Raw genomic sequence first — 56,606 nt, forward strand, 5'->3', positions numbered from 1 at the left:
AGGGGGGACCCTGTGGGAGAGTAGGACGCCGCCGAACAATCATTCACAGAGAACCCCCATCCGGGAAACCGGATGGGGGTTCTCTGCATTTCCGGTGACGTATCGTCGGGGCATGGACGATCAGACAGCGGTCATTGCGAACAGTGTGCTCCGCCCCGAGCAGCGCGACGGCGCCCTGCGCGTTCTGGCGGACGCCCAGGCGGTGGACGGCCGGGCTGCCGTGTCCGAGCAGGGCCGGCTTCGGCTGCGTTCCTCGGACACTCCGCGCCCCGGCGTGAGCCACTTCATCGAGAGCGAGCACGGCGCCGCCGTCGGTTACGGACAGCTCGAAGTCCCGGAGGGCCCCGGGGCCAACCCCGCCGCCGAGCTGGTGGTCGACCCGGCCGCCCGCGGCCGCGGCCTGGCCCGGCCGCTGGTGGACGCGGTGCTGGCACAGGCCCACCGGGCCGGCCGTGACGCGGTGGACTTCTGGGTGCACGGTGGTCACCCGGCGGCCCGGCACCTGGCCGGCCGGTACGGGGCCGAGCTGGTGCGCGAGCTGCGGCAGATGCGCCGCAGCGGGCCGCAGACCGAGGCCGTCGCCATCCCCGAGGGCGTCGAGCTCCGGACCTTCCGCCCCGGCGAGGACGACGCCGAGTGGCTGCGGTTGAACGCGCTGGCCTTCGCCCACCACCCGGAGCAGGGCTCCTGGACGGAGCGGGACCTGGCCGAGCGGCTGGCCGAGCCCTGGTTCGATCCGGCCGGCTTCTTCCTCGCCACCCGGGGCGGCAAGGTGGTCGGCTTCCACTGGACCAAGGTGCACCCGGCCACCGCCACCGAGCCTGCGCTCGGCGAGGTCTACGTGGTCGGGGTGGACCCGGCGGAGCAGGGCAGCGGTCTCGGCCGTGCCCTGACCGCTGCCGGTCTGCGTCACCTGACCGGTTCGGACGCCGGCGAGCGCGGACTGGAGACGGTCCTGCTCTACGTCGACGCCGACAATCCGGCCGCGGTGCGGGTATATGAACGACTGGGGTTCACCATCCACGAGGTGGACCTCATGTACCGCGTCCAGTACCGCGAGGACCAGGCGGCCTAGGACCCGGACAGGACCTACGGGACCGGGCAGGACCTAGCGGCTCCGGGCGGTCCGGGGCAAGGGGCCGGACGTCACCGGCCCTTGCCCCGACCGACTCAGCTTTCCTCCTGGCCATGCGGTGTTTACCGTGGATTCAATTGCTGCCGCGAAGATCACAGGATGAAGTCCGTAGTGTCTCGCTCGTGCAGAGTCGACCGCCACGCGCCGGCCGGCCCTGTACGGACCGCGCCCGGCGGGTGGGCGTTGGCCCTGGGCGAGGACGACGGCCCGCAGAGCCATTCGCGTCCGGACGACGTCCTGCTGCTGGAGGAGCTGGAGCCCATGAGCATCCCCCGCCCCGTCTCTGCCTCGCTGTCCCCGCCGGCCAGGATGTCCGGTGCGCTGGGGATACCGCCCGAGCTGCCGGCCGAGGACGAGCAGGAGTTCGACGCACTGCCGCAGGGCCGCTTCCTGGACCGCGAGCGCAGTTGGCTCGCGTTCAACGAGCGCGTCCTGGAGCTGGCCGAGGATCCTGGGATCCCGCTGCTGGAGCGGGCCAAGTTCCTCGCCATCTTCGCGAGCAACCTGGACGAGTTCTTCATGGTCAGGGTGGCCGGGCTGAAGCGCCGGATCGCGACGGGCGTCGCCCAGCGCAGCGCGTCCGGCCTCCAGCCGCGCGAGGTGCTGGACCTGATCTGGACCCGCTCGCGCGAGCTGATGGCGCGGCACGCCGCCGCCTTCCAGCAGGAGGTGCTGCCGGACCTCGCCACCGAGGGCATCGAGGTGGTCCGCTGGCCGGAGCTGGCCGAGAAGGAGCAGGCCCGGCTGCACACCCTGTTCCGGCAGAAGATCTTCCCGGTCCTCACCCCGCTGGCGGTCGACCCGGCGCACCCCTTCCCGTACATATCGGGGCTCTCGCTCAACCTGGCCGTGGTGGTGCGCAATCCGGTCTCGGGGCACAAGCACTTCGCCCGGGTGAAGGTGCCGCAGTCGCTGGCCCGCTTCCTGGAGGCCTCGCCGCAGCGTTACGTCCCGCTGGAGGACGTGATGGGCGCGCACCTGGAGGAGCTGTTCCCGGGCATGGAGGTGCTCGCGCACCACGCCTTCCGGGTGACCCGCAACGAGGACCTGGAGGTGGAGGAGGACGACACCGAGAACATCCTCAAGGCCCTGGAGAAGGAGCTGATGCGGCGGCGCTTCGGCCCGCCGGTGCGGCTGGAGGTCGAGGAGTCGATCGACCCCTACATCCTGGACCTGCTGGTGCGGGAGCTGAACATCACCGAGGCGGAGGTCTTCCCGCTGCCCGGTCCGCTCGACCTGACCGGTCTGTTCGGGATCGCCGAACTGGACCGCCCGGAGCTGAAGTACCCGAAGTTCGTGGCGGGCACCGCCCGCGGGCTGACGGACGTCGAGTCGGCGTCCCAACCGGACATCTTCGCCGCGATGCGCGAGCGGGACGTCCTGCTGCACCACCCGTACGACAGCTTCTCCACCTCGGTGCAGGCCTTCCTGGAGCAGGCCGCCGCCGACCCGGACGTCCTGGCGATCAAGCAGACGCTGTACCGCACCTCCGGCGACTCGCCGATCGTGGACGCGCTGATAGACGCGGCGGAGTCGGGCAAGCAGGTGCTGGTCCTGGTCGAGATCAAGGCGCGCTTCGACGAGCAGGCCAACATCAAGTGGGCCCGCAAGCTGGAGGAGGCCGGCTGCCACGTCGTCTACGGCCTGGTCGGGCTGAAGACGCACTGCAAGCTGTCGCTGGTGGTCCGGCAGGAGGGTGACACCCTGCGCCGCTACTCGCACGTCGGCACCGGCAACTACCACCCGAAGACCGCCCGGCTGTACGAGGACCTGGGGCTGCTGACCTCGGACCCGCAGGTCGGCGCCGACCTCTCGGACCTCTTCAACCGGCTGTCCGGCTACTCGCGCCGGGAGTCCTACCGCCGCCTGCTGACCGCCCCGCGCGGCCTGCGCGACGGGCTGGTCTCCCGGATCCACAACGAGATCGCCCACCACCGGGCCGGCCGGCCGGCGTACGTGAAGATCAAGGTCAACTCGATCGTCGACGAGGCCGTGATCGACGCGCTGTACCGGGCCTCGCAGGCCGGCGTGCCGGTCGACGTCTGGGTACGCGGGATCTGCGCGATCCGGCCGGGCGTGCCGGGGCTGAGCGAGAACGTCCGGGTCCGCAGCATCCTGGGCCGCTTCCTGGAGCACTCCCGGGTCTTCGTGTTCGGCAACAACGGCGATCCGGAGGTCTGGATCGGCAGCGCCGACATGATGCACCGCAACCTGGACCGCCGGATCGAGGCACTGATGCGGATCACCGACCCGGCCCACCGGGCCGAGCTGTCCGGCCTGATCGACCTCGGGATGTCGGACGAGACCGAGTCCTGGCACCTGGGGCAGGACGGCGCGTGGACCCGCCACTCGCAGGACGCCGAGAGCCGGCCGCTGCGGCACGTCCAGGATCTGCTGATCGACTCGCGCCTGCGCCGCCGGGCCGCCGCCTCGCGCTGACGCGACCACTGATGCGAGCCGCTGGAACCGCAGGGGACCGGTTCCGGCGGTCGGCCACCAGCCCCGGGGGGACGAACCCGGGGGAACGGGGATCTACCACGCCATGACCGATGCGCCGATGACGGCCCAGGCGGCCGCCACCACGACCGCCGGGGACATCCTCTCCAGCCACCTCACCGCCCAGGCCGGCGCGTTCCTGCGTGCCCTGCCGCTGACGGTGGGCGAGGTCGGCGCCAGACCGGGGACGGCCGCGGTCGTCCCGGCGGCCGGCACCGCCGACCTGCTGCGGGCGGTCCGGCGGATCGGCGGGCTGCTGCACACCTTCGGCTCCGTCTTCGAGCAGGCCTGGGCCCAGGAATCGCGCACCGAGCTGCGCTGGCTGCTCAACCTGCTGGCGCTGGAGCCCGGTTACGTCCGCCGCTCGGCCCGGCTGCTGGGCGCGCTGGACTCGCTGAGCGGCAGCGATCCGGACGGGACGGGCATGCTGGCCGGGCACGTCGGGGCGCCCAAGGCGCGGGCGCTGCTGGACCGGCAGCTGACCCTGGCCCGGACCAGGGCGCACTCCTCGGTGCTCCAGGAGCTCCGGTCGGCCCGGCTGCACGCGCTGGCGGACCGGATGACGCTGCTGGTCGGCGACGCCCCGCTGCTGGAGTCGGCGGGCGGCCGGGCGCCCGCGGTGCTGCTGCCGCAGGCGGCCGCCGCGTTCACGGCGCTGTCGGCGAGCGCCCAGCAGCTGCCGCTGCACCGGGCGGCCACGCCGTACGGAGGTGACGGGCTGCGCCGGCTGGGCGCCGTCCCGGCGGCGCGCGGCGCGGTGGACGCGGACACGGCGCTGGCGGCCGACGACGCGCCGTGGGCACGGACGCGCATCCTGGTGAAGCGGGCCCGGTACGCGCTGGAGGTGTGCGGTCGCGGGTCCGCCGAACTGGACGAGTTGGACGGGGTGTTGGGCCGGCACCAGGAGGCGGCGGACGCCGCGGTCACCGCGGCCACCGCCGCGCGGACCCCGCGGATCACCCCGGCGACCGCCTACGTGCTGGGCGTGGTGCATGCTGATCAGCGACTGGAGGTGGAGGCGGCGCGGTACGCCTTCGGCCGCCGGTGGTCCGACCTCCCGCCCGGCCTGGACGGCTGGCCGGACCTCCCCCCTGCCGAGGGCTGGGGGCATTCCCCCGCACCACGGACGGCCTGAATTGCGCGATCGCCTGAGCACCGGGCCGGCAGCGGACGCACCCGCGACCGGGGTGGGGCATGCCCGGGTGATCCTGGCGGCGGGTGCGGTGCTGTGGCTGCCGGGACGGCCGAAGAAGAGCGGCCGGCTGGGGCGGCCGCGGATCGCGGTGATCCACCGGCCCAAGTACGACGACTGGAGCCTGCCGAAGGGCAAGCTCGACCCGGGGGAGGGAGTGGTCGCGGCGGCGCTGCGCGAGGTGCGCGAGGAGACCGGGTTCGCCTGCCTGCTCGGTCCGGAGCTGCCGGCCCAGCACTACCTGGCGCAGGGCCGGCCGAAGGAGGTGCGCTACTGGGCGGCGGTGCCGTCGAGCGGGGCGTTCCGGCCGAACCGCGAGGTGGACCGGCTGGAGTGGCTGCCCGCCGGGAAGGCCCGCGCCCGGTTGACGCACGACCGCGACCGGTTGCTGGTCGACGCCCTGCTGGCGATCCTGGGTGCGAAGCCCGTACGGGCGAGTGATCACCCTCGGTGACGGGACGGTGGAAGTGATCTCGTCGCGCCCTCGCCGTGACGCAACCGTGACTACCTGGCGTAGTTTCCTGTCATCCTTTCGAGGTTCACTCTCCGTTCACTTGTGACCGGCTGTCGTGTCACCTACCCGGCCTAACTTCGGGTTTACCGGAGGGCCGAACGGGCCCCGGACCACAGCAGAACCCGCGCCCGCCGTCCTCGCACGGCCCGCGCGACGGGCAATGCCACAGAAAGGGACACCCCTGTGAAGCTCCAGCGGAACGGCCGCTCCAAGGCCCTCGCCATCGGTGCCATGGCGCTCGTCAGCTCGCTGTCGCTCGCTGCCTGCGGCTCGGACGACAACGGCGCCAAGGCCGCCGGTGGCTCCAGCGGCTCCGCTTCGGCCGCCGCGGTCAACTGTGGCAAGGGCGGGACGCTGCTCGCTGCGGGCTCGACGGCTCAGGCCAACGCGATCGACGTGTGGAAGACCACCTACGGCGCGTCCTGCTCCGGCACCACCGTCAACTACAGCGGTGGCGGTTCCGGCGCCGGTGTGCAGCAGTTCAACCAGGGCAAGGTCGCCTTCGCCGGCACCGACTTCGCGCTCAAGCCCGCCGACGTCGACACCTCCAAGACGGTCTGCACCGGCGGCAAGGCGATCGACCTGCCGCTGGTCGCGGGTCTCGTCTCGCTGGTCTACAACGTCGACAACGTCGACAACCTGGTCCTGGACGGCCCGACCTCCGCCAAGATCTTCGACTCGCAGATCACCAAGTGGAACGACCCCGCGATCGCCGCCCTGAACCCGGGCGTGCAGCTGCCGGACGCCGAGATCCAGACCGTCCACCGCTCGGACGACTCCGGGACCTCGTACAACCTCACCTCCTACTTCGCCAAGACCTCCGGTGGCGCCTGGAGCGCCGCGCCGGACAAGGCGTGGAAGGGCAAGGGCGGCCAGTCCGCCCAGGGCAGCGCCGGCGTCTCCGCGCAGATCAAGCAGGTCAAGAACTCCATCGGCTACGCCGAGCTGTCCTACGCGCAGAGCAACAACCTCAAGAGCGCCAAGATCGCCACCGGTGCGGCCAAGCCCGTCGAGGCGACCGCGGCCAACGCCGCCCTCACCTTCGCCTCCTCCACCGTCGTGGGCACCGACGGCGACCTCGCCCTCTCCCTGGACTACGGGACCAAGGCCGACAACGCCTACCCGATCATCCTGGTGACCTACGAGATCGCCTGCGACAAGGGCAACAAGCCGGAGAACCTCGAGAACCTGAAGTCCTTCCTGACCTACGCCATCAGCGACGCCGCGCAGAAGGCGATCGGCGACAAGGGCTACGTCCCGCTCCCCGCCGCCATCAGCGACAAGGTCAAGGCCGCCGTCTCCTCCCTGGCCTGACCCGACAGGAGCACCGGTGGGACGGCCCCGTGAGCGAGGGGGGCCGGGGTCGTCCCACCGGAACGCACCGACCCAGCACCAACGTCCGGGGCACCGCCGCCATGGTGCCGTCCCCCTTCCGGGGCGGCACCACCAGACCGGAGTAGACAATGACTTCATCCTCCCCTGCCGCCCCGCGAGGCAGGGAACGCCGACCGCGCGACAGCCGCTTCGGCGACAAGATCTTCATGAACCTCGCCCGCGGTTCGGGCATCCTGCTGCTGGTCATCATGGCCGCGATCGCCGGCTTCCTGGCCTGGCGCGCGGGCCTGGCCCTCAGCACCAACGAGGGCAACTTCCTCACCACCTTCGAGTGGACGCCGGACGCCACGAAGCCGGTCTTCGGCATCGCCGTCCTGGCCTTCGGCACCCTCGTCAGCGCCGTCATCGCGATGACGATCGCCGTCCCGGTGGCCATCGGGATCGCGCTGTTCATCTCGCACTACGCGCCGCGGAAGATCGCCCAGCCGTTCGCCTACCTGGTCGACCTGCTCGCCGCCGTCCCCAGCATCGTCTACGGCCTGTGGGGCGCGCTCTTCCTGGTCCCGCACATGGACGGCCTGACCAGCTGGCTCAACCAGTACCTCGGCTGGACGTACCTCTTCGACCAGACCAAGACCGGCACCCCGCGCAACCTGTTCACCGTCGGCATCCTGCTGGCGATCATGGTCCTGCCGATCATCACGGCGGTCTCCCGCGAGGTGTTCCGCCAGGTGCCGCGGATGCAGGAGGAGGCGGCGCTCGCGCTCGGCGCGACCCGCTGGGAGATGATCCGCACCGCGGTGCTGCCGTTCGGCCGCCCCGGCATCATCTCGGCCTCGATGCTCGGCCTCGGGCGCGCGCTCGGCGAGACCATCGCCGTCGCTGTGGTGCTGTCCGCGAGCAACGTGCTCTCGCTGCACATCCTCGACGCGGGCGGCGGCACCTTCGCGCAGAACATCGCGCTGAAGTTCGCCGAGGCCGGCAACAACGGGCGCGACGCCCTGATGGCCTCCGGCCTCGTCCTGTTCGTCATCACCCTGCTGGTGAACGGTGCCGCGCGACTGATCATCGCCCGCCGCAAGGAGTACTCGGGGGCCAACGCATGACCGCGGCAACGACTTCCGTCACGGCCGACGCCCGGCCGCTCAGCCGGTCCCTGACCGCCAACCGGCTGCCCAAGTGGGCCCCGGCCGCCGTCGCGGTCGGCTCGATCGCGGTCGGCTGCGGGATCGGCGCCGCCGCGGGGCTGGAGAGCCACCTGCAGTGGGGCCTGATCTCGGCCCTGCTGTTCCTGCTGGTCAGCTACGGCGTCTCGGCCCAGGTCGAGGGCCGCCGCCAGGCCAAGGACCGGTTCGCCACCTCGGTGGTCTGGGTCGCCTTCATCCTGGCCGTCGTCCCGCTGATCTCCCTGACGGTCTACACGGTCCAGCAGGGCATCGGCGTGGTGAACGGGAACTTCCTGAGCCACTCGATGAAGGGCGTGATCGCCTCCGGCCCCGGCGGCGGCATCTACCACGCGCTGCTCGGCACCATGCAGCAGGTCGCCCTGGCCACCGCAATGGCCGCCCCGGTGGGTCTGCTGACCGCCGTCTACCTGGTCGAGTACGGCCGCGGCACGCTCGCCAAGACCGTCACCTTCTTCGTCGACGTCATGACGGGCATCCCGTCGATCGTCGCCGGTCTGTTCGTCCTCTCGCTCTGGAACATCGCCCTGGGCTTCAGCTACTCGGGCTTCTCGGGCAGCCTCGCACTGGCGATCCTGATGATGCCGGTCGTGGTCCGGTCCACCGAGGAGATGCTCAAGCTCGTCCCGAACGAGCTGCGCGAGGCCTCGTACGCGCTCGGCGTGCCGAAGTGGAAGACCATCCTGCGGATCGTCCTCCCCACCGCGATCGGCGGCATCACCACCGGCGTGATGCTGGCGGTCGCCCGCATCACGGGCGAGACCGCCCCGGTGCTGATGCTGGTCTTCGGCGCCGACGCCATCAACAGCAACCCGTTCGACGGACCGCAGCAGTCCCTGCCGATGTACATCTGGCAGCAGTACTCGGTGGTCAACAACGACTTCGGCTACGCCCGCGCCTGGGGCGCCGCGCTGGTGCTGATCGCCTTTGTGATGGGGCTCAACCTCATCGCCCGGGGCATCGCACGCTGGCGCTCGCCCAAGGGCGGACACTGAGCGACCGACTGACGTACGAAGACAGACGAGAGAAGCAACGATCATGGCCAAGCGCATCGACGTCAGCGGACTGTCCGCCTACTACGGCACCACCAAGGCCATCGAGGACATCTCGATGAGCATCGAACCCCGCTCGGTGACCGCCTTCATCGGCCCCTCCGGCTGCGGCAAGTCCACCTTCCTGCGCACCCTCAACCGGATGCACGAGGTGATCCCCGGCGCCCGGGTCGAGGGCAAGGTCCTCCTGGACGACGAGAACCTCTACGCCTCGAACGTCGACCCGGTCGCCGTCCGCCGTTCGGTCGGGATGGTCTTCCAGCGCCCGAACCCGTTCCCGACCATGTCGATCTACGACAACGTGATCGCCGGGCTCAAGCTCGCGGGCGTGCGCAAGAAGTCCGTCCTGGACGAGGTGGTCGAGCGCTCGCTGAAGGGCGCCAACCTCTGGAACGAGGTTCACACCCGGCTGAACAAGCCGGGGGCCGGCCTCTCCGGCGGCCAGCAGCAGCGGCTGTGCATCGCCCGCGCCATCGCGGTCGAGCCGCAGGTCCTGCTGATGGACGAGCCCTGCTCCGCGCTCGACCCGATCTCCACCCTCGCGATCGAGGACCTGATCGGTGAGCTGAAGTCGCAGTTCACCATCGTCATCGTGACCCACAACATGCAGCAGGCGGCCCGCGTCAGCGACCGCACCGCCTTCTTCAACCTGGCCGGCGTCGGCCAGCCGGGCAAGCTGGTCGAGCTGGACGACACCCAGCGGATCTTCTCCAACCCGTCGGTCCAGGCGACCGAGGACTACATCTCCGGCCGCTTCGGCTAGGCCGTACCCCCGCCACGAGCCGACGGACCGCGGTGTCCGGAGGCGAACGGCGAGCACACAGGCTGCTCCGCGGTGCTGCATGGCGGTGCCGCCGTGGAGCATGAAGAAGGGCCCGCCCCCGAGATGTGGGGGCGGGCCCTGTCACGTGCGGGGCCGGTCAGCCCCAGAACAGGTGGGCGAACCAGTACACCAGCGCTGCGACGATGGCGGCCGCCGGCATCGTGATGAACCAGCCGAGCACGATGTTCTTGGCGACGCCCCAGCGCACCGCGCGGATCCGCTTGGTGGCTCCCGCGCCCATGATCGCCGCGGTGATCACGTGGGTGGTGGAGATCGGAGCCTTGAAGACGAACGAGGTGACGTACATGACCGTCGCGGCGGTGGCCTCGGCGGCGAAGCCCTGCGGCGGATCCAGCTCGATGATCTTGCGGCCGAGCGTCCGCATGATCCGCCAGCCGCCCGCGTAGGTGCCCAGCGAGAGCATCGTGGCGCAGGAGATCTTCACCCACACCGGGATGCCCTCGCCGGAGTGGTGGCCGGAGATGGTGAGCGCCATCACCACGATGCCCATGGTCTTCTGCGCGTCCTGCAGACCGTGCGCCAGCGCCATCGCGGCGGCCGAGGCGGTCTGGGCGACCCGGAAGTTGCGCTTGGCCTTGTGCGGGTTGGCCCGGCGGAAGATCCACAGGATCGCCAGCATCACCAGGAAGCCGCCGACCAGGCCGACCACCGGCGAGACGATCATCGGGATGACGATCTTGTCGAGGACGCCGCCCCAGATCACGTCGATGCCGCCGGCCATGGCCGCGCCCACCATGCCGCCGAACAGCGCGTGCGAGGAGGAGGACGGCAGGCCGAAGTACCAGGTGACCAGGTTCCAGGCGATCGCCCCGACCAGTGCGGCGAACAGGATCACCATGCCCCGGTCGCCGGTGGGGGTCTCGATGATCCCCTGGGAGACGGTGTGCGCCACGCCGCTGCCGAGGAAGGCGCCGGCCAGGTTCATCACCGCGGCCATCGCCAGCGCGGCCCTGGGGGTCAGCGCCCGGGTGGAGACCGAGGTGGCGATCGCGTTCGCGGAGTCGTGGAAGCCGTTGGTGTAGGTGAAGAAGAACGCAACGCCGACGACGGCGATGAGTGCTGCCATGTCCACGAGGGTCAGGACTCCTTGACGGCGATGGTCTCCACCGTGTTGGCGACGTGCTCGAACGCGTCCGCCGCCTCCTCAAGAACGTCCACGACCTGCTTGAGCTTGAGCACCTCGATGGCGTCGTACTGGCCGGAGAACAGGTGGGCGAGCAGCTTGCGGTGGATCTGGTCGGCCTGGTTCTCCAGCCGGTTGACCTCGATCCAGTACTCGGTGAGGTTCGACATGCTGCGCAGGTTCGGCATCGCCTCGGCGGTGAGCTCGGCGGCCCGGGCCAGCACCTCGATCTGCTGCTCGATCCCCTTCGGCAGCGTCTGGATGTCGTAGAGGACGACCAGGTCGACGGCCTCCTCCATGAAGTCCATGATGTCGTCCAGCGACGAGGCGAGGTTGTAGATGTCCTCGCGGTCGAAGGGCGTGATGAAGGACGAGTTCAGCTGGTGGAACACGGCATGGGTGGTGTCGTCCCCGGCGTGCTCGGCGGCGCGCATGCGCTCGACGATCTCCGCGCGGGCCGACACGTCTGATCCCAGCAGTTCCAGCAGGAGCTTCGAACCGACGACGAGGTTCTCCGCGGCGGCAGAGAACATGTCGTAGAAGCTCGTCTCCTTCGGGGTCAGGCTAAAACGCACGGAAATCTCCGATGTGCGGGGTAGGGACTGAACGATGCTAGGTGCAACCAAGCGCAATCGCGCAAACGGGGTGGTGATGGTGGAGGCGGAACCTCCTCTTCCGTTCGGCTGCCGCACCAGCTGACCCGGACCGCACACCCAGGTGCGGACGTGAGCCCCCAGTCTGACGGAACCTCGCCCGGATTGTCCCCGTGGTACGTACGGAAGACGGGGGCGCCGCTCAGACGGGTGAACCGCGCGGCGGCCCGCCCGCAGCCCGTTCGCAGACCATCCGGAACCCGTTCGCAGACCATCCGGAACCCGTTCGCAAACCGTCCGGAACCCGTCCGGAACCCTTCGGCACATGCCGCGTCGGCCGTCGGAACACCACGGACGGCCCCGGTGTTGGACACTGGTGGCCGACGCAGCCACCAGGCATCCAGACGAAGGCGGGCCGATGACCACGACGCAAGCGCGCACCGAGCCGGACCACGGGCACGGCACCGACGCGCAGGCCGACGCACCCGCCGCCCCCGCGGCCGCCGCAGGACATCAGGGCGGGCACGGTCCGCACGGCTACAGCGCGCAGAAGGACGCCCACCTCAAGCGGCTGCGCCGGATCGAGGGCCAGATCCGGGGCCTCCAGCGCATGGTCGACGAGGACGTCTACTGCATCGACGTGCTCACCCAGGTCTCGGCCGGCACCAAAGCGCTGCAGTCCTTCGCGCTGTCCCTGCTGGAGGAGCACCTGCGGCACTGCGTCGCGGCCGCCGCCGAGGAGGGCGGTGCCGAACTCGACGCCAAGGTCGCGGAGGCCACGGCCGCGATCGGCCGGCTGCTGCGCAGCTGAGGCCGGGCCGGGCGAGCGGGTCCGGGCCGCGCACGCCCCCGGTCGCCGACACCCCCGAGCCGCGAACGCCCTACCCGTCGGCCTGCCGCCAGGCCTCGCCGTCGGTCCGCCCCGGCTCGGTCCGGTCGAGCAGCACCTCGTCGATCCGCTCGGTCGGCAGCCGGTCGCCGGTGCTGGCCGTCGCGGCGATCATCAGCTCGCCGGCCAGATCGATCTCGTCGAGGGCCGCGTCGTCGTGGCCGCCGCTGCGGCCGCCCGTGGACGACACCACCTGCACCACCCCTTCAGTGCCTCGCCAGCCCGGGCGGCAGCCACCCGACGTCCAGCCTAGGCACTTCGGAGCCCGTCCACATGGCACGGACGGGCCATCTCGACGCCGCCGAAACGGGTGACCGCCGCTCCCCGGGCGGCCACCCGCTCCGGCGGCGCCCCGGTTCGCCCCGGCGCCGGAGCCCTGCCCCGGCGGCCTACTTCGGACTTTCCGAGGGCTTCATCGCGTAGATGTCCGAGGCCGGCGGCTCGGCCGCCTCCACCGGCTTGCCGAAGTCCGTCACCGAGGTGGTCGACGTCACCTTCACCTGGTCCTTGGCCTCCTTCGAACCGGCCACCCCGGCGAAGGTGAACACCTCGACCACCTTGTGCAGCCGGCCCTGGTCGTCCAGCCAGGCGTCGTACGGGACCTCCTTCACGGTGAAGGTCTGGGCCCCCATCCGCAGGCCGTCCCCGCCGCGGCCGCCGGTCGCGTCGGCCGCCTTGGCCAGGTCCAGGGTGCCGCGGTAGTGGTGCAGCGCCACCCCGTCGACGGTCTCGGTGCCGACCGCGTCCGCCTTCTGCGCCCCGCGCAGGGCGCCCGCCGCCGAGGCCGGGTCGGTGGCGCCGCTGCTGACCAGGTTGCCGTCCGGCAGCTGGCGCACGTCCAGCTTGACCCACTTGCCCTCGGGCACCTTGGCGCCGCTGTTCTGCAGGTAGACGGTGCCCGGCAGGACCACCTCGACGATCTTCCCGGTGGTCGCCGCGCCCGGCGGCACCTGGACCTCCAGTCGGCCGATCCGCTTCACGTAGTCGTAGCCGCCCGTCCCGGTGAAGACGGCCTTCTTCTCGGACGACTCGGTGACCAACTCGGTGGCGGTGTGCGCGGAGCCGGTGCGGCCGGTGATGTCGGCGGTGTTGCGCACCGCCGTCAGCGGGTCCGCGGCGAGCTGGTCGGGGGCACCCGACTGCTGGTCGGAGGAGCCGCCACCGGAGCCGGCCGCGCAGCCGGCGGACAGGCCGGCCAGGGCGGCGGCGAGCAGGGCGGCCCCGGCCGCCGAACGCAGATGCGGCCGCGGACGGCGCCCCGGCCGTCCGCCACGTTGCTGGTCGGTCATCTTCATCCTCGCGACAACCCCCTCGGGCCCGACTGCCCTGCCGACACCACCAGGTGAACAGAGCTCTTTCCGGGCAAACGAGTTGAGCCGCGAAGGGTTACGCGGAAGAGGTCTTGTGGACGGCATCGCGCGCCCGGCGCCCGGCGCGTTACGGTGAACCACGTGCACAGTGAGCTGCCGGCCTCCCCCGGCACCGCCCGGATGCCCGAACACCGCGTCGCGGTCAGCGAGCGCGGTTCCTTCGCCTTCGCGACCTGCAGCTGCGGCTGGTTCTCACCGGCCCGCCGCTCGCGCGACCTGGTCCGGCGCGAGGGGGACGACCACCTCGCGCTCGCGGAGAGCGGCGGCGGACCGGGGTAGCCGGGCCGGGCGGCTCACGCCGCCAGATCGGACTCCGGCGGCTGCTCCTCGGAGCGCACCGCCCCGCGCTCGCGCCCGCGCCGCCGGCCGCGCGGGCCGCCGCCGGCGCGCTCCGGCGCCCGGATCAGCGGGGCGAGGGCGGTCCGGCCCAGCGCGTGGCAGAGCGGGACGAGCACCGCCATCGCGATCGGCGCCAGCAGCAGCACCACCGCGGCGGCGAGCGCGAAGCCGCCGATCACGTCGGTCGGGTAGTGCACGCCCATGAACATCCGGCAGAAGCCCTGCAACAGGGCCAGGCCCCCGGCGATCCAGCCGAGCCGCCGGTTCACCAGGAACAGCGCCACCGCCACGCCCATCGTCATGGTCGAGTGGTCGCTGACGAAGGAGTGGGTGCCGGCCTTGCCGTCCACCAGCACCAGCAGCCCGCTGTGGTCGACGAACGGGCGCGGACGGTTCACGATCGCGGCGATCGGCAGGTTGGCCAGCTCGGCGATGGCGACGGAGAGCGGCACCCAGAGCAGCCCGGCGACGGCCACCGGCGCGTCCGGGCGGCGTCTCGCCTGCAGCCAGGCCACCAGGCCCAGCATCGCCAGGCCGATCAGGATGCCGTACTCACCGATCCACGAGACCAGGTGGTCCAGCCACTGCGGGGAGCGCTTGGCCAGTCCGTTGACGGCGTAGAGCAGGCCGAGGTCGGGGTTGGTCGTGTCGGCAAGCGGCGTCGACACGCCGCACCTCCTTCTGGTCCGCTGCAGCTGTTCGATCCGGTCGGGGCCCTTCCCGGCGCGGGAAGCTGACGGTGGGCCATCGGGACCAACGTCATCGCCGGGGCACAGCGTTCCACGGAAACGCGCGGTTATGGAAACTTGACTCAGCGTCCACAGGGCACTCACACCTCGGGGCCACGGGCGGCTCAGTTCTTCGCCGCCGGCCGCCCCGCCCCGGCGGGGTCCGGGCCGGTCGGGGCGGGCGGCGCGGCGGCCACGGGCGGTCCTGCGGCGGGCCGGGTGGCGGCGCTGCTGGGGCTCACCAGGGCTGCCGGGGCCACCGGGGCCGAAGGGGCGGTCGCCGCGGTCGGGCCGGTCGGCGTCGTCGAGCCCGGGCGGCTCGGGGCGCTCACGGAGCCGTCCGCGTTGCGGGCCGGCAGCGCCTGGGCGCCGTCCGAGGTGACCCGGGTCGCGCCGATGTACTCCCTGGTGTCGATCTTGTCGTAGCGGATCACCGCGCCGGTGTGCGGCGCGTTGATCATGTAACCGCCGCCGACGTAGATCCCGACGTGGTGGATGCTCCGCGGATCGTTCAGGTCCGTCGCCCAGAACACCAGGTCGCCCGGCCGCAGCTGATCGCGCGACGGGTGCGGCCCGGCGTACCACTGGTCGTTCGCCACCCGGGGCAGCGTGATGCCCACGCTGGCGTACGCCGCCTGGGTCAGGCCCGAGCAGTCGAACCGCCCGTTCTGCGAGGGCAGCCCCTCCCCGCCCCACAGGTACGGCGTCCCGAGCTTGCTCTGCGCGAAGTAGATCGCCCCGGCCGACTGCCCGGACACCTCCACCGGCGCCGTGGGCACCGAGAAGCTGCGGGCCATCGCCTGAATGTTCCTCACATAGCCCTGGGTCTCCTTGTACGGCGGCACCCCGTTGTACTTGGTCACCGCGTACGGGCCGGCGTTGTAGGCGGCCAGCAGGTTGGCCTGCCGGTCGCCCGGGACCTTGGCGACGTCCTTCGCGAGCGCGCAGTCGAAGGTGGCCGCCGAGGCGATCGCGTCCAGCGGGTCCCAGACGTCCTTCTTGCCGTCCCCATTGGCGTCCGTGCCGTACGCCGCCCAGGTATCGGGCATGAACTGCGCCATTCCCTGTGCCCCGACGCCCGATTGGGCCTTCGGATCGAAACCGCTTTCCTGGTAGAGCTGTGCCGCGAGCATCGGCGGCGAGATCTCCGGGCAGAGCGCGCCCCACTGCTGGATCGGCGCCTGGAACGCCGCCGGGACCGTCCCCGGCGAGAGTGCGGCGCGATTCGCCGACTGCTGCGGCGTCCCACTCGCCGCGAACGTCCCCACCGTCACCAAACCGAGCAACCCGAACGTCACAACTCCCGCAGCGGCGGCGGCCGTACCGGCCTTCCGGAGTACCATCAGCACCATCCCGACGAATCGTCAGTCGAAGTGTTCCGGAAGGCGTTGCTCACCGCAATCATCAGAGATACAAAGAGTGAGCGCTATCCTTCGTACGGTGGACATCCTCGCGTACGTGCCCGGTGCCTCACGACCAATCCGCGAGAAGTAGCCAAGTCGACATCAGATCTGGCCAAGAATAGGTACCGACCCTTCGCGCGGGCGGGGTCAGGGCCCTTGAATTTGCCTGATCGGGCGGTGAGATGGAAATGAACCTGAGCAGCGTGCACACGAACGCGATCGGCCACCTGGCCGAGGACCCTCCAAAGAAGCCGAATATCGACACCATCATCGGCGGGATCGCCCCGGACTGGGGCCCGTTCGCGACCCTCGGGTCGGAGGCCAGGGTGATGGTCGAGGTCATCATGGCCGTCGCCATCCTCATCTGCCTCGGCATCGCCGTCTGGGGGGCGGCCAAACAGCGGATCGGTGCGACCGCGATGCGCGACAGCTTCGGCGCCGAACAGGGCAAGGGGCTGATCGTCGCCGGTCTGACCGGCGTGTTCATCATTGGATCACTCGGCACTCTGTTCACCATTGTCTACGGCATGGCGATCTGACGATCGGACAGCAGTAGCCAGGCCCGCCCGCCCCGGGGCCAGGTCCCCGTCCGGACCGCCCCGAGCCCACCTGCCAGCAGTCCACCCCCCGTTCCCACCCTCCGTCCGCGCCCGCCCCCGGCGGAGGGCCCCCGGAGCCCCCCGGCTCCCCGCACCAGGAGGGCCGCCGTGCCGTTGTCCGACGACCAGCCGCACACCCGTACGCGGCTGCCGGTCGGCGAACAGCCCTCCTCCCAGCCGACCCCGCGTCAGGCCCGACCGCTCCGCACCCTGCTGACCGTCCTCGTCGTCGCCACCCTGCTCGTCGTGGCCATCGCCATCGCCAACCGCGACAAACCCGACCCCGGCCGCTCCGCCGACCACGCCGCCCCCACCGCGCCCGCCGGCGCCGGCCCCGCCCCCAGCGGCGACCAGCCCGTCGGCACCACCACCAACGGCATCGGATCCGGCTACCCGCACACCGACCAGGGCGCCCAGTCCGCCGCCGCCAACTACGCGGTGGCGATCGGCTCCGCCGACATGTTCCGCGCCGACAGCCGCCACGCCATCGTCGCCACCATCGCCGACCCGGGCGCGGTTTCCGGCCTGCAGAGCCGCCTGGACCAGGGGTTCGGCGGTGACACCGCCGCCCGTTACGGCCTCGACGCCCAGGGCCGCGCGCCCAAGGGCCTCACGTTCGTCAGCCGCACCGTCCCGGTCGGGGCCAAGTCGACCGGCTACAGCGACGGCGACGCCAAGGTCGAGGTCTGGTGCACCGGCCTCACCGGCCTCGCAGGCGAACACTCGGTCCAGCCCGTGACGACGAACTGGTTCACCCTCACGCTCTCGCTCCACTGGACGGGCAGCGACTGGAAGCTCACCGACTTCACCAGCAAGCAGGGTCCCGCGCCGATGCCGGGGGACCAGCAGGCCGCCACCGCCGACGAGATCACCGGCGCCGTCCAGCAGTTCGGGGGGTTCCGCTATGCCCGTTGACCAGACCTCACACCGTTCCACCGGACGCCGAGCGGGCACGCTGGCGGGGGCGTTCGCCGCCTTGCAGGTCGCGGCGCTGCTGGCGGCCCAGCGGGTGTTCGCCGAGCCGTCACCGACGGCCACGCCGACGCCGACCACGACGCCGAGCGCCAACTGCCCTGACCTGCCGATCTCCGGCAACGGCATCCTCTGCGTGGACAAGCCGGGCGTCGGCTCGCTCCCGGGCAGTGGGACCGTCGGGAGTGTGACCGATCCGTTGGGGTCGTTGGCCAAGGGGTGTGCCCAGGCGGCGGCTTGGGTGGTGCGGAAGCTGTCGAGCGCGATCGACGGGACGACGCAGGTGGACTTCACCAATGCGTCGTTCCTGCAGCAGTACGCGGTGGTGTTCGCCGTGTCGACGGTGATCACGCTGGTGCTGTGGCTGCTGGCGGTGACGAAGCGGGCGGTGCGGGGGGCGCCGTTGGCGACGGCGTTCACGGAGGCGATCGGCTTCCTGTGGCTGACCGTCGTGGCGTCCGCGTTCACGCCGCTGATCCTCTACACCGTGGTGAGCGTGACGGACGGGCTGACCAAGGCGATCGCGGTGGGGACGAAGTCGGACACCGGGTCGTACCTGGGCGCGTTCGCCGACACCCTGGAGAAGGGTGACATGGGCGGCGGCCCGCTGATCCTGATCATCGTGTCGCTGGTGGCGGTGCTGGCGGCGGCGGTGCTCTGGATCGAGCTGTTGATCCGGGCGGCGATGCTGTACGTGGGCGCGCTGCTGGGTACGGCGGTGTACGCGGGGTTGGTGGACAAGCAGCTGTGGAAGCACGTGCGCCGGTGGGCGGGGGTGATGGTGGCGGTGGACCTGGCGAAGCCGATCATCGTGGTCATCCTGGGCCTGGCGGGTGCGGTGGCGACGGGTGCCGGGGCCAGCGACGACTTCGCGCGGGTGCTGTCGGGGCTGGCGATCCTGTTCCTGTCGATCTTCGCGAGTGCCGCGGTGTACCGCTTCGTGCCGGGCTTCGGCGACGAGATCATGAACATGCGCCATGCCCGGGCGAGCGCGGTGTCGGCCGGATCGGCGATGATCAACGGCACCGCGAACCTGATGAAGCAGGGCATCACCACCCACGGTGACCGCGGGCCGGTCGGTGCGGGTGGCGGCGGCGGGGGTGCGGGCGGCGGTTCCGTCGCGCCGGGCATCGCCGCGCACGCCGGGCGGACGCCGGCGCCACCACCGCAGGCCGGGCCGCCGCAGACCTCGGTTCCGATCCGCGACAGCAACTCAGCGAAGGGAGGGTGACGGGTAAGTGAGCAGTGAACCGCTCGGCCAGTACGGAGCCCAGTACGCCCAGCCGTACGTGCACCAGCGCCGCACCTACCTGATCGGCAAGGCCCGCCCGAACGCGCCGATCGGCCGCAACCGGGAGTCCGGCGAGATCGTCCTGATCATCTTCGGGGCGTTCCTCGGCATGCTCTGGGGCCTGCTGATGCCGATCCTGCCGCTGCGGATCGGCGGCCTGATCGGCCTGCCGATGGTGGCCATCGCGGCGGTGTACGTGCCGTACCGCAGGCGGACGTTCTACAAGTGGGCGGAGATCAACCGCACCTACCGCCGGACGGTGCGGAGCGGCCGGTCGGTGTGGCGCTCGGATGTGATGGACGCCGGGACCCGGATGGACGGCCGCGAGGTGGAGGTCGGCCCGCCTCCCGGGGTGGGGCGGCTGCGCTGGCTGACCGCGCCGTTCGGGCCGGACGAGGTCGGGGTGCTGATGCACCTGGAGCGGCGGACGGTGACGGCCGCGATCGAGATCGAGGGCCCGGGTGTCGGCCTGCGCGACTCGGAGGACCAGGAGGCGCTGGTCGACCGGTTCGGCACGCTGCTGAAGCACGTCGCGAACGGGGACGGCTTCGTGACCCGGTTGCAGATCCTGGCCCGGACGCTGCCGGCCGACCCGGACGCGCACGCCAAGGACGTCGAGCGGCGCGGGGACCACGACGCGCCGCGCTGGCTGCAGGACTCGTACGACCAGTTGCAGTCGATGGTGTCGACCTCCTCGGAGCAGCACCGGGCGTACCTGGTCGCGTGCATGCACTACACCCGCGACCTGGCGGCCGAGGCGCACGCGATGGGCCGTACGGCGACCGGTCGGCGGGCCCGGGACGACGAGGGGCTGGCGGCCGTGATGGCGCGCGAGCTCACCGACATCTGCGCCCGGCTGGCGGAGGCGGACATCCGGGTGCGCCAGCCGTTGGGGCAGGCCCGGCTCTCCTCGCTGCTGCACTCGATGTACGACCCGGACCACCCGATCGACCACATCCAGGCGATGTCCCGGCGCAACGCCTGGCCGGCCGAACTGGACGCGACCAACCCGCAGTACCTGGAGGCGAAGACCCGCGAGTCGGCGACCCGGGAGCCGTGGTGCCACGCCACCGCGTGGATCAAGGAGTGGCCGCTGACCCCGGTGGGGGTCAACTTCCTGGCGCCGCTGCTGGTGCACACCCCGGACGTGATCCGGACGGTCGCGGTGACGATGGACCTGGAGCCCACCGACGTCGCGATCGAGCGGATGCTGACCGAGAAGACCAACGACGAGGCGGAGGCCAGCCGCGCGGCCAAGATGAACCGGACGGTCGACCCGCGCGACCTGGCCCACACCGGCCGGGTGGACCAGCGCGGCGACGACCTGGCCTCCGGCGCGGCCGGCGTGAACCTGGTCGGCTACATCACGGTGTCCTCGCGCAACCCCGACGCGCTGGCCCGGGACAAGCGCACCATCCGGGCCTCGGCCGGCAAGAGCTACCTCAAGCTGGAGTGGTGCGACCGCGAGCACCACCGGGCCTTCGTCAACACCCTGCCGTTCGCGACCGGCATCCGCCGCTGACACCCGGTCCGCACCGCTCCACCACCGCCCGTCGACCAGACCAGGAGGCCGTACATGGCGCTCGGCAACCTCTCCGAGGCGTTCACCAGCCTGATGTTCGGCAAGGTGGAGACCACCCGGCTGCCGGTGCGCACCTCCACCGGCCAGGCGCAGGCGGTCTACCTGCCCACCGCCGCGCCGGGGCTGGGCGACTCGGGCGTGATCATCGGCCGTGAGGTGTACAGCGGCAAGGGGTACGTCTACGACCCCTTCCAGCTGTACGGGCAGCAGCTGCCGGCCCCGCACTGGCTGGTGCTCGGCGAGTCCGGCAACGGCAAGTCGGCGCTGGAGAAGACGTACGTGCTGCGGCAGTTGAGGTTCCGCGACCGGCAGGTCGTGGTGCTCGACGCGCAGGGCGAGGACGGCGTCGGCGAGTGGAACCTGATCGCCAACGCGCTGGGCATAAAGTCGATCCGGCTCGACCCGATGGCCGCCCGGGACGGCGGGGTGAAGCTCAACCCGCTGGATCCGGCGATCACCCAGACCGGCCAGCTGTCGCTGCTGCGCACCATCGTCGAGGTGGCGATGGGGCGGGGTCTGGAGGAGCGGGCCGGGTTCGCGCTGAAGGCCGCGCACGCCCATGTGGTGGCGACGGTGACGGACCGCCAGCCGGTGCTCGACGACATCATCGACACCCTGCGCAGCCCCGAGCTGTCCTCGGTGGAGTCGCTGGGCGTGGCGGTGGACGAGGTGCAGTCCTGGGGCCTGGACGTGGCGCTGGTGCTGGACCGGCTGGTCGACGGCGACCTGCGCGGCATGTTCGACGGGTCGACCACCGACGGCATCGACCTGGACGCGCCGCTGATCGTCTTCGACCTCTCGCACATCGACCGGAACTCGATCGCGATGCCGATCCTGATGGCGATCGTCGGCGTGTGGCTGGAGCACACCTGGATCCGGCCGGACCGGAAGAAGCGCATCTTCCTGGTCGAGGAGGCCTGGCACATCATCAACAGCCCCTTCGTGGCGCAGCTGTTCCAGCGGCTGCTGAAGTTCGGCCGCCGGCTCGGGCTCTCCTTCGTCGCGGTGGTGCACCACCTGTCGGACGTGGTGGACGGCGCGGCGGCCAAGGAGGCGTCGGCGATCCTGAAGATGGCCTCCACCCGGACGATCTACATGCAGAAGGCGGAGGAGGCGCGGGCCACGGGCCGGGTGCTGGGCCTGCCGCGCTGGGCGGTGGAGATCATCCCCACCCTGTCGCCGGGCATCGCGGTCTGGGACGTCAACGGCAACGTCCAGGTGGTCAAGCACATCATCACCGAGGCCGAGCGGCCGCTGGTGTACACCGACCGCGCGATGACCGAGGACGCGGTGGCCGAACGGGACCGGGCCGAGCGGCAGTTGGCGGCCGAGCCGGGAGTCTGAGCGGCCGGCGGGGGTCCGGGCGGCTCTGCCGGGCGGCGCCGGGAGGCTCGGACAGGCGGCGCCGGGAGGCTCGGACGGGGGCAGCGGCCCTGGTCGGACGGCGACGGTTCGTCAGGAGGTAATCCTCTCGTTACGTTCGACATCCTGACAGCTACGCGCGTTGACTCTAGGCTTCACAGGCGCAACACATCGCTCAGACGCCCGGTCCAGTCCACAGCGGGCGCTCCTCCAAGGTGCAGGGGACCCTCATGCTCACCGTCAGATCCCGACGCGCGGCGCTCGCCGTCGTCGCCGCCGCAGGTCTGTTCGGCACGGTGGCCGTGCCGACGGCCGCGCAGGCCGCCGACGCCAACGCCAAGCGTCACAAGACCGTCAACCTCCAACTGCTGGCGATCAACGACTTCCACGGCAACCTGGAGCCCCCGGCCGGCTCGTCCGGCACCATCCGGGAGATCGACCCGGCCACCGGCAAGGAGGTCTCGACTCCGGCCGGTGGCATCGAGTACCTGGCCACCGAGCTGCGCAAGGCGCGGATCCCGGCCGACGACTCGATCACCGTCGCGGCCGGCGACATCATCGGCGCCAGCCCGCTCACCTCGGCGCTCTTCCACGACGAGCCGACCATCGAGGCGATGGACAAGCTCGGCCTGGACGTCACCTCGGTCGGAAACCACGAGTTCGACGAGGGCGCGCAGGAACTGCGGCGCATGCAGGACGGCGGCTGCCACCCGGTCGACGGCTGCTACGAGCCCGGCCGCACGTTCAAGGGCGCCAACTTCAACTACCTGTCGGCCAACGTCACCGACGAGAAGACCGGCAAGCCGCTGCTGGCCCCCTACTGGGTGACCAAGTCCCAGGGCGTGAAGGTCGGCTTCATCGGCGTCACCCTGGAGGGCACGCCGAACATCGTGACCGCCGAGGGCGTCAAGGGCCTGAAGTTCGCCAACGAGGTCACCACGATCAACAAGTACGCCGCCGAGCTCAAGGCCAAGGGCGTCAACTCGATCGTCGCGCTGATCCACGAGGGCGGCTACCCGGCCAGCAGCGTCTACAACTACGACTGCGGCCCGGCCGGCCAGGGCATCTCCGGTCCGATCGTCGACATCTCCAAGAAGCTCGACCCGTCGATCGGCGCCATCGTCACCGGCCACACCCACAACGCGTACGCCTGCACCATCCCCGACCCCAACGGCGTCCCGCGCTCGGTCACCAGCGCCGCCTCCTTCGGCCGGCTGTACACCGAGATCGACATGAAGCTGGACAAGACCACCGGCGAGATCGTGCGCCCGACGGTCAAGGCCGAGAACCACGTGGTGCGCCGCACCGTCGAGAAGGCGCCCGACATGACGGCGCTGGTCGACCACTACTCCAAGCTGGCCGCCCCGATCGCCAACCGGCCGATCGGCTACATCGCCTCGGACATCAACGGCCGCGGCAACAGCGACCTGGAGAAGCCGCTCGGCGACCTGATCGCCGACGCGCAGGTGGAGGGGCTCGCCCCGGCCGCCAAGGGCGGGGCGCAGATCGCCTTCATGAACCCCGGCGGCATCCGCGCCGACCTGGTCTACAAGGCCTCCGGCGCCGAGGGCGACGGCGTGGTGACCTACGGCGAGGCGTTCACCGTCCAGCCGTTCACCAACATGATGCAGGTCAAGACACTGACCGGCGCCCAGCTGGTGCAGCTGCTCCAGCAGCAGGTCAGCGGCTCCAACGAGGCCGCGCCGAAGATCCTCCAGGCGTCCTCGGGCCTGCGCTACACCCTGGACATGCGCAAGACCGGCGCGGACCGGGTGGTCGTCGACTCGATCCGGCTGAACGGCGCTCCGATCGACCCGGCCGCCAAGTACCGGGTCGCGGCCAACGAGTTCCTGGCCGGCGGCGGCGACGGCTTCCCGGCCTTCGCGGCCGGTACCGACAAGCTCGTCGGCGCCTCCGACCTGGACGTCTTCGCGGCCTACCTGGGTGCCCACAGCTCGGCGGCCTCGCCGCTGAAGGCCCCGGCGCAGGACCGGATCAAGGTCATCGGCCCGGGCGTCGACATCGACTGACCGTGAGCCGGTACGGGACGGGCGGGGCGCTGTCGGGGCGCCCCGCCCGTCCTGCGTTGTCCGCGGTCCCGCCCTATTCGGGGGTGGGGCCGCCGGGCAGCCGGACGGTCGCCAGCGCGCCCGGGCCGCCGTCCCCGGCCGGGCCCAGCGACACCTCGCCGCCCGCCTCCCGGACGCTCTGCGCGACGATCGACAGGCCCAGGCCGGAGCCGGGCAGCTGCCGCGAGGACGGCGAACGCCAGAACCGGTCGAACACGTACTGCAGTTCCTCCGGCGGAATGCCGGGGCCGTGGTCGCGGACGGTCAACACGCCCTGCTGGAGCCGGACTTCGATGGTGCCGCCGGGCGGGCTGTACTTGACCGCGTTGTCCAGCAGGTTGATCACCGCGCGTTCGAGCCCGGGGGCGTCGCCGTGCACGAACCAGGGGTCGGTCGCGGTCTCGAAGACCAGCCCCGGGCCGCGCAGCTCCGCCCGCTCGACCGCCCGTCCGGCGATCTCGTGCAGGGCCACCACGGTGGGGTTGTGGACCGGCTTGGGGGAGTCCGGGCGGGACAGCTGGAGCAGGTCCCCGATCAGGACGGTGAGCTCCTGCATCTGCGCCTTCATGTTGCCCAGCAGCTTGGTCTTGGTCGCGGCGGGCAGCGGGCGGCCCGTGTCGTTGCTGCGGATCAGCAGGTCGACGTTGGTGCGCAGCGAGGTGAGCGGGGTGCGCAGCTCGTGCCCGGCGTCGGCGATCAGACGGGTCTGCCGCTCGCGGGAGTTGGCGAGGGCGGTGCTCATCGAGTTGAAGGAGGTGGAGAGCCGGGCGATCTCGTCGTCCCCCTGGACGGGGATGGTGGTGCCGACCTCCTCGGTGCGGGCGATGTGCTCGACGGCGTCGGTGAGTTGGTCGACGGGCTTGAGCGCGGACCGGGCGACCACGCGGCCGGCGATGGCGGCGAGGATGATCCCGCCGAGGGCCACGCCGCCGAGGATGAAGGCGAGTTGCCGGAGAGATTCCTCGGCGGCCTGCGTGGAGGTGGCGACCAGCACCAGTGCGGTCGGATAGCCGAGGACCTCCGAGGGGGCGCTGGTCACCAGGACCATGGCGGGCTTGCCGTTGGTGTAGTGGCCGTCCCGGATGATCGACTGGCCGGGCTTGAGGTTCAGGACCTTGCTGTCGTCCGTCTGGACCAGGATCGCCTTGCTGGCGCTCATCGGCAGGCAGACCAGCGGGGGCCGGGCCGGGCCGAGCAGGACGTACTGGGTGTCCCGGGGGACGGAGGCTCCGACCGGGGGCTGCCGGACGTTGCCCTGGAGGTTCCGGAGGGCGGCCTGGGGGGTCGCCGCGCAGTCGCTGATGTTGATCGGGGGGAGCTGGACCCGGATGTTCTGGAGGTCGCTGCGGATCAGCCCGTACATCCGCTGTTCCACGATGAACCAGCAGGCCAGCGCCGACAGGGCGATGGCCACCGCGACCGCGGCCGCGCTCAGGAAGGTGAGGCGGCTGCGGAGGGAGCGGGAGCGGAGCCAGTGGGTGAGGCGCCGGCGGCGGGGGGCGCCGGGTGGAGCCAGTGGCGGGGGCGGGTAGGGCGTGGGGGAGGTCACGTGGTGGCGCCGGCGGCCGGGCGCAGGGCGTAGCCGACGCCGCGTACGGTCTGGATGAGGCGGGGCATGCCGCCCTGCTCGGTCTTGCGGCGCAGGTACATCACGTAGACGTCCAGGGAGTTGGAGGAGGGTTCGAAGTCGAAGCCCCAGACGGCCTTGAGGATCTGTTCGCGGGTGAGGACCTGGCGGGGGTGGGAGAGGAACATCTCCAGCAGCATGAACTCGGTGCGGGTGAGTTCGACGGGCTTGCCGGCGCGGGTGACCTCGCGGGTGGCGGTGTTCATCCGCAGGTCGCCGAAGGCCAGCACCTCGCTCTCGTCCTCGGCGGCGGCGCGGGCGGCGGCCTCGGTGGCGAGGGCGTTGCGGCGCAGCAGGGCGCGGACGCGGGCGAGCAGTTCGTCGAGCTCGAAGGGCTTGGCGAGGTAGTCGTCGGCGCCGACGTCCAGGCCGGTGACGCGGTCGCCGACGGCGTCGCGGGCGGTGAGCATCAGGACGGGGACGGTGTCGCCGCGGGAGCGCATCCGGCGGACGGCGGTGAGGCCGTCCATCCGGGGCATCATGATGTCCAGCAGGACGAGGTCGGGCCGGTCGCGTTCGACGGATTCCAGGGCCTCGTAGCCGTCGGTGGCGGTGGCGACCTCGTAGCCCTCGAAGGCGAGGCTGCTCTCCAGGGCGTCCCGGAGGGCGGGTTCGTCGTCGACCACGAGGAGCCGGGCGGAGGGGTGGCCGGCCTCGGCGGGGGTGCGGTCGTCGGCGGACGGGGTCATGGGCTGCTGCCCTTTCTCGTCGGGTGGAGGGCCTGCTGGGAGTACCGGGGGTAATTGTCCGTCTTACAGGTTCTGGCCGGCCTCCAGTTTCGGCAGAACCTGCTTGATGTCGTTGATCGGGATGGCGAAGCCGAGGCCGACGCTGCCGGCGCTGCTGCCGCCGCCGCCGGCGGTGGAGCTGGCGCCGCTGGGGGCGTACATCGCCGAGTTGATGCCGATGACCTGGCCGTTGGCGTTGATGAGCGGGCCGCCGGAGTTGCCGGGGTTGAGGGCGGCGTCGGTCTGGAAGGCCTTGTAGGTGGTGGTGCTGCCGCTGTTCTGCTGCGGGAGGTTGCCGCGCGTTCCGGGCAGGTTGGGCAGGCCGGGCAGGCTGGGGAAGCCGAAGCCGCCGTTGCTGCTGGTGGTGCCCTCGTCGAGCTGGACGGTGACGTCGCGGTTCTCGGCGCTGATGATGCCGGAGGTGACGGTGCCGGTGAGGCCGTCGGGGTTGCCGATGGCGACGACGGGGTCGCCGACGGCCACGCCGGAGGAGTCGCCGAGGGTGGCGGGGGTGAGGTTCTTGCCGCCGCCGGCGGTGATCACGGCGACGTCGAGGGACTTGTCGGTGCCGGTGACGGTGGCCGCGGAGGTGGAGCCGTCCTTGAAGGTGACGGTGATCTGGCCGCCGTCGGCGGCGGTGTCGATCACGTGGTAGTTGGTGAGGATCCGTCCGCTGGTGTCGAGGATGACGCCGGTGCCGGTGGCGGTGCCGTTGCCGTTCTTGACGGTGATCTGGACGACGCTCGGCGAGACGGCGGCGGCGATGGCCGGCACGTCGGCGCCGCCGTCGGAGCGGGCGGAGACGGGGCTGGCGACGGTGCTGGTGCGGGTGGCGGAGCCGTGCTGCTCGGCGGCGACGAACCCGCCGGTGACGCCGCCGATGACGGCGGCGACCGCGGCGACGGCGGTGACCAGGGCGAGCCGCCCGCGCAGCAGGCCGCGCCGGGTGCGGTTGCCGTGGCCGCCGTGGCCGCCGTGGCCGCCGTGGCCGCCGTGACCGCCGGGCCGGCCGGCGGTGGGCGGCTCGGGGGGCATGGGCGGGGGCGGGGAGTCGAAGCCGCCGGCCGAGTGGTCCTCGCGGTACCCGTAGGCGGTCGTGGCGGCGCTGCTGCCGAGGACGGTGCCCTCGACCACGCGGGGCTCGTACGGGCCGTACTGCTCGTCGTGGTGCTGCTGCTGTTCGCTCATGCAGACCAAAGTCCGCCTGGTGGATGAGGATGGCATGAGAACCGGCTCAGAAGGGTCCGAGAAGCCCGTTGGGTTCTCATAAAGCCTGGTCAGGCGGTGTGCGGCGGCGGGTGGAGCGGAGTGCGCTACTCCGCTTCCCCGGTCGGGACCGCCGCGGCGCCGCCGCAGCCGCAGGAGCGGCGGATCACCAGGCGGGACGGGAACTTGCGGACCCGCTCGGTGTCCGATCCGGGCACCATCAGCGAGTCGTCGAGCACCAGGTCCACGGCGGCCCGGGCCATCGCGTCGCGGTCGGAGGCGACGGTGGTCAGCGGCGGGTCGGCGAGCGCGGCCTCGGGGACGTCGTCGAAGCCGGCCACCGCGAGGTCCTCCGGGACCTTCAGGCCGACCTCGCGGGCGGCCCGCAGCACGCCGATCGCCTGGTCGTCGGTGGAGCAGAAGATCGCCCGCGGCCGGTCCGGCGAGCGCAGTACCCCGAGCGCGACCTCGTACGCGCCGTAGCGGTGGAACGGCGCGTCGATCAGGTGGGGCTCGGTGGGCAGGCCGTGCGCGTCCATGGCGCGCTGCCAGCCCTCGACGTGGTCGATGACCGGGTCGCCGGGGGCGGGGGACTCGACCGGGCCGCCGAAGCAGGCCACGTACGGGTGCCCGTGCACCTCCAGCAGGTGGCGGACGACGGCCTCGGCGCCGCCCACGTCGTCGGTGACCACCGCGACGTCGTCGATCGCCTCGGGGCGGCGGTGCAGCAGCACGACCTTGGCGCCCTCCATCGCGGCGAACTCCTCGGCGGCGCGCTGCGAGGGGCCCTGGCTGACCAGGATCAGGCCGGAGACGCGCATGCCGAGGAAGGCCCGGACGTAGTGCACCTCGCGGTCGTCCACGTAGTCGGAGTTGCCGATCAGCACGAGCTTGCCGCGCTCGGAGGCGGCCCGTTCCACGGCGTGCGCCATCTCGGCGAAGAAGGGCTGGCGGGCGTCCGGGACGACCATGCCGATCAGGTTGGTCCGGCGGGAGGCCATCGCCTGGGCGACGCTGTTCGGCCGGTAGCCGAGCTGCTCGATCGCGGCGAGGACCTTCTCCCGGGTCGCGGGCGCGACCGGGCGCGGCCCGTTGTTGATGACGTAGCTGACGACCGCGGTCGAGGTACCAGCCAGCCGGGCTACATCGTCGCGCGTCACTTTGGCCACGGGGGGAGTCTACGCGTGTGGCGTGCGCGTCGGCAGTGGGACCTGGGGCTTTCCGGCAAGGCTTTCGGCAGGTGCCGGGGGAGCGAACCGGACAAGCCGGGCGGGGTCGGCCCGCCCGGCCGCCGGTCAGGCCTCCAGCGGCGCCGAGGGGCGCTGGGCGAGCTCCGGGCGCTCGCCCTTCTCCGGCTTCTCCGGGACGACGAAGCGGTAGCCGACGTTGCGCACGGTGCCGATCAGCTGCTCGTGCTCGACGCCGAGCTTGGCGCGCAGCCGTCGGACGTGCACGTCCACCGTCCGGGTACCGCCGAAGTAGTCGTAGCCCCAGACCTCCTGCAGCAGCTGGGCCCGGGTGAAGACCCGGCCGGGGTGCTGGGCGAGGTACTTGATCAGCTCGAACTCCTTGAAGGTGAGGTCGAGCGCCCGGCCCTTGAGCTTGGCGGAGTAGGTGGCCTCGTCGACCGAGAGGTCGCCGTTGCGGATCTCCATCGGGCTGTCGTCGGTGCTGATGTGGAGCCGGCCGAGTGCGAGCCGCAGCCGGGCCTCGACCTCGGCCGGGCCGGCGGTGTCCAGCAGGACGTCGTCGATGCCCCACTCGGCGGTGACGGCGGCGAGGCCGCCCTCGGTCACCACCAGGATCAGCGGGCAGCCGATGCCGGTGGAGCGCAGCAGCTGGCAGAGGCTGCGGATCTGCGGCAGGTCGCGCCGGCCGTCGACCAGGATGACGTCCGCACTGGGGGTGTCCACCAGGGCGGATCCCTCGGCGGGGGCCACCCGGACGTTGTGCAGCAGCAGGCCGAGGGCCGGCAGCACCTCCGCGGAGGGTTGCAGAGCGTTGGTGAGGAGGAGGAGAGAACTCATACCCGGTAGTCCCCTTTCCGGGTCGTCGCGGTCGCGTTACGGCTGCCGCCACAGCCGGATGGCGCACGTGCTGAGGGCGGGGGGAGGAGGACGGACGCCCGAGGAGCGCCGGAGGACCGGCCGGTGCGCAGGACGCGACGGCGCACGCGCCGAGGGTCCCGCAACCCCTGGCGCACCGTTTCTGCCCTGTTCATCCCGCGAATCCTCCGGTTTGTTCCGGTCCCGGGCGGCGGCCCGGGTGCCGGGTGGACACCCCGGCCGGCCGGGGCACGTCGTCGTGCCGCGTGGGGCGGGGCGGTTCCCGCGACGCGCCGGGGGTGGGCCGACGAATCGCAAGAATGTCCGTACTGGCGTCCTGAAAGCACAAAAGGACCCGGGGGCGACTCTGCCCGGATCCCTCTTGGACGTCGAGAATAGCCGACGGCCCTCCGCGCCGGGAGGGCTCGAATCCGGCGGTTCGCCCAATCCGGGCGCGCGCCGGGTGAGCCTGGACACAGCTTCGAGCCGTCCTCCGGGCCCCCTCGGCCAGGGCGATTGCCCCTCGTGGCGGCGGACACGCCATCATGGGACGCACATCGGCGGCGCCGTGCGAGTCCATCTTTCGGGTGGTCGGGCGGCCCGGTGGCGAGCCGGACCGGGGCACCGGGGCCGGGCGAGGACGACGAGAAGGGGTGGCCCGATGGGTGCGACCACGGAGCCCGCGAGCGGCGCCCGGGTGCGCGGGACGATCCGCTACTGGGCGGCCGCGAAGTCCGAGGCCGGGCTGGCCGAGGAGCCGTACGAGGCGGTGACCCTGGCGGAGGCGCTGGCACAGGCCAGGCGGCGGCACGCGGACCGGCCGAAGCTCGTCCAGTTGCTCGGGCACTGCTCCTACCTGGTCGACGGCTCCCAGGTCGGCGGCCGGGACCACACGGCCGTGCCCCTCACCGAGGGCGGCACGGTCGAGGTGCTGCCCCCGTTCGCGGGAGGCTGAGCGGCGTGACGGACATGAACAACGCGAACCAGGGCGGCTACGGCGAGTGGCCGCAGCAGTCCCCGCCGCCCCAGCCGCCCTACCGGCATCCGCAGCAGCAGCCCCACCCCCCGTACCCGCAGCCGCCGTACCCGCAGGCCCAGGCGCCGCAGCCGGGGCAGCAGCCGCCGTACGGCTACCCGGGGTACGGTCAGCCGCCGATGGATGACGCGGCGACCACGCTGCTGCCGCCCGTCCCCGCGCTGGACGACGCCACGGCGACCACGCTGCTGCCGCCCGTGCCGCCGATGGACGACGCGGCCACCACGCTGCTGCCGCCCGTGCCCCCGATGGACGACGCGGCCGCGACGACGCTGCTGCCGCCGGTGGTCGTGTCCGGCGCGATGCCGACCGCTCCGCCGGCCTGGACGCCCGCCCCGCCGCCGCCGGCGGCACGGCATGCCGCGCCGCCGCAGGCCCGGCACGCCGCTCCGGCACCGGTCCCGCGGCAGGCGGCCCCGCCGACGGCGCCCCCGCAGCAGGGGCAGGGAGCGCCCGCCCTCGACTCGCCGACCATGACGCTCAAGCGCCCGGTCGCCCCCGGCGGCCCGGCGGGCGCCCCGGCCGCGCCGCCGTACGCGGCCGTCCCGGCGCGGCCCGCGCCGGTGGCACCGCCCGCCGGCCCGCGCGGCCGGACCGGTTCGCCGATCATCGATCCGGGCCTTCAGCCCGCGCTGATCACCGCCGGCGTGGCCGCGCTGCTGGCCGGCGGCGCCGCGCTCGGGCAGGTGGCGCTGGCACTGGTGGTGGCGCTGCTCCAGGTGCTGACGGCGGCCGGCTGGTTCCGGCTGAACGGGATGTGGCCGGCCCGCCAGGGCATCGCGCTCGCCGCGCTGGCCGGGCTGACCGCGGACGCGGCGGTGCTGCTGGCGGACTCCGAGGGCAGCGTGGCGGCGGTGGTCGGCACGCTGGGCGGGTTCTTCCTGCTGGTCCTGGTGCTGCAGACGTTCCGTCCCTCGGACCCGAAGGAGCGGTTCTACGCGCTGACGGTGCTCGGCTCGGCCACGGTGGTGACGGCGCTGTGCACCTCGCTGCTGGTGGCCGACTGGGTGCCGGCCGGGGTGGGCGCGGTCGCGCTGGCCACCGTGCTGGCGGCGGCGCCGTTGCCCGGCCCGAAGCTGCTGGGCCCGGTGCTGGGCCTGGCGGCGGCGGTGCTGCTGGGTCTGCTGGTGGGCGCGCCGCCGGCGCTGGGGGTGCTGGCGGGGCTGGGTGCGCTGGTCGGCCGACGGGTCGCGGCGTACGACTTCCCGTCCCGGTTCGTGCACATGACGGCGGGCGTGGCGCTGCCGCTGGCGGTGGCCTCGCCGCTGATCTGGATCGCCACGGACCTGCTGGCCGGCTGACACCCGGCCGACGACGGCGAGTCCCGCTCCGGAACCATGCTCCGGGGCGGGACGTCGTACGGTCGGGCGGGAACGGCCTTGGCCGGGGCCGCCATGGAACGCCGGGCAGGGAACGCCGGGCGAGGAACACCGGACGAGGACAGCGAACGACGACGGCGACCGGCGACGACGGGGAGTGCGATGCGCGGATGGCTGAAGGCGACGATCGGCCTGGTGGTGCTCTCCGGCCTGCTGGTCGGTGCCGACCGGATCGCGGTCGGGGTGGCCGAGGACCAGGCCGCCGACCGGATGGTGAGCAGCGGCCGGATGAGCCAGCGGCCGGACATCTCGATCGAGGGCTTCCCGTTCCTCACCCAGGCGCTGTCGATGAAGCTGGACGACGTCCGGATCTCCTCCGACGGCCTGACCGTCGGTGACGGCGGCCGCCAGGTGGCGCTGCGCTCCTTCAAGGCCCGGCTGTCCGGCGTCACGGTGAGCGACAGCCTGAGGAGCGCCACGGTGGACAGCGGCACCGGCAGCGGCCTGATCTCGTACGCGGACCTCGCGCAGCTGCTGCCGCCGGCCTCCCAGCTGATGTCGGGGGCGGGCAAGCTGCCGGTGGGCGGCAACACCCGGCTGGCCCTGTCGTACGGCGGGCCGGGCAAGATCAAGGCCGCGCTGGGGCCGGTCGCGGTCGGCGAGGGCTCGGTGCACAGCAGCGGGAGCACCGTCACCGCGGACGGCTTCCAGCTCAGCGCGCTGGCCGGGATGTTCGCCGGGGTCACCGACCAGCGGCTGAAGCCGATGAGCTTCACCCTCGACTCGCTCCCGGCCGGGCTGAAACTGGCCGACAAGGACGGGGCGACGCCGCTGCCGGAGGGCCTGCAGCTGACCTTCGAGGGCAAGGGCGTCAACCTGCTGGGCTGACCGGCCGGTCGATTCCGCTCCCGTGCCGTTCCCTCCCCCCGTTCCCTCCCTCCGTTCCTTCCATTTCTTCCGTCTCCTGCGTTCCGCTCCGCGAGACGCGCCGTCCGGCGCCTCTCGCGGAGCGGTGTCGTTTCCGCCCGTTGTGGGCCGCCCGGGGCCGCCGGCCTCGGGCGGGACGGCGGCCCCGCAGGCCATGAAAGGGTCAAATCTCGGCATTCGGGCTATTCAGTCTCGACATTCGGTACGCTGATGACAGCGGGCCTCCGGTGTCCCTAGCATCGTCGACATGAAGCGACAGACGGATCTCACGAAGCGGCGGGCGGTCGACCTGTGCCGCGTGGCCGCCTGTCTGTGTCGAATGCGCTAACTCGGCGTTTTGGCTGGGCAGTTGAAGCCCGCCGCCGATTTTCCCGGTGACCTTGCCCGGCCACCCCGGCCGGCCGTCGCCGCCGCACCCCGCAGCTCCCCGCCGGTCGGCCCGGACCGCCACTCCCGTCCCAGTATTCGGACAGGAATTCGGACCGCAGTCGCCCGGGCACCCAGCAGCACCGCCCGAGCAGAACCTTCCGCACACCGCCCTCGGATGGAGAACACCACCATGAGCCGCAGCGACGTCCTGGTCGACGCCGACTGGGTCCAGGCCCACCTGGACGACCCGAAGGTCGTCATCGTCGAGGTCGACGAGGACACCTCCGCGTACGACAAGAACCACATCCGCAACGCCGTCCGGATCGACTGGAAGCAGGACCTCCAGGACCCGGTCCGCCGCGACTTCATCGACCAGGCCGGCTTCGACGCGCTGCTCAGCGCCAAGGGCATCGCCAACGACGACACCGTCGTGCTCTACGGCGGCAACAACAACTGGTTCGCCTCGTACGCCTACTGGTACTTCAAGCTGTACGGCCACGGTGACGTCCGCCTGCTGGACGGCGGCCGCAAGAAGTGGGAGCTGGACTCCCGCGACCTGGTCGCCGAGGTGCCGGCCCGCGAGGTCACCGAGTACCGGGCGCAGGCCGCCGATTCCTCGATCCGCGCCTTCCGCGACGACGTGCTCGCGGCCATCGGCCAGCTCAACCTGGTCGACGTCCGTTCGCCCGACGAGTTCTCCGGCAAGCTGCTCGCCCCGGCGCACCTCCCGCAGGAGCAGTCGCAGCGCCCCGGCCACGTGCCGAGCGCCCGCAACATCCCGTGGGCCAAGAACGCCAACGACGACGGCACCTTCAAGAGCGACGACGAGCTCAAGGCGCTGTACGAGGCCGAGGGCATCGACCTGGCGAAGGACACCATCGCCTACTGCCGCATCGGCGAGCGCTCCGCGCTCACCTGGTTCGTCCTGCACGAGCTGCTCGGCCAGGAGAACGTCAAGAACTACGACGGTTCGTGGACCGAGTACGGCAGCCTCGTCGGCGTGCCGATCGAGCTCGGCAGCAACTGAGCCCGCGGCTCGACCGTCGTCAGAAGGGAAGACAAGACATGTGCGGTGCGAAGGCCGGCGGCCCGGACCTGGCAGGAGTTGACGTGGCGAACGAGACGATCATCCAGGGTTCGGTGACCCGCGACGGTGAGCCGGTCAACGGCTACGTCCGGCTGCTCGACGAGGGGGGCGAGTTCACGGCCGAGGTTCCCACCTCGGCGACCGGCCAGTTCCGGTTCTTCGCCCGCCCGGGCAAGTGGACCCTGCGCGCGCTGGTGCCGGGCCAGACCGTGGACCGTCAGGTGGTGGCCTCCCAGGGCGCCGCCGTCGAGGTCGCGATCGCGGTCTGATCGGTACCCGATCCGCCCGTTCCACCTGAGCCACCCGAACCACCCGATCCGCCTGATCCACGGGCGGAGTACACCGAGGGCCCTGCCGCGGCAGGGCCCTCGGTCGTACCGTGGAGACGTGCAGACAAGGCGGCGGCGGCATTACTACTTCGCCCTGATGGGCGTCTGCCTGGGCCTGTTCGTGCTGGCCTGGGGCGTGGTGAGGTTCTTCTCCGTGCCCGCCGCCATCGGCATGTGCGTGGTCGCGATGGTGATCCCGCCGGCCGCCGCCGTGTTCGCCAACAAGCGGGACCCGGACGACGACTGGTGGAACGACCCGCGCTGGGACGACCCGAAGTGGGACGAGCCCGGCCACGACCGGGACCGCCCCGACCACGAGGAGCACCCGTAGCCGTCAGTAGACGAGTGCCTGGACGTTGTCCGCCATGATCTCGCTGACGAAGACCTGCGCGCCCGCGATCCGGACGCCCTCGACGGTGTCCTGCTGCACGATCCCCCGGCGGGCCGCACACTGGGTGCACAGCGTCACCGAGCCGCTCGCGAGGATCGCCTCCAGCAGGTCCGGAAGCGGTGCCGCGTGCGGCAGTTCGAACTCCGCCGCCCGCCCCGGCAGGGCGAACCAGGAGGACTCCCCGGTCAGCCAGAGCGAGACCTCGATCCCGCTGGCGACGGCCACCGCCGCGACGGTGAACGCCTGCGAACACCGCTCCGGCGCATCGGCCCCGGCGGTGACCTTGATGACGAGTTTCTTCGACATGGCGCCACCTTAGAGGGCTCGCGGCCCCCGCTCGCCGTCATCCCGGGATCCCTTGGGGAAACCTTGGACGGCGGAGGAGAATCGGCGCGAACGATGACGTGGTGGGGCTCACCGCGACCGGTCGATGACCGGCGGATAGAGTGAGCGGCAGCAAAATCCACCACACTGTCGCCGCCTGGGAGCCACCCGTGTCCGGTCTGGAAATCTTCTTCGACGGTCTGCTGGCCCTCATGGCCGTGCTGATCACCTGGTTCGCCATCTTCTCGGTGATGAAGCTCTACCAGGGCCAGCGCTGATCCTGCCGTACGGTTGAGGCAGCCCACACCGACGACGACAGCGACCAGGAACATGATCGAGATCCCCTCCGACCTCCACAAGGACGTCGTCCCGCTCGCCTTCCTCCTCGGCACCTGGGAGGGCGCGGGCGTCTATGCCCCGTTGCCAGATGAAGAGGGCCCTGGCGCCGAGAAGTGCAACTTCGGCCAGGAGATCGTGATCCGGCACGACGGCCGGCCCTTCCTGGAGTTCCGCTCCCGCACCTGGGTGCTGGACAACGAGGGCGAGAAGGTCCGCCCGCTGGAGAACGAGCACGCGTTCTGGCGCATCACCAGCAACCACGACGGCACCAGCGGCGTCCGCGGGATCGAGATCTCGTCCGTCCGCGACGACGGCACCGTGGAGATCTGGTACGGCGAGCTGGCCGACGGCAAGCCGCAGATCGACGTCTCCACGGACGCGGTCGCCCGGATCGAGGGCTCGCCGGAGTACTCGGGCGGCAAGCGGCTGTACGGCTTCGTCAACGAGGAGCTGCTCTGGGTCGGCGAGAAGGCTGCCCCGAACGTGCCGCTGCGCCCGTACATGTCGGCCCAGCTGAAGAAGGTGCTCAGCCCGGCCCAGCTGATCAAGGACATCAACGACCTGCCGGACGACGGCATCGCGTTCTTCAAGTGAGCCCGGCGCTCCGCTGAGCGGTACGGCTTTCGCGTGAGGTAGGGACCGGCCGCCGGCCGGTCCCTACACTTGCCTCAGGACCCCCGACCTTGGCAGGGACAGCACCGTGGCGGACACCGGCACCACCGACTGGCAGCTCTCCGGCGACTGGAAGGCCGACCTGCGCGAACGCGGCTACCGGCTGACCCCGCAGCGGCAGCTCGTACTCGAAGCCGTCGACCGCCTCGACCACGCCACCCCCGACGAGATCCTCTGCCACGTCCGGCAGACCGCCAGCGGCGTCAACATCTCCACCGTCTACCGGACCCTGGAGCTGCTGGAGGAACTCGGCCTGGTCTCGCACGCCCACCTCGGCCACGGCGCCCCGACCTACCACCTGGCCGGCCGCCACCACCACCTGCACCTGGTCTGCCGGGACTGCGACAAGGTCTCCGAGACCGGCACCGAGATCGCCGAGCCGCTGATCCGCAGCCTGCGCGAACAGCACGGCTTCGACACCGACCTCAAGCACTTCGCCATCTTCGGCCGCTGCGCCGACTGCACCGCCAAGCTCGCGGACGGCCGGTCGTAAGCTGGCCGGTATGAAGAGCCCGCTGCTGAGCCTGCCCGGAGCCGTCCCCGCCGAAGGCGCCGACGAGGGCGTCGCCGCCCACTACGGCGACATCTTCCGCGAGCAACGCAACCTCGCGCGGGGCACGGGCTTCGTGGACCTCTCGCACCGCGGCGTGCTCACCGTCACCGGCCAGGACCGCCTGGCCTGGCTGCACCTGCTGCTCACCCAGCACGTCAGCGCGCTGGCGCCGCAGGAGGCCACCGAGGCGCTGGTGCTCTCCCCGAACGGGCACGTCGAGCACGCGCTCTACCTGGTCGACGACGGCACCACCACCTGGGCGCACGTCGAGCCGGGCACCCAGGAGGCGCTGCTGGGCTACCTGGAGAGCATGAAGTTCTTCTACCGGGTGGAGGTCGCCGACGCGACCGCCGAGTACGCCGTGGTGCACCTGCCGGCGGGCTCCACCGCCTCCGTCGAGGGCGCCGCGGCGGTGCGCGAACTCCCGTACGGGCGCGACCTGTTCGTGCCGCGCGCCGAGCTGGCGAAGCTGACCGCCGGGTACGGCCCGGCGGCGGGGGTCTGGGCGTACGAGGCGCTGCGGATCGAGGGCCACCGGCCGCGGCTGGGCTTCGAGACCGACCACCGGACCATCCCGCACGAGGTGGACTGGCTGCGCACCGCCGTCCACCTGCAGAAGGGCTGCTACCGCGGACAGGAGACCGTCGCCCGGGTGCACAACCTGGGCCGGCCGCCGCGCCGCCTGGTCTTCCTGCACCTGGACGGCACCGAGGAGACGCTGCCCCCGCACGGGACGCAGGTGCGGCTGGCCGCGGAGCCGGACGGGCGCCCGCTCGGCTTCGTCACCTCCTCGGCCCGCCACCACGAGCTGGGGCCGATCGCGCTGGCGATCGTCAAGCGGAACGTCCCGGTGGACGCGGTGCTGCTGGCCGGGACGGTGCCGGGCACCCAGGACGTGATCGTCCCGCAGTAGCCCGTGCGCCCGGCTGCGGTCAGACCTCCACGAGGACGGTGAACGGGCCGTCGTTCACCAGCGCCACCTGCATGTCGGCGCCGAACCGGCCCGTCTCCACCTTGGCGCCGAGCGCGCGCAGTCGGGCGACCACCTCGTCCACCAGGGGCTCGGCGACCGGGCCGGGGGCGGCGGCGTTCCAGGTCGGGCGGCGGCCCTTGCGGGCGTCGCCGTAGAGGGTGAACTGGCTGATCACCAGCAGCGGGGCCCCGAGGTCGGAGCAGGACTGCTCGACGCCCTCGTCGTCGGCGGGCAGCAGCCGCAGCGTCCACAGCTTGCGGGCCAGCTGGGCGGCCTTGGCCGGGGTGTCCTCGTGGGTGACGCCGACCAGGACGCAGAGTCCGGGCCCCTCGATCGCGCCGACGGTCTCTCCGGCCACGGTCACCCTGGCCTCGGTCACTCGCTGCACCACTGCTCGCATGCCGCCATTGTGCCGGAGGCCCGGAGCGTGCCCGACGGGCACCCGGCGCCGTGCCCGACGGGCACCCGGGGCGTGCGGGAGGGGCGCGTGTACAGGTGGTGCACGCTGGGTGGTGCGCGCCTGCGCGGGGTCGGGCGCCGCTCTTCCTGCGGAAAGGTCCGGTCATATCAGCCACCCCCGTTCGCCAGGGGGCCGTTCGGGTGCACGGGCGGTGCGCCCGCGCCGGGCGGGGTGGCACGCTGGTGGACCGTACGGAGGGCCCGGCGCGCCATATGGTCCGCCGCACCGGGCCGGGCTCGGCCGGGCGGTCGAGCCCGTAGGTCAGGCGTTCTGGCGGCATCGCCCCGGTGGGTGGTTCCGGCCGGGAACCGGAACCTTCGGGGGCGGCCGGGCGTGCCAACGGACGGGACGCGTGAGCCCGTCGGGGGACGGGCCGGACCGGCGGCAGGGACGCAGTGCCGCGAGCGGGCGGGATCGGACGACGGCAGGTGGGTTGGTTGATGGACGCGAGCAGCGCGGCGTGGGACCGGTCCGGGCACGTGGCGGAGGTCGCCGGGGGCGCCGGGGCCCTGGGCACGGCGATAGAGCCCGATCTGGAGCGGCTGGGCCTGGACCAGCTGCGGATCCTGCGCCGGGAGACCCTGGAGCAGGAGGCCGACCTCTCCTACCTGCGGCGGCTGCTGCACGGGCGGATGGACATCCTGCGCGCCGAACTCGACCGCCGGCCCGGCGGTCCGGTCCGGGCGGCCGGGCCGGCCGGGGCGGGCGGCGCCGACGGGCCCCCCGGCGACCTGCTCGACCGCCTCCCGGCCATCCTGACCGACGCGCCCTCCACCGTGCGGCGCTCGGCCCGGCACGTCACGCTCGGGCCGCCGCGCGGCCACGAGTCCCAGCTGGAGGCGGCCGAACTGATGGGGGACGTCCAGCTCGCCGACCTGGCCGCGCACCCGGCGGAGGAGCTGCTGGCCGCGCTGGAGCGGCTGCGCGCGCACGAGCGCGAGGTGTCCGGGCGGCGGCAGCGGCTGCTGCGGACGGCCGACGGTTGCAGCGCGGAGATCACCCGCAGGTACCGTGATGGGGAAGCACGGGTCGAGGACCTGCTCGCAGGGGGGCCGCTCTGACCGGGTGAGGTACCACGGGCGGGCGGGGCCCGGCTCGCCCCCCGGTCCACCCTCACCCCCGGAAGGCTCCCGCCATGTCCCAGTCCGCCACCCCGCCCGTCGTCCTCGCCGAGGTCATACGCTCGGGCTTCACCGAGGGCCGCCACCACGGCTCCCTGGTGCTGCTCGCCGCCGACGGCTCGGTGGAGTTCGCGCTCGGCGACCCCGACGCGCCGGTCTTCCCCCGGTCGACCGCCAAGCCGTTCCAGGCGGTGGCCACGCTGCGGGCCGGGCTGGCGATCGAGGGCGAGCTGCTGGCGCTGGCCGCCTCCAGCCACTCCGCGGAATCGTTTCACCTCGACGGTGTCCGGACCATCCTGAGCTCCGCGGGGCTCGACGAGTCCGCCCTGCGCACCCCTGCCGACCTCCCGCTCGACGAGACCGAGGCGGAACTGCTGCTCGGCTCCGGCGGCCGCCGCGCCCCCGTCCTGATGGACTGCTCCGGCAAGCACGCCGGCTGGCTGGCCGCCTGCGTCGCCAACGGCTGGGACACCGCGAGCTACCTCGACCCCGGGCACCCGATCCAGCGGCTGGCCCGCGAGGCCCTGGAGGAGGGCACCGGCGAGACCGCCACGCACGCCGGGGTGGACGGCTGCGGCGCGCCGCTGCTGGCCGTCACGCTGACCGGCCTGGCACGCGGCTACCGCGGCCTGGTGCTGGCCGCCGAGGGCACGGCGCCCCGCCGGGTGGCCGACGCGATGCGCGCCCACCCCGAGTACGTGGCCGGCACCCGCCGGGCCGACACCTGGCTGATGCGGGCCGTCCCCGGCGCGCTGTCCAAGATGGGCGCCGAGGCCGTCCAGGTGGTGGCGCTGCCGGACGGGCGGGCGCTCGCCTTCAAGATCGACGACGGCGGCGAGCGGGCCCGCGGTCCGGTGCTGGCGGCCGCGCTGCGCCGGCTCGGGGTGACCGGCGCGGACGAGACCGTCGAGCGGATCGGGGCGGCCCCGCTGCTGGGCGGCGGTGCCCCGGTCGGGCAGGTGCGGGCGGCCTTCTAGCGGCCTCCGCGGCCTCCCTCGGCCGCCCCGGGGTGCGCCGGCGGCCTCCCCGGGGCCTGCCAGGGGCCTGCCGGCGGCCTTCCAGGGGATGCGGGGAGGCCGGAGGCGGCCGTCGGCGTGCGGGCGGAGCGGCGGCGGTGCACGGTGGACCGGGGGCCGTCGCACAGCTGAGGGAGTCCGCCATGACTGACCACGTGTACCGGGTGACCGAGATCGTCGGATCCTCGACCGAGAGCGTCGACGCCGCGATCCGCAACGGGGTGGAGCGGGCCTCCCGGACGCTGCGCAACCTCGACTGGTTCGAGGTGACGCAGGTCCGGGGCCACCTGGAGGACGGCGGGGTGAAGCACTACCAGGTCGGGCTGAAGCTCGGCTTCCGGCTGGAGGACTGAGCCCGCTTCCGCGGCCCGCCCAGGCCCGTCCGCAGCCCCGCCGCGCCGGCCCCGCGCCCGGTCAGCGTTCGGGCAGCACCAGCGGCACCCCGGTGCGCGGGTGCGCCAGCACCTCGACCGGGTGGCCGTACACCTCGCTGAGCAGCGGGGCGCGCAGCACCTCGGCGACCGGCCCGTCCGCGACCGTCGCCCCGGCGTTCAGCAGTACCACCCGGTCCGCGTAGGCCGCCGCCAGGGACAGGTCGTGCAGCACCACGACCACGCCGTCCCCGGCGGCGGCGCGTTCCCTGGCGACCCGCAGCACCAGCTCCTGGTGGCGCAGGTCCAGGGCGGCGGTCGGCTCGTCCAGGAGCAGCAGCGACGCGCGCTGGGCCAGCACCCGGGCCAGTGCCACCCGGGCCCGCTCGCCGCCGGACAGCGCGGTGAACGGGCGCCCGGCGAAGGCGGCGGACTCGGTGGCGGCCATCGCCTCGGCGACCACGGCCTCGTCCTCGGCGGCGGACGCCGTGCCGGTCCAGGGGGCGCGGCCCATCCGGACCACCTCGTCGGCGGGGAACGGGAAGGACAGCGCGGCGGACTGCGGCAGCAGCGCGCGGTGCAGGGCGAGCTCGGCGGCGCCGTAGCCGGCCAGCGGGCGGCCGCGCAGCCGGACCTCGCCGCCGTCCGGCCGGACGTCGCCGGCCAGGACGGACAGCAGGGTGGACTTGCCGGCGCCGTTCGGCCCGAGCAGCGCGACCACCTCTCCGGCGGCGACCCGCACCGACGCGCCGTCCAGCAGGGCGCGCCCGCCGATGGTCAGCCGGACGGTCTCGGCGGTCAGCAACTCGGTTCCGGGCAGGGGCCGTTCGGGCACCTGCCGGGGGGTTCGCAATCTCATGCCCAGCCTCCCTGCCGACTCCTGGTCCGGCGCAGCAGCCAGAAGAAGAACGGACTGCCGATCAGTGCGGTGAGCACCCCGAGCGGCAGCTCGGCCGGCTCGGCGACGGTGCGGGCGGCGAGGTCGGCGGCCACCAGGACCAGCGCGCCGCCGAGCGCCGAGGCGGGCAGCAGGAAGCGGTGGCCGGGCCCGGCCAGCATCCGCAGCAGGTGCGGGACGACCAGCCCGACGAAGCCGATGATGCCGCTGACCGCGACGGCCGCGGCGGTGAGCAGCGCGACGACGGTGATCAGCACCAGCCGCATCCGCTCGACGTCCACCCCGAGGTGGCGGGCCGGGCGTTCGCCGAGGGCCAGCAGGTCCAGCTTGCGGGCGTACAGCGGGGCGACGGCCAGGCCGACGGCGGCGAACGGCAGGACGGCGAGCACCTTGCCCCAGGTGGCCTGGGAGAGCGAGCCGAGTTGCCAGAAGGTGACCTGGCTGATCGCGGCGGAGTCGGCGGTGAACAGGAAGATCCCGATCAGCGCGCCGCAGAAGGCGTTCACGGCGACCCCGGTGAGGATCAGCGTGACCACCTCGGTGCGGCCGCCGGAGCGGGCCATCAGGTACACCGCGAAGACGGTCAGCAGGCCGCTGGCGAAGGCGAAGGCGGTGATCGTCCAGCTGCCGAGGGCGTCCAGGCCGAGCACGATGCAGGCCACCGCGCCGACCGCGCCGCCCGAGGAGACGCCGATCACGGCGGGCTCGGCCAGCGGGTTGCCGAACACGCCCTGCATCAGCGCCCCGGCGCAGCCGAGCGAGCCGCCGACGAGCAGGGCGAGCACCACCCGGGGGAGCCGGACGTTCCACAGCACCGACTCGGGCACCCGGTCCAGGGCGTGCCCGCCGAGGCCGAGCCGGTGGGCGGCGGAGGCCAGGATGTCACCGAGCGGGATGCGGTAGGCGCCGATGCCGGCGGCGAGCAGGGCGCAGAGCACCAGGGCGGCGGCGAGCCCGGCGGTGATCAGGGTGGTCCTGCTGACGGCGGGCGCGGTCTTCGCCCGTACGGCGGTGGTCACTTGGCGTCCGCCGGGTAGAGCTGGGCGGCGATCTCGCGGAGCACCTGGGGGGTGCGCGGGCCGTAGCTGAGCAGTTGGCCGTCCTCGATCGAGACGATCCGGCGGTCGAGGCCGGCCGGGGTCTGGGCGACGCCGGGCAGCTTGAGCAGGCCGTCGACGCCGCCGACCGAGTCCAGGCCCTTGCTCATCACGAGGATGGCGTCGGGCGCGGCCTTGACCAGGGCCTCGCTGGTGAGCGGGGTGAAGTCGCCGGTGAGGCCGGCGGCGGTGCCGGCGTCCTGGCCGCCGACCGCCTCGATCAGCGAGCCGGCGCCGGAGGCGGGCCCGCCGAGCAGGTAGACGGAGGCGCTGCCGCGCAGGTAGAGGAAGGCGACCTTGGGGTGGCGGGCGGCGGCCGGGGCGGCGGCCCTGGCCTCGTCGATCCGCTGTTCGGTGCGTTCCTTCAACTGCCGTCCGGCGTCCGGGACTCCGAGGGCGGCGGCGACGGTGTCGATGCGCGGGCCGACGTCGGCGAGCCGCTTGGCGTCGTCCAGGACGAGCAGCGGGACGCCGGCCGCGCGGATCTGCGCGATGGCCTCGGCCGGGCCGGTGGAGCGGTCGGCGAGGACGACGGTGGGGTGCAGCGACAGCACGCCCTCGGCGGACACGTCGTGGGCCTGGGTGATCACCGGCAGGGCGGCGGCCTGCTGGAAGGTGGTGGAGACGTCCCGGGCGACCACCTTGGGGCCGAGGCCGAGGCTGAACACCAGCTCGGAGAGGCTGCCGTTGAGCGGGATGATCCGCTCGGCGCTGGTGACGGTGACCTGGCGGCCGTCGACGGAGGCGGTGGTGGCCGGGAGCTGCGGGACGGGCTCGACGGGCAGCGGTTCGACCGCGTCGGGGGCCCGGGAGGAGCTCGCCGCGGCCGCTCCGCCGGCGGTGCCGGACGGGCCGCAGGCGGTGAGGGCGAGCAGCAGGCCGAGGGCGAGCAGCAGGAGGGCGGGCCCGCGGGCCGCCCCGGTTCGGATCGTACTGCTGCTCAACGCGCTTCCCTTCACTGGGAGTTGTCGCCGCTCTGGTCCTGGTGGAGGGGTCGCGGCGGGACTCTTGACTCATATATTAGGTTAGCCTTACCTGAGTTCCGCAAGGGGGTCGGCGCCACGCCCGACCCCTCCCTTGCCGCGTCCTTCACCGCCACTGACCGCACCTCGCCGAGGAGTGATCCGCCGTGCCCCTGTCCAGCCGGCTCCGCCGTCTGGCCGCCACCCTGGTGGCCGCCCTCGCCGCCCTGCTGGCGGTGGGCCTGTCGCCCGGCCCGGCGCACGCGGCGGAGGGCAAGGTCGCCGGCGGACGGCTGGACTGGGGCATCAAGCAGTCCTTCCTGACATACATCACCGGGCCCATCGCCAAGGGGAGTTGGACGCTCAACGGCGGCGCGGCCACGGTCGGCGGCAGCACCTTCCGGTTCCACTCCGCGACCGGCGGCTACGACCCGGCGACCGGTGCGCTGACCGCCGCCTTCTCCGGCGGGGTCCGGTTCACCGGGCACCAGGAGAACGGCGCCAACGCGCTCGACCTGAGCCTCGGCCGGCTCACCGTCCGGGCCGTCCAGGGCGGCGCGGCCGGGCTGTACGCCGACGTCAGCAGCAAGTCCAAGGACACCGGGCAGGTCAGCAGCGCGAGCCAGGCCAAACTGGCCGAGCTCTCACTGGCCGGCGTCGACCTGCGCGGCGCGGCCGGCACCCTGACGCTCAGCAACGTGCCGGGCACCCTCACCGACGCCGGGGCCAAGGCCTTCGGCAACTTCTACCCCGCCGGGACGGCCCTGGACCCGCTCACCCTCTCGGTCAACCTGCCCGCCGCGCAGCCGACTTCGTCGACCCCGTCGCCGACCGCCGCGGCCACCCCCTCGGCGGCCGCCGTGCCGACGCCGTCGGCGACCGCCGAGACCCCGACCGCCCCGCCCGTCGCCCAGGCCCCCGCCCGGACCGAGTTCGCGAACGGCGCCCTCGACTGGGGCGTGCGCCGCACCTTCCGCGACTACGTCACCGGCGCGATCGCCCAGGGCCGCTGGGAACTCGGCGCCGGCGCGGCGGACGGCGGCGCCTACTTCCGCTGGACCCCGGCCAAGGGCGGCTACGACCCCGCCAACGGCGACCTCACCGCTGCCTTCACCGGCACCGTGCGCTTCACCGGCCTGCGCAGCGGCGACACCTACGGCCTGGACCTCACCCTCGCCAACCCGGGCGTCACCGTGGCCGGAGGCCAGGGCCGACTGGTCGCGGACGTCTCCGGCCGGACCCCGGACGGCGCCACCCAGCAGCTCACCGGCGTCGAGCTGGCCGCCTTCGACCCGGCCGGCCTCAAGCCCGAGGGCGGCCTGCTGAAGGCCGTCGAGGTGCCGCTGAAGCTCACCGAGGGCGGCGCCAAGGCCTTCGGCGGCCTCTACCCGGCCGGCACCGAGATGGACCCGCTGAGCTTCGCCGTCGCGCTCGACCCGGCCGCCGCGCTGCCCCCGCTGCCCGACCTCGGCAGCGCCCCGGCCACCGCGCCGAGCGCCACCGCGACCCCCGCCACCGGCCCCTCCGCCGCGCCCGTCGCCGCCGCCTCCTCCCCGGGCGGCTTCCCGGTGGCGGCCGTGGCCGGCGGCGCCGTGCTGGTGGCCGCGCTCGCCGTGACCGGCGGCCTGCTCGTCCGGCGCCGCCGCGCGGCCGCCGCGTCGGGCGCGGGCGCCGACGGCGGCCCCGGTGCCGCGCCGGGCCCCGGCGACGCGGCCTGACACCCCGGAGCGTCCCCCCGCTCCCTCCCCCCGCCCCATCCGAACGGAGTACCCACCATGTCCCGCAACCGCACCCGGCTGGCCGCCCTCGCGGCCGCCACCGCCGGCCTCGGCCTGACCGCCCTCGGCGCCCCCGCACTGGCCTTCGGCGCGGGTGGTCCCGGCAGCGTCACGTACGACACCGGCTCGCTGGACTGGGGCGTGAAGGCCAGCTTCCGCAGCTACGTCAGCGGCCCGGCCTCCCAGGGCGGCGCCATCGAACTGACCGGCGGCGCCACCACCAACGCCGACGGCACCTTCCACTTCGGCCTGGCGAACGCCACGTACGACCTCGCCACCCACGCGCTGAGCTCCTCCTTCACCGGCGGGGTCCGCTTCACCGCCCACCACGGCGCGCTGGACGTCGCCCTCAGCGACCTCAAGGTCACCACCGCCGGGACGACCGGCACGCTCACCGCCGACACCGCCTCCAAGGAGTCGATGGGCGCCACCGAGGTCACCCGACGGGACGACGTGCCGCTGGTGACGTTCACCGTCGGGCGGGACACCACCACCGGGGTGCCGACGGCGGCGAAGCTGACCGAGCAGGGCGCCAAGGCCTTCGCGGGCTTCTACGCGGCCGGGGCGGACATGGACCCGCTGTCGCTGCTGCTGAAGCAGAGCCCGGCGACGCCGTCGCCGACCGCCACCGCTTCGCCGACGGCCCCGACCCCGACGTCGACGCCGTCCGCCACGGGCACGCCGACCGCCTCGCCGTCCGCCACCGGCACGCCGACGGCCACGCCCTCCGCCACGCCGTCGGCCACCTCGACGCCGTCCGCGACGCAGTCGCCGAGTGCCACCGCCTCGCCGTCCACGAGCGCCACCCCGTCCGCGACCGGGACCCCGGCGCCCACCGGCGCCCCCGGCCGGCTGCCCGTGCTGAACGGTACCCTCGACTGGACGGTCAAGGAGAGCTTCCGCGCGTACCTGGCCACCCCGATGGCGAGCGGCAAGGTCGAGTTCGGCGGCGGCGCGGCCGACTACCGCTTCGGCGGCGCCACCGGCGGCTACAACACCGCCGACCACTCGCTGACCGCCGCCTTCGACGGCTCGGTCCGCTTCCTCGGCCACCCCGGCAAGGACGGCTGGGCGCTCGACACCACGCTCTCCAAGCTGGGCCTGACGATCGACCAGGGCGGCGCCTTCCTGACCGCCGACGTGAACGGCAAGTCCCCCGACGGCAAGGCGACGTCGCTGAGCGGCGCGCGGATCGCCAAGCTGGACGTGCCCGCCTCCGCCCTGAAGCCGGTCAACGGCGTGGTGACGCTCTCCGGCGTCCCGGCCACGCTCACCGCCGAGGGTGTCCCGGTGTTCTCCAACTACCCGGCGGGCACGGCCCTGGACCCGGTCAGCGCCACCCTGGCGTTCGACAAGGACGCCAAGCTGCCGGCCACCCCGCCGACCGCCGGGTCCGGGTCCGGTGCCGGTGCCGGTGGCGCCAACCAGCCTGCCGGAGGCCAGGGTTCGGGCACCGGCACGGTCGGCGGCGCCTCGCTGACCACCGGCGGCGGCCTGACCGGTGCGGGCAGCGCGGGCGGTGCGGGCGGCGTGCTGGCCGCCACCGGTTCGGAGACCCCGGTGGTCCCGCTGCTGGCCACCGCGGCCGGTCTGCTGCTGGTCGGCGGCAGCGCCACCGTGCTGGTGCGCAACCGGCGCGGCGCGCGCTCCTGACGCACCCCCGGGACGCGCGGCGGCCCCGGCGAGCAACCGCTCGCCGGGGCCGATCCGTTGGCGCACCCGGGCGGGTGCGCCTCAGGAGAAACGTTCAGGCGCTCAGGGGGTAGCGCGCGTCCAGGTCCCGGAAGACCGCGCCGTTGAGCACGAAGGCCCGCTTGCACTCCTCGACCACCCGGCGCCGCTCCACCTCGTCCATCGCCAGCCCGGCGGCGTCCAGCCGGGCCCGGTACTCGCGCTTGAAGGCGGCCGGATTGTCGACCTCCTCGAAGACGTAGAACCGCACGCCGTCGCCCTTGCGCTCGAAGCCCCAGGTCTTCTCGGCGATGCCGCGGATGATCTGACCGCCGGACAGGTCGCCCAGGTAGCGGGTGTAGTGGTGCGCGATGTACCCGGCCGGCCACGTCTCGGCCAACTCCTCCACCCGCGCGACGTACGCGGCGGTGGCGGGCAGCGGCGCCAGGCCGTCCCGCCAGTCCGGCCCGCGCAGGTGCGCCAGGTCGCGCTCGATGGCGGCGGTGCGCAGCAGCGCCCGGTCGATGAAGGGCCCGGCGAGCGGGTGCTCGGCCAGGTGTCCGGCGCGGTTCTCCAGGGCCCGGTAGACGTACCAGAGCTGGCCGGTGAGGTCGGCGTAGGCCTCGACCCCGAGCCGTCCGCCCAGCAGGTGGCTCATGAACGAGGACTGCTCCGCAGCCTCGTGCTCCTCGCTGCTGGCGGTGCGGAGCGCGGTGGAGAACGGGACGGGCTCGGGCGTGGGCATGCGGCCTCCAGGATCGGATTCGGCCCCGACTGTTTTGGTTAGCCTAACCTAACAAGCCGCCTTGCCGACAGGCTGTCGGCAAGACGGCCGCGCCCGGCCCCGGACACGGCGAAGGCCGGGGCCCGCGGACGAATCCGCGAACCCCGGCCTCCGGCTGCCCCGACCTACCTCGAACTGCTCAGAACTATCTGATCGAACGAGATCGGAACGACGGCTCAGTGACCGCCCTGCTCCGCCAGACGCTTGATCGAAGCGGTGACCTCGGCCTCGGCCTCGGCGCGGCCGACCCAGTTGGCGCCCTCGACGGACTTGCCGGGCTCCAGGTCCTTGTAGACCTCGAAGAAGTGCTGGATCTCCAGGCGGTCGAACTCCGACACGTGGTGGATGTCCCGCAGGTGCTCCCAGCGCGGGTCGGTGGCCGGAACGCACAGCAGCTTGTCGTCGCCGCCGGCCTCGTCGGTCATCTGGAACATGCCGATGGCACGGCACTTGATGAGGCAACCCGGGAAGGTCGGCTCGTCCAGGATCACCAGCGCGTCCAGCGGGTCGCCGTCCTCGCCGAGCGTGCCCTCCACGTAGCCGTAGTCGGCCGGGTAGCGGGTCGAGGTGAAGAGCATCCGGTCGAGCCGCAGCCGGCCGCTCTCGTGGTCGACCTCGTACTTGTTACGAGAGCCCTTCGGGATTTCGATAAGGACGTCGAATTCCAACGGTTCCTCCAAGGTAGGGACTGACAGAATCCAAGTGTCTCCTACGGGAGTGAGTGCTCAGGAAAGGGGCCGGTCGGTGGGAACAGGGGTCGGGGCGGCGCGCCGCCGCAGGGGGACGGCCGCGGGACTGTTCGGAGCGGCCCTGCTGGTCGCCGGAACGGTCCTGACCTCGGGCGGAGCGTACGCGCAGCCCTCCCCGGGCCCCGGCGGCCACAGCACCGAGCACGGCGAGGGCGACGGCCGCGACGGCGGGAAGGGCGGCCGGGGGAGGGGCGACGGCAAGCCCAGGCCGGGCGACACCCCGGCCACCCGCCCGGGCGAACAGCTCACCGCCCCCGGCACCACCGGCGGCTCCACGCCCACCGGCACCGGCTCCACGGGCCCCACCGGCTCGGCCCCCGCCCCGGGCGGCGGCGCCCGCCCGGCCCCCGCCCCCGGCGCCGTCCTGGCCACCGTCGAGGCCGGCGGCCCCGCCGCCGCACCCACCGCCCAGGGCCTCCAGCAGGCGCTCGCCGCCGCCGTCGCCGACAAGAGCCTCGGCACCGTCACCTTCGCCGTCGCGGACGCCGCCGACGGCCAACTCCTGTACGGCTCCGGCGAGAACACCCCGGCCACCCCCGCCTCCACCACCAAGCTGGCCACCGCGATCGCGGCCCTGTCGCTGATCCCCGGCGACACCCGGCTGACCACCCGGGTGGTCCGGGGCGCGGACCCCGGCACGATCACCCTGGTCGGCGGCGGCGACCCGACGCTCACCGCACTGCCCGCCGACCAGGTCCAGATCGGCGGCCGGGCGGCCGACGCCGACACCGCCCCCGCCTCGCTCGACGCCCTGGCCCGGCAGACCGCCGCCGCCCTCAAGGCCGCCGGCACCACCACCGTCAAGCTCGACTACGACCTGTCGATGTACGCGGGCAACCCGCAGCACAAGAACCACGACGGGCAGAACATCGCCCTGGTCGTCCCGTTGATGGTCGACGAGGCCAAGGTGGACCCCAAGAGCCGTGACGATGCGCCGGCACGGGTCGCCGACCCGGCCGGGAAGGCCGCCGAGATCTTCGCCGCTCTGCTCAAGGCCCAGGGCGTCACCGTCGACGGCACGGCCAGGCCCGCCGCCGCCCCGGCCGCTTCCGCCGCCCCCGTCCTCGGCCGGGTGGACTCGCCGACCGTCGCCCGGCTGGTCGAGCGCATGCTCACCACCTCCGACAACCAGATCGGAGAGGCGATGGCCCGTCAGGCGGCCCTCGCCGCGGGCCAACCGGCCAGCTTCGAGGGCGCCGCCACCGCCGTCACCCGGGAACTCGCCAAGCTCGGCGTGCCGATGGCGGGCGTGTCCCTGAACGACGGCAGCGGACTGCACCCGGGCAACGCCGTCCCGCCGGCCGTCCTCGTCCGACTCCTCGCCCTGGCCGCCTCCGACCAGCACCCGACCCTGCGCCCGGTCCTCACCGGCCTGCCCATCGCCGGCTTCACCGGCACTCTCGGCAAGCGCTACGGCACCGGCTCGGGCGCCGCCGACGCGGCCGGCCTGATCCGTGCCAAGACCGGGACCCTCAGCGGCGTCAACACCCTCGCCGGCACCGTCGTCGACGCCGACGGCCGCCTCCTCGCCTTCGCCGTCATGACCCGCACCACCGCCCCCGCCGACACCGCGCGCGCCGCCATGGACCGCATCGCCGCCCGCCTCGCCGCCTGCGGCTGCCACTGACCCGCCCCCGCCCGCCCGCGGCCCCCGCCCCGCCGGGGGCGGGGTGAGGGTGTTCGTGGCGGGTGGCTGCCGCTGGTGGGTGGGAGCACGTACGGTGAGGGCATGACGAGCGCGAGTGGCGGTGCTGGCATGGTCGACTGGAATCTCGCGGTCGCAACCGCGACCAGGTTGGTGCGGCCGGGGCCGGAGGTGAGTCGGGCGGAGGCGGCGGCCGTGGTCGCCGAACTGCGCCGGCACGCGCTGGAGGCCGAGGAGCACGTCCGGGCGTTCACGGGGATGCGGTCGAGCAGTCTGACGGCGGCCACCGCGACGCCGGTGCTGGTGGTGGACCGCCCGGGCTGGGTGCGGGCGAACGTGGCCGGCTTCCGCACGGTGGTCCAGCCGCTGGTGGAGAAGCTCCAGGCGCGCCGGGCGAGCAGCCCGACGGCCGGGGTGTTCGGCGCGGTGGGGGAGAAGGCCACCGGGATCGAGGTGGGCGCGCTGCTGGCGTTCCTGTCCGGGAAGGTGCTCGGCCAGTACGAGACCTTCGCCCCGGCGGAGCCTTCGCTGGAGGCCCCGGACAGCCCGGCGGCGCTGTTCGACAAGCCCCGGCTGGGGCCGGAGGGCCCGGGGCCGGGCCGGCTGCTGCTGGTGGCGCCGAACATCGTGCACGTCGAGCGGGAGCTGGACGTCGACCCGTCCGACTTCCGGCTCTGGGTCTGCCTGCACGAGGAGACGCACCGGACGCAGTTCACCGCGGTGCCGTGGCTGCGCGACCACATCCAGTCCGAGGTGCAGTCCTTCCTGGCGGAGACCGACGTGGACCCCGGCGCCCTGCTGGAGCGGCTGCGGGACGCGGCGGGTTCGCTCGGCGGCGGGCTGCCGGGTGCCGGGGGCCGGGACGGCATGCCGTCGGCGGGGCTGATGGAGGTCGTCCAGTCGCCGGCGCAGCGCGAGATCCTGGGCCGGCTGACGGCGGTGATGTCGCTGCTGGAGGGCCACGCGGACGTGGTGATGGACGGGGTCGGCCCGGCGGTGGTGCCGACCGTGGCGGAGATCCGGGAGAAGTTCCAGCAGCGCCGGGACCGCGGGGCGAACCGGCTCGACCTGCTGTTGCGCCGGCTGCTCGGGATGGACGCGAAGCTGCGCCAGTACCAGGACGGTGCGGTGTTCGTGCGCGGGGTGGTGGAGCAGGTCGGCATGGAGGGCTTCAACCGGGTCTGGACCTCCCCGAACACGCTGCCGACCAAGGAGGAGATCCACGATCCGGCCGCCTGGGTCGCCCGCGTCGCCCGCTGAGGCGGGCACGGACGGGGCTCGGACGGGGCTCGGACCCCAAGCGCCGGGCGGTGGTCGGTGGTGGTCAAACCCGCTCGTACGAGTGGTCCAATCGGGCAGACGGAGGGTGAAGATACGTTTCTCCATTCACCCGAACGTGGGACGGTGGTCGTACCGGTGGCGCGGGTGGCGTAGCGGGGTGCTCCTTTCTGCCACCATCTGTGAGCGCCCGGTAACAGGGCGCTCATGAAGCTGCGCGGCCCCGCCGCGCGAGCCGCCGTCCTGTCCCCTCCGTCGAGGAGTCGTCCGCCGTGGGTCCACACCCCGCAGTCGCAGCGATACGCCTGGCCGTCCGCCGCACGCTCACCGACCTCGCCGCCGAGGCCGGTACCACCTTCACCGCGCCCGTGCGTGAGCCCCGCCAGCGTCCGGCCGGGGCGCCCCTGGTGGGCGCCGCCGTCGGCACCACCCTGATCGGCAACGCCGCCCGGCACCCGTCCGGACTGCCCCGGACCCCGGCCGCCCCCGGCTCGCCGCTGGTGCTGGTCGCCGTCAGCGGCGGCGCCGACTCGATGGCGCTGGCCATCGCCGCCGCCTTCGAAGCCCCCAAGATCGGCCTGCGGGTCGGCGCCGTCACCGTGGACCACGGCCTGCAGCCCGGCTCCGCCGACCGGGCCGCCCAGGTGGCCGAACGGCTGCGCTCGCTCGGCCTGGACCCGGTCGAGGCGATCCCGGTGCGCGTCGGCCGGTCCGGCGGCCCGGAGGCCGCCGCCCGGGACGCCCGCTACGCGGCCCTGGACGCGGCCGCCGAGCGGCTCGGCGCGCTCGCGGTGCTGCTCGGCCACACCCGGGACGACCAGGCCGAGACGGTGCTGCTGGGCCTGGCGCGCGGTTCGGGCTCCCGCTCGTTGGCCGGGATGCCGGCGCAGAAGGGCCGCTACCGCCGCCCGCTGCTGGAGCTGGACCGGGCGGCCACCCGGCAGGCCTGCTCCGCCCAGGCGATCCCGGTCTGGGACGACCCGCACAACTGTGATCCCGCCTACACCCGCTCCCGGGTCCGGCACGAGGTGCTGCCGGTGCTGGAGAAGCACCTGGGCGGCGGGGTGGTCGAGGCGCTGGCCCGCACCGCCCGGCTGTTCCGCGACGACGCGGACGCCCTCGACCAGTGGGCCTCCCTGGCCGAACGCGACCTCCGGACGGGTGAGGGCGCCCTGGACGCGGTGAAACTCGCCGAGCTCCCGCCCGCGGTCCGCCGCCGGGTGCTGCGCCGGGCCGCGCTGCGGGCGGGCTGCCCGGCCGGGGACCTGTTCGCGCGGCACCTGGAGACGATCGACCTGCTGGTCACCGGATGGCGCGGCCAGGGGCCGCTGCACCTACCCGGGGGCGTCGAGGCCACCCGCAGGTGTGGCACGCTGGTCTTTCGGCGGCAGGGCGACTGACGGGCGGGCATGTCCCGGGGTAGTCGGCCGCCGGCCACACAGACCCCGAACGTTTGAGGACGTATCCCCGGTGGACCAGAACGACATGGGCGCTGACCTCGCGAAGGTGCTCATCAGCAAGGACGAGATCGACGCCAAGCTCCTGGAGCTGGCCGAGCGCATCGACCGGGACTACGCAGGCAAGGATCTGCTGATCGTCGGCGTCCTCAAGGGGGCTGTGATGGTCATGGCCGACCTCGCCCGGGCCCTGCACTCGCAGGTCACCATGGACTGGATGGCGGTGTCCTCCTACGGCATGGGCACCAAGTCCTCCGGCGTGGTCCGCATCCTGAAGGACCTGGACACCGACATCGCCGGCCGGGACGTCCTGATCGTCGAGGACATCATCGACTCCGGTCTGACCCTGTCCTGGCTGCTGGGCAACCTGAGCTCGCGCGGCCCGGCCTCGCTGGAGGTCTGTGCCCTGCTGCGCAAGCCGGACGCGGCCAAGGTCGAGATCGACGTGAAGTACGTCGGTTTCGACATTCCGAACGAGTTCGTGGTCGGCTACGGCCTGGACTACGCGGAGAAGCTGCGTAACCTGCCCTTCATCGGGACGCTCGCCCCGCACGTCTACGGGGGCTGAGGGCTCCGTTCGGGCTACGGGTGGGAACAGGAGCCGGTTCCCGCCCGTTGGACCGGGGGGACCAAGAACGACGGCCGTGTCGCTGCGCTCCCGCCATGGGCGGGTGCGACTGCGGTACGGTCCATTAAAACCGCTCTTCACATGAGCACCGACCAGGATGCGCCGGCGGCACCCAGCCCGCGGCGCCGCTGAGTGGCAGGAGGGACGGGGCGGCAACGCCCCGCATGGATGGACGTCAAGCGATACTTCCGTGCGCCGATCATGTGGATCGTGCTGGCCGTCCTCGCCGTCATCGTTTTGATGCAGGTCGTTTCGGATTCGAACGGCTACAAGACGGTGGACACCGGTCAGGTCGTCGCGGCGATCGACGCGAAGCAGGTCAAGTCGGCGCAGATCACCACTGGTGACTCGAACACGATCAAGATCCAGCTGAAGGACGGCGCCACGCTGTCCAACGCCGGTACCGGCAAGACGCCGTCCGGCAGCAAGTTCCAGGCCTCGTACATCGGCGACCAGGGTGTTGCGATCGCCGACAAGCTCCAGGCCCAGATCAACGACAACGACCAGAGCACGCTCGCCGAGGGCTACACCATCAGCCCCGAGAAGCAGAGCACCTTCGTCAGCCTGCTGCTGTCGATGCTCCCGATCGTCATCATCGTCCTGGTCTTCCTGTTCCTGATGAATCAGATGCAGGGCGGCGGCTCCCGGGTCATGCAGTTCGGCAAGTCCAAGGCCAAGCTGCTCACCAAGGACACCCCGAAGACGACCTTCGCGGACGTCGCGGGCGCCGACGAGGCGGTCGAGGAGCTCCACGAGATCAAGGAGTTCCTCCAGGAGCCGGCCAAGTTCCAGGCCGTCGGCGCCAAGATCCCCAAGGGTGTGCTGCTCTACGGCCCGCCCGGTACCGGCAAGACCCTGCTGGCGCGTGCCGTCGCGGGCGAGGCCGGGGTGCCGTTCTACTCGATCTCCGGCTCGGACTTCGTCGAGATGTTCGTGGGTGTCGGCGCCAGCCGCGTCCGCGACCTCTTCGAGCAGGCCAAGGCGAACGCCCCGGCGATCGTCTTCGTCGACGAGATCGACGCCGTCGGCCGGCACCGCGGTGCGGGTCTGGGCGGCGGTCACGACGAGCGCGAGCAGACCCTCAACCAGCTGCTGGTCGAGATGGACGGCTTCGACGTCAAGGGTGGCGTGATCCTGATCGCGGCCACCAACCGCCCCGACATCCTGGACCCGGCGCTGCTGCGCCCGGGCCGCTTCGACCGCCAGATCGCGGTCGAGCGCCCCGACCTCCAGGGCCGGCTGGACATCCTCAAGGTGCACCAGAAGGGCAAGCCGATCGCGCCCGACGTCGACCTCTCGGCCGTCGCCAAGCGCACCCCCGGCTTCACCGGCGCGGACCTGTCGAACGTCCTCAACGAGGCCGCTCTGCTGACGGCCCGTTCGGACAAGAAGCTGATCGACAACGGCATCCTGGACGAGGCGATCGACCGCGTCGTGGCCGGTCCGCAGAAGCGCACTCGGATCATGTCCGAGAGGGAGAAGAAGATCACCGCGTACCACGAGGGCGGCCACGCCCTGGTGGCGGCGGCGTGCCCCAACAGCGACCCGGTGCACAAGATCACGATCCTCTCGCGCGGCCGGGCCCTCGGCTACACCATGGTGCTGCCGGACGAGGACAAGTACTCCACCACCCGCAACGAGATGCTCGACCAGCTGGCCTACATGCTGGGCGGGCGCGCGGCGGAGGAGCTGGTCTTCCACGACCCGACCACCGGCGCGTCGAACGACATCGAGAAGGCCACCGCCACCGCCCGGGCCATGGTGACCCAGTACGGCATGACCGAGCGGCTCGGTGCCATCAAGTTCGGCTCGGACAACGCGGAGCCGTTCCTGGGCCGTGAGATGGGCCACCAGCGCGACTACTCGGAAGAGGTCGCCGGGCTGGTGGACGAAGAGGTCAAGAAGCTCATCGAGAACGCGCACAACGAGGCCTGGGAGATCCTGGTCGAGAACCGCGACGTGCTCGACAACCTGGTTCTGGAGCTCCTGGAGAAGGAGACCCTGAACAAGGAGCAGATCGCGGAGATCTTCGCCACGATCGTGAAGCGCCCGGCCCGGCCGGCCTGGACGGGCTCGTCCCGTCGCACGCCGTCCACCCGGCCTCCGGTGCAGTCCCCGAAGGAGCTGGCGCTCACCAACGGCGCCGCCGCGATCGACACCGCCCCGGTGGACATCGTGAAGCTCCCGCCGCTGCCGACGTCGGAGCCGCCCGCCGAGGGCTGATCCCGCGCACCGTACGGAATGGATGCCGCGTCACCGGGGTTTGTACCCTGGAGACGCGGCATCCGTGCTGTTCAGCAAAGTCGTCCCAAGTAAGCGAGGCCCGCATGATCGACCCGGTGACGCTCGACGGTCCACCCACCGTCGGGACCTTCGACCAGAAGCGGGCCGAGAACGCCATCCGCGAGCTGTTGCTCGCCGTGGGTGAGGACCCGGACCGCGAGGGGCTGCTGGAGACCCCGGCCCGGGTCGCGCGCGCCTACAAGGAGATATTCGCGGGCCTCTGGCAGGAGCCCGAGGACGTCCTCACCACCACCTTCGACCTCGGGCACGACGAGATGGTGCTCGTGAAGGACATCGAGCTGACGTCCGTCTGCGAGCACCACCTGGTGCCGTTCCGCGGTGTGGCGCACGTCGGGTACATCCCGTCCGCCAGCGGCAAGATCACCGGCCTGTCCAAGCTGGCCCGGTTGG

The 56,606-nt window shown here is 72.7% G+C and carries 55 protein-coding genes (1 of these 55 running past the window's edge); 37 read left to right on the forward strand and 18 right to left on the reverse strand.

Annotated elements, in window-relative coordinates:
• Window positions 1–112 precede the first annotated feature (112 nt).
• From mshD to pstB, 8 genes are all read left to right on the forward strand, one after another.
• Window positions 113–1,075 (forward strand): mycothiol synthase, encoded by a 963-nt coding sequence (gene mshD, locus AB0P03_RS31530; protein WP_363586540.1) that lies wholly within the window; start codon window positions 113–115, stop codon window positions 1,073–1,075.
• Window positions 1,076–1,396: 321 nt separating this feature from the next.
• Complete coding sequence (locus tag AB0P03_RS31535) at window positions 1,397–3,574, forward strand: RNA degradosome polyphosphate kinase (protein WP_363586586.1); 2,178 nt, start codon at window positions 1,397–1,399, stop codon at window positions 3,572–3,574.
• A 103-nt stretch (window positions 3,575–3,677) separates the two neighbouring features.
• Window positions 3,678–4,766, forward strand: coding sequence for a CHAD domain-containing protein (locus tag AB0P03_RS31540; RefSeq protein ID WP_363586541.1), 1,089 nt, complete (start codon window positions 3,678–3,680; stop codon window positions 4,764–4,766).
• Between the two features lie 88 nt (window positions 4,767–4,854).
• Window positions 4,855–5,277, forward strand: a complete 423-nt coding sequence (locus AB0P03_RS31545; protein WP_363586587.1) for an NUDIX hydrolase — start codon at window positions 4,855–4,857, stop codon at window positions 5,275–5,277.
• Window positions 5,278–5,520: 243 nt separating this feature from the next.
• Window positions 5,521–6,651, forward strand: a complete 1,131-nt coding sequence (pstS, locus tag AB0P03_RS31550; RefSeq protein ID WP_363586542.1) for a phosphate ABC transporter substrate-binding protein PstS — start codon at window positions 5,521–5,523, stop codon at window positions 6,649–6,651.
• A 149-nt stretch (window positions 6,652–6,800) separates the two neighbouring features.
• The gene (gene pstC / locus AB0P03_RS31555; protein WP_363586543.1) at window positions 6,801–7,778 is read left to right on the forward strand and encodes a phosphate ABC transporter permease subunit PstC; all 978 of its coding nucleotides are present in this window, start codon (window positions 6,801–6,803) and stop codon (window positions 7,776–7,778) included.
• The gene (pstA, locus tag AB0P03_RS31560) at window positions 7,775–8,851 is read left to right on the forward strand and encodes a phosphate ABC transporter permease PstA (protein ID WP_363624989.1); all 1,077 of its coding nucleotides are present in this window, start codon (window positions 7,775–7,777) and stop codon (window positions 8,849–8,851) included. The genes pstC and pstA overlap by 4 nt, the downstream gene beginning before the upstream one ends.
• Window positions 8,852–8,894: 43 nt before the next feature.
• Window positions 8,895–9,671, forward strand: coding sequence for a phosphate ABC transporter ATP-binding protein PstB (gene pstB / locus AB0P03_RS31565; RefSeq protein ID WP_063348284.1), 777 nt, complete (start codon window positions 8,895–8,897; stop codon window positions 9,669–9,671).
• Window positions 9,672–9,828: 157 nt separating this feature from the next.
• On the opposite strand, the gene AB0P03_RS31570 is transcribed toward pstB, so the two are convergent.
• A complete protein-coding gene (locus tag AB0P03_RS31570; protein WP_063348283.1) occupies window positions 9,829–10,824 on the reverse strand; it encodes an inorganic phosphate transporter in 996 nt (331 codons plus the stop codon).
• Between the two features lie 5 nt (window positions 10,825–10,829).
• A complete protein-coding gene (locus tag AB0P03_RS31575) occupies window positions 10,830–11,450 on the reverse strand; it encodes a DUF47 family protein (protein WP_063348282.1) in 621 nt (206 codons plus the stop codon).
• A gap of 436 nt (window positions 11,451–11,886) precedes the next feature.
• Here AB0P03_RS31575 and AB0P03_RS31580 point away from each other — a divergent pair, with 436 nt between their 5' ends.
• Entirely contained in the window at window positions 11,887–12,279 is a 393-nt protein-coding gene (locus AB0P03_RS31580; protein ID WP_363586545.1) for a metal-sensitive transcriptional regulator, read from the forward strand.
• A 70-nt stretch (window positions 12,280–12,349) separates the two neighbouring features.
• On the opposite strand, the gene AB0P03_RS31585 is transcribed toward AB0P03_RS31580, so the two are convergent.
• Together AB0P03_RS31585 and AB0P03_RS31590 are read right to left on the reverse strand one after the other, a co-directional pair.
• On the reverse strand, window positions 12,350–12,550 hold the full coding sequence (locus tag AB0P03_RS31585; RefSeq protein ID WP_363586546.1) for a hypothetical protein: 201 nt from the start codon (window positions 12,548–12,550) through the stop codon (window positions 12,350–12,352).
• 196 nt (window positions 12,551–12,746) lie between these two features.
• Window positions 12,747–13,646 (reverse strand): hypothetical protein, encoded by a 900-nt coding sequence (locus AB0P03_RS31590; protein WP_363624991.1) that lies wholly within the window; start codon window positions 13,644–13,646, stop codon window positions 12,747–12,749.
• A 162-nt stretch (window positions 13,647–13,808) separates the two neighbouring features.
• Here AB0P03_RS31590 and AB0P03_RS31595 point away from each other — a divergent pair, with 162 nt between their 5' ends.
• Entirely contained in the window at window positions 13,809–14,006 is a 198-nt protein-coding gene (locus AB0P03_RS31595; protein ID WP_363586548.1) for a hypothetical protein, read from the forward strand.
• A gap of 14 nt (window positions 14,007–14,020) precedes the next feature.
• On the opposite strand, the gene AB0P03_RS31600 is transcribed toward AB0P03_RS31595, so the two are convergent.
• Window positions 14,021–14,734 carry a phosphatase PAP2 family protein gene (locus AB0P03_RS31600; RefSeq protein WP_363586549.1) on the reverse strand — a complete coding sequence of 238 codons (714 nt, stop codon included), beginning with the start codon at window positions 14,732–14,734 and terminating at the stop codon, window positions 14,021–14,023.
• A gap of 185 nt (window positions 14,735–14,919) precedes the next feature.
• Window positions 14,920–16,137, reverse strand: a complete 1,218-nt coding sequence (locus AB0P03_RS31605) for a bifunctional lytic transglycosylase/C40 family peptidase (protein ID WP_363632101.1) — start codon at window positions 16,135–16,137, stop codon at window positions 14,920–14,922.
• 248 nt (window positions 16,138–16,385) lie between these two features.
• Here AB0P03_RS31605 and AB0P03_RS31610 point away from each other — a divergent pair, with 248 nt between their 5' ends.
• The 6 genes from AB0P03_RS31610 to AB0P03_RS31635 all read left to right on the forward strand — a co-directional run bounded on the left by AB0P03_RS31610 (window position 16,386) and on the right by AB0P03_RS31635 (window position 24,033).
• Window positions 16,386–16,736: a hypothetical protein gene (locus AB0P03_RS31610; RefSeq protein ID WP_350885142.1), complete on the forward strand. Its 351-nt coding sequence runs from the start codon at window positions 16,386–16,388 to the stop codon at window positions 16,734–16,736.
• A gap of 168 nt (window positions 16,737–16,904) precedes the next feature.
• Window positions 16,905–17,711: a hypothetical protein gene (locus AB0P03_RS31615; RefSeq protein ID WP_363632075.1), complete on the forward strand. Its 807-nt coding sequence runs from the start codon at window positions 16,905–16,907 to the stop codon at window positions 17,709–17,711.
• A gap of 94 nt (window positions 17,712–17,805) precedes the next feature.
• Entirely contained in the window at window positions 17,806–18,999 is a 1,194-nt protein-coding gene (locus AB0P03_RS31620) for a hypothetical protein (protein WP_363632077.1), read from the forward strand.
• Between the two features lie 7 nt (window positions 19,000–19,006).
• The gene (locus AB0P03_RS31625) at window positions 19,007–20,581 is read left to right on the forward strand and encodes an SCO6880 family protein (protein ID WP_350885148.1); all 1,575 of its coding nucleotides are present in this window, start codon (window positions 19,007–19,009) and stop codon (window positions 20,579–20,581) included.
• 54 nt (window positions 20,582–20,635) lie between these two features.
• Window positions 20,636–21,985 carry an ATP-binding protein gene (locus AB0P03_RS31630; protein WP_363586551.1) on the forward strand — a complete coding sequence of 450 codons (1,350 nt, stop codon included), beginning with the start codon at window positions 20,636–20,638 and terminating at the stop codon, window positions 21,983–21,985.
• A gap of 248 nt (window positions 21,986–22,233) precedes the next feature.
• Entirely contained in the window at window positions 22,234–24,033 is a 1,800-nt protein-coding gene (locus AB0P03_RS31635) for a bifunctional metallophosphatase/5'-nucleotidase (RefSeq protein WP_363624999.1), read from the forward strand.
• A gap of 73 nt (window positions 24,034–24,106) precedes the next feature.
• Here the strand turns inward: AB0P03_RS31635 and AB0P03_RS31640 are convergent, their stop codons facing one another.
• The 5 genes from AB0P03_RS31640 to AB0P03_RS31660 all read right to left on the reverse strand — a co-directional run bounded on the left by AB0P03_RS31640 (window position 24,107) and on the right by AB0P03_RS31660 (window position 29,660).
• Window positions 24,107–25,621, reverse strand: a complete 1,515-nt coding sequence (locus AB0P03_RS31640; protein WP_363632078.1) for a HAMP domain-containing sensor histidine kinase — start codon at window positions 25,619–25,621, stop codon at window positions 24,107–24,109.
• Window positions 25,618–26,388 carry a response regulator transcription factor gene (locus tag AB0P03_RS31645; protein WP_363586554.1) on the reverse strand — a complete coding sequence of 257 codons (771 nt, stop codon included), beginning with the start codon at window positions 26,386–26,388 and terminating at the stop codon, window positions 25,618–25,620. Before AB0P03_RS31645 ends, AB0P03_RS31640 begins: the two co-directional genes overlap by 4 nt.
• Window positions 26,389–26,451: 63 nt before the next feature.
• Window positions 26,452–27,615 (reverse strand): trypsin-like peptidase domain-containing protein, encoded by a 1,164-nt coding sequence (locus AB0P03_RS31650; RefSeq protein WP_363632080.1) that lies wholly within the window; start codon window positions 27,613–27,615, stop codon window positions 26,452–26,454.
• A gap of 125 nt (window positions 27,616–27,740) precedes the next feature.
• Entirely contained in the window at window positions 27,741–28,802 is a 1,062-nt protein-coding gene (locus AB0P03_RS31655) for a LacI family DNA-binding transcriptional regulator (protein WP_363632082.1), read from the reverse strand.
• 126 nt (window positions 28,803–28,928) lie between these two features.
• A complete protein-coding gene (locus AB0P03_RS31660) occupies window positions 28,929–29,660 on the reverse strand; it encodes a response regulator transcription factor (protein ID WP_350885162.1) in 732 nt (243 codons plus the stop codon).
• Between the two features lie 679 nt (window positions 29,661–30,339).
• On the opposite strand from AB0P03_RS31660, the gene AB0P03_RS31665 reads away from it, so the two are divergent.
• The 7 genes from AB0P03_RS31665 to AB0P03_RS31695 all read left to right on the forward strand — a co-directional run bounded on the left by AB0P03_RS31665 (window position 30,340) and on the right by AB0P03_RS31695 (window position 35,076).
• Window positions 30,340–30,633, forward strand: coding sequence for a MoaD/ThiS family protein (locus AB0P03_RS31665; protein WP_363586557.1), 294 nt, complete (start codon window positions 30,340–30,342; stop codon window positions 30,631–30,633).
• Between the two features lie 5 nt (window positions 30,634–30,638).
• Complete coding sequence (locus AB0P03_RS31670) at window positions 30,639–32,015, forward strand: hypothetical protein (RefSeq protein WP_363632083.1); 1,377 nt, start codon at window positions 30,639–30,641, stop codon at window positions 32,013–32,015.
• A 180-nt stretch (window positions 32,016–32,195) separates the two neighbouring features.
• Entirely contained in the window at window positions 32,196–32,921 is a 726-nt protein-coding gene (locus tag AB0P03_RS31675; RefSeq protein ID WP_363586559.1) for a DUF2993 domain-containing protein, read from the forward strand.
• A 286-nt stretch (window positions 32,922–33,207) separates the two neighbouring features.
• Window positions 33,208–33,288 (forward strand): Ms5788A family Cys-rich leader peptide, encoded by an 81-nt coding sequence (locus AB0P03_RS31680; protein ID WP_350517234.1) that lies wholly within the window; start codon window positions 33,208–33,210, stop codon window positions 33,286–33,288.
• A 231-nt stretch (window positions 33,289–33,519) separates the two neighbouring features.
• Complete coding sequence (locus AB0P03_RS31685) at window positions 33,520–34,356, forward strand: sulfurtransferase (RefSeq protein WP_363632085.1); 837 nt, start codon at window positions 33,520–33,522, stop codon at window positions 34,354–34,356.
• Window positions 34,357–34,394: 38 nt separating this feature from the next.
• Window positions 34,395–34,685, forward strand: a complete 291-nt coding sequence (locus tag AB0P03_RS31690; RefSeq protein ID WP_030244525.1) for a DUF1416 domain-containing protein — start codon at window positions 34,395–34,397, stop codon at window positions 34,683–34,685.
• A 118-nt stretch (window positions 34,686–34,803) separates the two neighbouring features.
• Window positions 34,804–35,076 (forward strand): DUF3099 domain-containing protein, encoded by a 273-nt coding sequence (locus AB0P03_RS31695; protein ID WP_350885170.1) that lies wholly within the window; start codon window positions 34,804–34,806, stop codon window positions 35,074–35,076.
• Window positions 35,077–35,079: 3 nt separating this feature from the next.
• Here AB0P03_RS31695 and AB0P03_RS31700 read toward each other — a convergent pair whose 3' ends face one another.
• The gene (locus AB0P03_RS31700) at window positions 35,080–35,442 is read right to left on the reverse strand and encodes a DsrE family protein (RefSeq protein ID WP_063348267.1); all 363 of its coding nucleotides are present in this window, start codon (window positions 35,440–35,442) and stop codon (window positions 35,080–35,082) included.
• Between the two features lie 348 nt (window positions 35,443–35,790).
• Between AB0P03_RS31700 and AB0P03_RS31705 the strand changes: the two genes are divergently transcribed.
• The 3 genes from AB0P03_RS31705 (at window position 35,791) to AB0P03_RS31715 (ending at window position 37,937) form a co-directional block, all read left to right on the forward strand.
• On the forward strand, window positions 35,791–36,393 hold the full coding sequence (locus tag AB0P03_RS31705; protein WP_063348266.1) for an FABP family protein: 603 nt from the start codon (window positions 35,791–35,793) through the stop codon (window positions 36,391–36,393).
• 106 nt (window positions 36,394–36,499) lie between these two features.
• Window positions 36,500–36,964, forward strand: a complete 465-nt coding sequence (locus AB0P03_RS31710) for a transcriptional repressor (protein ID WP_363586561.1) — start codon at window positions 36,500–36,502, stop codon at window positions 36,962–36,964.
• A 10-nt stretch (window positions 36,965–36,974) separates the two neighbouring features.
• Window positions 36,975–37,937 carry a glycine cleavage T C-terminal barrel domain-containing protein gene (locus AB0P03_RS31715; protein ID WP_363586562.1) on the forward strand — a complete coding sequence of 321 codons (963 nt, stop codon included), beginning with the start codon at window positions 36,975–36,977 and terminating at the stop codon, window positions 37,935–37,937.
• A 19-nt stretch (window positions 37,938–37,956) separates the two neighbouring features.
• On the opposite strand, the gene dtd is transcribed toward AB0P03_RS31715, so the two are convergent.
• On the reverse strand, window positions 37,957–38,397 hold the full coding sequence (dtd, locus tag AB0P03_RS31720) for a D-aminoacyl-tRNA deacylase (protein ID WP_363586563.1): 441 nt from the start codon (window positions 38,395–38,397) through the stop codon (window positions 37,957–37,959).
• Between the two features lie 500 nt (window positions 38,398–38,897).
• Here dtd and AB0P03_RS31725 point away from each other — a divergent pair, with 500 nt between their 5' ends.
• From AB0P03_RS31725 to AB0P03_RS31735, 3 genes are all read left to right on the forward strand, one after another.
• Entirely contained in the window at window positions 38,898–39,518 is a 621-nt protein-coding gene (locus AB0P03_RS31725; protein WP_363632086.1) for an ABC transporter substrate-binding protein, read from the forward strand.
• Between the two features lie 74 nt (window positions 39,519–39,592).
• Window positions 39,593–40,555 (forward strand): asparaginase, encoded by a 963-nt coding sequence (locus tag AB0P03_RS31730; protein WP_363586565.1) that lies wholly within the window; start codon window positions 39,593–39,595, stop codon window positions 40,553–40,555.
• A gap of 182 nt (window positions 40,556–40,737) precedes the next feature.
• Complete coding sequence (locus AB0P03_RS31735) at window positions 40,738–40,947, forward strand: dodecin (protein WP_063348261.1); 210 nt, start codon at window positions 40,738–40,740, stop codon at window positions 40,945–40,947.
• A gap of 61 nt (window positions 40,948–41,008) precedes the next feature.
• Here AB0P03_RS31735 and AB0P03_RS31740 read toward each other — a convergent pair whose 3' ends face one another.
• From AB0P03_RS31740 to AB0P03_RS31750, 3 genes are read right to left on the reverse strand one after another with little or no spacing between them, the layout of a single operon-like run.
• A complete protein-coding gene (locus AB0P03_RS31740; RefSeq protein WP_363586566.1) occupies window positions 41,009–41,824 on the reverse strand; it encodes a heme ABC transporter ATP-binding protein in 816 nt (271 codons plus the stop codon).
• Window positions 41,821–42,882: an iron ABC transporter permease gene (locus tag AB0P03_RS31745; RefSeq protein WP_363586567.1), complete on the reverse strand. Its 1,062-nt coding sequence runs from the start codon at window positions 42,880–42,882 to the stop codon at window positions 41,821–41,823. Before AB0P03_RS31745 ends, AB0P03_RS31740 begins: the two co-directional genes overlap by 4 nt.
• Complete coding sequence (locus tag AB0P03_RS31750) at window positions 42,879–43,838, reverse strand: ABC transporter substrate-binding protein (protein WP_363632103.1); 960 nt, start codon at window positions 43,836–43,838, stop codon at window positions 42,879–42,881. The genes AB0P03_RS31745 and AB0P03_RS31750 overlap by 4 nt, the downstream gene beginning before the upstream one ends.
• A gap of 251 nt (window positions 43,839–44,089) precedes the next feature.
• On the opposite strand from AB0P03_RS31750, the gene AB0P03_RS31755 reads away from it, so the two are divergent.
• Entirely contained in the window at window positions 44,090–45,640 is a 1,551-nt protein-coding gene (locus AB0P03_RS31755) for an HtaA domain-containing protein (RefSeq protein ID WP_363632088.1), read from the forward strand.
• Between the two features lie 57 nt (window positions 45,641–45,697).
• Entirely contained in the window at window positions 45,698–47,353 is a 1,656-nt protein-coding gene (locus tag AB0P03_RS31760) for an HtaA domain-containing protein (protein ID WP_363632090.1), read from the forward strand.
• A gap of 94 nt (window positions 47,354–47,447) precedes the next feature.
• On the opposite strand, the gene AB0P03_RS31765 is transcribed toward AB0P03_RS31760, so the two are convergent.
• A complete protein-coding gene (locus AB0P03_RS31765; protein WP_363586572.1) occupies window positions 47,448–48,116 on the reverse strand; it encodes a biliverdin-producing heme oxygenase in 669 nt (222 codons plus the stop codon).
• 215 nt (window positions 48,117–48,331) lie between these two features.
• The gene (locus AB0P03_RS31770) at window positions 48,332–48,823 is read right to left on the reverse strand and encodes an inorganic diphosphatase (RefSeq protein WP_063348256.1); all 492 of its coding nucleotides are present in this window, start codon (window positions 48,821–48,823) and stop codon (window positions 48,332–48,334) included.
• 76 nt (window positions 48,824–48,899) lie between these two features.
• Here AB0P03_RS31770 and dacB point away from each other — a divergent pair, with 76 nt between their 5' ends.
• From dacB to folE, 6 genes are all read left to right on the forward strand, one after another.
• The gene (gene dacB / locus AB0P03_RS31775; RefSeq protein WP_363632091.1) at window positions 48,900–50,531 is read left to right on the forward strand and encodes a D-alanyl-D-alanine carboxypeptidase/D-alanyl-D-alanine-endopeptidase; all 1,632 of its coding nucleotides are present in this window, start codon (window positions 48,900–48,902) and stop codon (window positions 50,529–50,531) included.
• A gap of 102 nt (window positions 50,532–50,633) precedes the next feature.
• Complete coding sequence (locus AB0P03_RS31780) at window positions 50,634–51,809, forward strand: zinc-dependent metalloprotease (protein ID WP_363586574.1); 1,176 nt, start codon at window positions 50,634–50,636, stop codon at window positions 51,807–51,809.
• A 290-nt stretch (window positions 51,810–52,099) separates the two neighbouring features.
• Window positions 52,100–53,227: a tRNA lysidine(34) synthetase TilS gene (tilS, locus tag AB0P03_RS31785; RefSeq protein ID WP_363586575.1), complete on the forward strand. Its 1,128-nt coding sequence runs from the start codon at window positions 52,100–52,102 to the stop codon at window positions 53,225–53,227.
• Window positions 53,228–53,297: 70 nt separating this feature from the next.
• On the forward strand, window positions 53,298–53,852 hold the full coding sequence (gene hpt, locus AB0P03_RS31790) for a hypoxanthine phosphoribosyltransferase (RefSeq protein WP_063348252.1): 555 nt from the start codon (window positions 53,298–53,300) through the stop codon (window positions 53,850–53,852).
• 228 nt (window positions 53,853–54,080) lie between these two features.
• Window positions 54,081–56,135, forward strand: a complete 2,055-nt coding sequence (ftsH, locus tag AB0P03_RS31795; RefSeq protein WP_363586576.1) for an ATP-dependent zinc metalloprotease FtsH — start codon at window positions 54,081–54,083, stop codon at window positions 56,133–56,135.
• Between the two features lie 104 nt (window positions 56,136–56,239).
• Window positions 56,240–56,606: the 5' portion of a GTP cyclohydrolase I FolE gene (gene folE, locus AB0P03_RS31800; RefSeq protein WP_063348250.1), read on the forward strand. It continues 239 nt past the right edge of the window; 367 of the gene's 606 nt are visible here — the first part of the coding sequence; the start codon lies at window positions 56,240–56,242; its stop codon lies beyond the right edge, outside the window.

Source organism: Kitasatospora sp. NPDC088779 (assembly GCF_040685395.1).
In the GTDB taxonomy this organism is placed as follows: Bacteria; Actinomycetota; Actinomycetes; order Streptomycetales; family Streptomycetaceae; genus Kitasatospora.

Coding starts and splice junctions, on each gene's coding strand:
- AB0P03_RS31535 (WP_363586586.1), top strand. CDS start 1,397: ATGAGCATCCCCCGCCCCGTCTCTGCCTCGCTGTCCCCGCCGGCCAGG.
- AB0P03_RS31680 (WP_350517234.1), top strand. CDS start 33,208: ATGAAGCGACAGACGGATCTCACGAAGCGGCGGGCGGTCGACCTGTGC.
- dtd (WP_363586563.1), bottom strand. CDS start 38,397: ATGCGAGCAGTGGTGCAGCGAGTGACCGAGGCCAGGGTGACCGTGGCC.
- pstB (WP_063348284.1), top strand. CDS start 8,895: ATGGCCAAGCGCATCGACGTCAGCGGACTGTCCGCCTACTACGGCACC.
- AB0P03_RS31780 (WP_363586574.1), top strand. CDS start 50,634: ATGACGAGCGCGAGTGGCGGTGCTGGCATGGTCGACTGGAATCTCGCG.
- AB0P03_RS31760 (WP_363632090.1), top strand. CDS start 45,698: ATGTCCCGCAACCGCACCCGGCTGGCCGCCCTCGCGGCCGCCACCGCC.
- AB0P03_RS31715 (WP_363586562.1), top strand. CDS start 36,975: ATGAAGAGCCCGCTGCTGAGCCTGCCCGGAGCCGTCCCCGCCGAAGGC.
- AB0P03_RS31685 (WP_363632085.1), top strand. CDS start 33,520: ATGAGCCGCAGCGACGTCCTGGTCGACGCCGACTGGGTCCAGGCCCAC.
- AB0P03_RS31630 (WP_363586551.1), top strand. CDS start 20,636: ATGGCGCTCGGCAACCTCTCCGAGGCGTTCACCAGCCTGATGTTCGGC.
- AB0P03_RS31605 (WP_363632101.1), bottom strand. CDS start 16,137: ATGGTACTCCGGAAGGCCGGTACGGCCGCCGCCGCTGCGGGAGTTGTG.
- AB0P03_RS31735 (WP_063348261.1), top strand. CDS start 40,738: ATGACTGACCACGTGTACCGGGTGACCGAGATCGTCGGATCCTCGACC.
- AB0P03_RS31590 (WP_363624991.1), bottom strand. CDS start 13,646: ATGACCGACCAGCAACGTGGCGGACGGCCGGGGCGCCGTCCGCGGCCG.
- AB0P03_RS31650 (WP_363632080.1), bottom strand. CDS start 27,615: ATGAGCGAACAGCAGCAGCACCACGACGAGCAGTACGGCCCGTACGAG.
- AB0P03_RS31660 (WP_350885162.1), bottom strand. CDS start 29,660: ATGAGTTCTCTCCTCCTCCTCACCAACGCTCTGCAACCCTCCGCGGAG.
- AB0P03_RS31675 (WP_363586559.1), top strand. CDS start 32,196: ATGCGCGGATGGCTGAAGGCGACGATCGGCCTGGTGGTGCTCTCCGGC.
- AB0P03_RS31610 (WP_350885142.1), top strand. CDS start 16,386: ATGAACCTGAGCAGCGTGCACACGAACGCGATCGGCCACCTGGCCGAG.
- pstC (WP_363586543.1), top strand. CDS start 6,801: ATGACTTCATCCTCCCCTGCCGCCCCGCGAGGCAGGGAACGCCGACCG.
- AB0P03_RS31690 (WP_030244525.1), top strand. CDS start 34,395: ATGTGCGGTGCGAAGGCCGGCGGCCCGGACCTGGCAGGAGTTGACGTG.
- AB0P03_RS31645 (WP_363586554.1), bottom strand. CDS start 26,388: ATGACCCCGTCCGCCGACGACCGCACCCCCGCCGAGGCCGGCCACCCC.
- AB0P03_RS31665 (WP_363586557.1), top strand. CDS start 30,340: ATGGGTGCGACCACGGAGCCCGCGAGCGGCGCCCGGGTGCGCGGGACG.
- AB0P03_RS31740 (WP_363586566.1), bottom strand. CDS start 41,824: ATGAGATTGCGAACCCCCCGGCAGGTGCCCGAACGGCCCCTGCCCGGA.
- AB0P03_RS31540 (WP_363586541.1), top strand. CDS start 3,678: ATGACCGATGCGCCGATGACGGCCCAGGCGGCCGCCACCACGACCGCC.
- AB0P03_RS31730 (WP_363586565.1), top strand. CDS start 39,593: ATGTCCCAGTCCGCCACCCCGCCCGTCGTCCTCGCCGAGGTCATACGC.
- AB0P03_RS31765 (WP_363586572.1), bottom strand. CDS start 48,116: ATGCCCACGCCCGAGCCCGTCCCGTTCTCCACCGCGCTCCGCACCGCC.
- AB0P03_RS31705 (WP_063348266.1), top strand. CDS start 35,791: ATGATCGAGATCCCCTCCGACCTCCACAAGGACGTCGTCCCGCTCGCC.
- mshD (WP_363586540.1), top strand. CDS start 113: ATGGACGATCAGACAGCGGTCATTGCGAACAGTGTGCTCCGCCCCGAG.
- AB0P03_RS31635 (WP_363624999.1), top strand. CDS start 22,234: ATGCTCACCGTCAGATCCCGACGCGCGGCGCTCGCCGTCGTCGCCGCC.
- AB0P03_RS31725 (WP_363632086.1), top strand. CDS start 38,898: ATGGACGCGAGCAGCGCGGCGTGGGACCGGTCCGGGCACGTGGCGGAG.
- AB0P03_RS31580 (WP_363586545.1), top strand. CDS start 11,887: ATGACCACGACGCAAGCGCGCACCGAGCCGGACCACGGGCACGGCACC.
- ftsH (WP_363586576.1), top strand. CDS start 54,081: ATGGACGTCAAGCGATACTTCCGTGCGCCGATCATGTGGATCGTGCTG.
- pstA (WP_363624989.1), top strand. CDS start 7,775: ATGACCGCGGCAACGACTTCCGTCACGGCCGACGCCCGGCCGCTCAGC.
- AB0P03_RS31700 (WP_063348267.1), bottom strand. CDS start 35,442: ATGTCGAAGAAACTCGTCATCAAGGTCACCGCCGGGGCCGATGCGCCG.